At 67.7% G+C, this 56,933-nt stretch carries 53 protein-coding genes, 4 tRNA genes and 1 pseudogene (2 of these 58 only partly in view); 11 read left to right on the top strand and 47 right to left on the bottom strand.

The features are described 5' to 3' along the window. From H623_RS0102700 to H623_RS0102760, 13 genes and pseudogenes are all read right to left on the bottom strand, one after another. Positions 1-1,289, bottom strand: the 5' portion of a protein-coding gene (locus tag H623_RS0102700) for a primosomal protein N' family DNA-binding protein (protein WP_022899408.1). The gene continues 709 nt to the left of window position 1, outside the view; 1,289 of the gene's 1,998 nt are visible here — the first part of the coding sequence; the start codon lies at positions 1,287-1,289; the stop codon falls past the left edge of the window. Then, the gene (gene metK, locus H623_RS0102705) at positions 1,289-2,482 is read right to left on the bottom strand and encodes a methionine adenosyltransferase (RefSeq protein WP_022899409.1); all 1,194 of its coding nucleotides are present in this window, start codon (positions 2,480-2,482) and stop codon (positions 1,289-1,291) included. Before metK ends, H623_RS0102700 begins: the two co-directional genes overlap by 1 nt. 91 nt (positions 2,483-2,573) lie before the next feature. Continuing rightward, complete coding sequence (gene coaBC / locus H623_RS0102710) at positions 2,574-3,815, bottom strand: bifunctional phosphopantothenoylcysteine decarboxylase/phosphopantothenate--cysteine ligase CoaBC (protein WP_026939833.1); 1,242 nt, start codon at positions 3,813-3,815, stop codon at positions 2,574-2,576. 35 nt (positions 3,816-3,850) lie between these two features. Continuing rightward, positions 3,851-4,108 carry a DNA-directed RNA polymerase subunit omega gene (rpoZ, locus tag H623_RS0102715; RefSeq protein ID WP_022899411.1) on the bottom strand — a complete coding sequence of 86 codons (258 nt, stop codon included), beginning with the start codon at positions 4,106-4,108 and terminating at the stop codon, positions 3,851-3,853. A gap of 88 nt (positions 4,109-4,196) precedes the next feature. Beyond that, complete coding sequence (gene gmk, locus H623_RS0102720; RefSeq protein ID WP_022899412.1) at positions 4,197-5,153, bottom strand: guanylate kinase; 957 nt, start codon at positions 5,151-5,153, stop codon at positions 4,197-4,199. Positions 5,154-5,199: 46 nt separating this feature from the next. Continuing rightward, positions 5,200-6,078 (bottom strand): orotidine-5'-phosphate decarboxylase, encoded by an 879-nt coding sequence (gene pyrF, locus H623_RS0102725; protein WP_022899413.1) that lies wholly within the window; start codon positions 6,076-6,078, stop codon positions 5,200-5,202. After that, positions 6,075-9,362, bottom strand: coding sequence for a carbamoyl-phosphate synthase large subunit (gene carB / locus H623_RS0102730; RefSeq protein ID WP_022899414.1), 3,288 nt, complete (start codon positions 9,360-9,362; stop codon positions 6,075-6,077). The genes pyrF and carB overlap by 4 nt, the downstream gene beginning before the upstream one ends. Beyond that, positions 9,362-10,546 carry a glutamine-hydrolyzing carbamoyl-phosphate synthase small subunit gene (gene carA, locus H623_RS0102735; RefSeq protein ID WP_026939836.1) on the bottom strand — a complete coding sequence of 395 codons (1,185 nt, stop codon included), beginning with the start codon at positions 10,544-10,546 and terminating at the stop codon, positions 9,362-9,364. The genes carB and carA overlap by 1 nt, the downstream gene beginning before the upstream one ends. A 133-nt stretch (positions 10,547-10,679) precedes the next feature. After that, positions 10,680-11,282 carry a PH-like domain-containing protein gene (locus tag H623_RS17400; protein WP_051143044.1) on the bottom strand — a complete coding sequence of 201 codons (603 nt, stop codon included), beginning with the start codon at positions 11,280-11,282 and terminating at the stop codon, positions 10,680-10,682. After that, positions 11,275-12,615: a dihydroorotase gene (locus tag H623_RS17405; protein ID WP_022899417.1), complete on the bottom strand. Its 1,341-nt coding sequence runs from the start codon at positions 12,613-12,615 to the stop codon at positions 11,275-11,277. Before H623_RS17405 ends, H623_RS17400 begins: the two co-directional genes overlap by 8 nt. Further along, on the bottom strand, positions 12,616-13,566 hold the full coding sequence (locus tag H623_RS0102750; RefSeq protein WP_022899418.1) for an aspartate carbamoyltransferase catalytic subunit: 951 nt from the start codon (positions 13,564-13,566) through the stop codon (positions 12,616-12,618). Between the two features lie 119 nt (positions 13,567-13,685). Continuing rightward, positions 13,686-14,228, bottom strand: a pseudogene (gene pyrR / locus H623_RS17410) (bifunctional pyr operon transcriptional regulator/uracil phosphoribosyltransferase PyrR); the annotation flags it as partial. A gap of 349 nt (positions 14,229-14,577) precedes the next feature. Further along, the gene (locus H623_RS0102760) at positions 14,578-15,540 is read right to left on the bottom strand and encodes a 2-dehydropantoate 2-reductase N-terminal domain-containing protein (RefSeq protein WP_022899420.1); all 963 of its coding nucleotides are present in this window, start codon (positions 15,538-15,540) and stop codon (positions 14,578-14,580) included. A gap of 77 nt (positions 15,541-15,617) precedes the next feature. Here H623_RS0102760 and H623_RS17415 point away from each other — a divergent pair, with 77 nt between their 5' ends. Then, the gene (locus H623_RS17415) at positions 15,618-16,193 is read left to right on the top strand and encodes a TetR/AcrR family transcriptional regulator (RefSeq protein ID WP_051143045.1); all 576 of its coding nucleotides are present in this window, start codon (positions 15,618-15,620) and stop codon (positions 16,191-16,193) included. Between the two features lie 217 nt (positions 16,194-16,410). Next, positions 16,411-17,826, top strand: a complete 1,416-nt coding sequence (locus tag H623_RS0102770) for an HNH endonuclease signature motif containing protein (RefSeq protein ID WP_211217960.1) — start codon at positions 16,411-16,413, stop codon at positions 17,824-17,826. Positions 17,827-18,339: 513 nt separating this feature from the next. Here the strand turns inward: H623_RS0102770 and H623_RS0102780 are convergent. From H623_RS0102780 to H623_RS0102855, 16 genes are all read right to left on the bottom strand, one after another. Then, positions 18,340-18,930 carry a DinB family protein gene (locus H623_RS0102780; protein ID WP_022899424.1) on the bottom strand — a complete coding sequence of 197 codons (591 nt, stop codon included), beginning with the start codon at positions 18,928-18,930 and terminating at the stop codon, positions 18,340-18,342. 59 nt (positions 18,931-18,989) lie between these two features. Then, a complete protein-coding gene (locus tag H623_RS0102785; RefSeq protein WP_022899425.1) occupies positions 18,990-19,724 on the bottom strand; it encodes a DsbA family protein in 735 nt (244 codons plus the stop codon). A 59-nt stretch (positions 19,725-19,783) separates the two neighbouring features. After that, a complete protein-coding gene (gene nusB, locus H623_RS0102790; protein WP_022899426.1) occupies positions 19,784-20,200 on the bottom strand; it encodes a transcription antitermination factor NusB in 417 nt (138 codons plus the stop codon). Next, a complete protein-coding gene (gene efp, locus H623_RS0102795; RefSeq protein ID WP_022899427.1) occupies positions 20,200-20,766 on the bottom strand; it encodes an elongation factor P in 567 nt (188 codons plus the stop codon). The genes nusB and efp overlap by 1 nt, the downstream gene beginning before the upstream one ends. A gap of 139 nt (positions 20,767-20,905) precedes the next feature. After that, a complete protein-coding gene (locus H623_RS0102800) occupies positions 20,906-21,361 on the bottom strand; it encodes a type II 3-dehydroquinate dehydratase (protein WP_022899428.1) in 456 nt (151 codons plus the stop codon). Continuing rightward, positions 21,358-22,446, bottom strand: a complete 1,089-nt coding sequence (gene aroB, locus H623_RS0102805; RefSeq protein WP_022899429.1) for a 3-dehydroquinate synthase — start codon at positions 22,444-22,446, stop codon at positions 21,358-21,360. Before aroB ends, H623_RS0102800 begins: the two co-directional genes overlap by 4 nt. Next, positions 22,443-22,949 (bottom strand): shikimate kinase, encoded by a 507-nt coding sequence (locus H623_RS0102810; protein WP_022899430.1) that lies wholly within the window; start codon positions 22,947-22,949, stop codon positions 22,443-22,445. Before H623_RS0102810 ends, aroB begins: the two co-directional genes overlap by 4 nt. Next, a complete protein-coding gene (aroC, locus tag H623_RS0102815; protein ID WP_022899431.1) occupies positions 22,946-24,145 on the bottom strand; it encodes a chorismate synthase in 1,200 nt (399 codons plus the stop codon). The genes H623_RS0102810 and aroC overlap by 4 nt, the downstream gene beginning before the upstream one ends. Before the next feature lie 31 nt (positions 24,146-24,176). Continuing rightward, the gene (locus H623_RS0102820; RefSeq protein WP_425402083.1) at positions 24,177-25,154 is read right to left on the bottom strand and encodes a shikimate dehydrogenase family protein; all 978 of its coding nucleotides are present in this window, start codon (positions 25,152-25,154) and stop codon (positions 24,177-24,179) included. After that, positions 25,084-26,544 carry an endolytic transglycosylase MltG gene (gene mltG / locus H623_RS17420; protein ID WP_022899433.1) on the bottom strand — a complete coding sequence of 487 codons (1,461 nt, stop codon included), beginning with the start codon at positions 26,542-26,544 and terminating at the stop codon, positions 25,084-25,086. Before mltG ends, H623_RS0102820 begins: the two co-directional genes overlap by 71 nt. A gap of 78 nt (positions 26,545-26,622) precedes the next feature. After that, a complete protein-coding gene (gene ruvX / locus H623_RS0102830) occupies positions 26,623-27,081 on the bottom strand; it encodes a Holliday junction resolvase RuvX (RefSeq protein ID WP_022899434.1) in 459 nt (152 codons plus the stop codon). A gap of 6 nt (positions 27,082-27,087) precedes the next feature. After that, on the bottom strand, positions 27,088-29,742 hold the full coding sequence (alaS, locus tag H623_RS0102835; protein WP_026939837.1) for an alanine--tRNA ligase: 2,655 nt from the start codon (positions 29,740-29,742) through the stop codon (positions 27,088-27,090). Between the two features lie 101 nt (positions 29,743-29,843). Beyond that, positions 29,844-30,059: a hypothetical protein gene (locus tag H623_RS0102840; RefSeq protein WP_022899436.1), complete on the bottom strand. Its 216-nt coding sequence runs from the start codon at positions 30,057-30,059 to the stop codon at positions 29,844-29,846. Between the two features lie 68 nt (positions 30,060-30,127). Continuing rightward, positions 30,128-30,481: a DUF948 domain-containing protein gene (locus H623_RS0102845; protein ID WP_022899437.1), complete on the bottom strand. Its 354-nt coding sequence runs from the start codon at positions 30,479-30,481 to the stop codon at positions 30,128-30,130. 80 nt (positions 30,482-30,561) lie between these two features. After that, positions 30,562-31,185, bottom strand: coding sequence for a 30S ribosomal protein S4 (rpsD, locus tag H623_RS0102850; protein WP_022899438.1), 624 nt, complete (start codon positions 31,183-31,185; stop codon positions 30,562-30,564). A gap of 286 nt (positions 31,186-31,471) precedes the next feature. Beyond that, positions 31,472-32,875 carry a replication-associated recombination protein A gene (locus H623_RS0102855; protein WP_022899439.1) on the bottom strand — a complete coding sequence of 468 codons (1,404 nt, stop codon included), beginning with the start codon at positions 32,873-32,875 and terminating at the stop codon, positions 31,472-31,474. Between the two features lie 186 nt (positions 32,876-33,061). Here H623_RS0102855 and H623_RS0102860 point away from each other — a divergent pair, with 186 nt between their 5' ends. From H623_RS0102860 to H623_RS17425, 3 genes are all read left to right on the top strand, one after another. Then, complete coding sequence (locus tag H623_RS0102860) at positions 33,062-33,880, top strand: peptidylprolyl isomerase (protein ID WP_022899440.1); 819 nt, start codon at positions 33,062-33,064, stop codon at positions 33,878-33,880. 126 nt (positions 33,881-34,006) lie between these two features. After that, the gene (locus H623_RS0102865; protein WP_022899441.1) at positions 34,007-35,236 is read left to right on the top strand and encodes a DUF349 domain-containing protein; all 1,230 of its coding nucleotides are present in this window, start codon (positions 34,007-34,009) and stop codon (positions 35,234-35,236) included. Between the two features lie 111 nt (positions 35,237-35,347). Then, complete coding sequence (locus H623_RS17425) at positions 35,348-35,902, top strand: hypothetical protein (RefSeq protein WP_022899442.1); 555 nt, start codon at positions 35,348-35,350, stop codon at positions 35,900-35,902. On the opposite strand, the gene H623_RS0102875 is transcribed toward H623_RS17425, so the two are convergent. The 9 genes from H623_RS0102875 to H623_RS0102915 all read right to left on the bottom strand — a co-directional run bounded on the left by H623_RS0102875 (position 35,889) and on the right by H623_RS0102915 (position 44,995). Then, complete coding sequence (locus tag H623_RS0102875) at positions 35,889-38,138, bottom strand: RelA/SpoT family protein (protein ID WP_026939840.1); 2,250 nt, start codon at positions 38,136-38,138, stop codon at positions 35,889-35,891. The two genes, H623_RS17425 and H623_RS0102875, sit on opposite strands and share 14 nt — an antisense overlap. A 105-nt stretch (positions 38,139-38,243) precedes the next feature. Beyond that, entirely contained in the window at positions 38,244-38,603 is a 360-nt protein-coding gene (locus H623_RS0102880) for a rhodanese-like domain-containing protein (protein WP_022899444.1), read from the bottom strand. Beyond that, positions 38,600-39,622: a protein translocase subunit SecF gene (gene secF, locus H623_RS0102885; protein WP_022899445.1), complete on the bottom strand. Its 1,023-nt coding sequence runs from the start codon at positions 39,620-39,622 to the stop codon at positions 38,600-38,602. The genes H623_RS0102880 and secF overlap by 4 nt, the downstream gene beginning before the upstream one ends. Then, positions 39,622-41,364 (bottom strand): protein translocase subunit SecD, encoded by a 1,743-nt coding sequence (gene secD / locus H623_RS0102890; protein WP_026939843.1) that lies wholly within the window; start codon positions 41,362-41,364, stop codon positions 39,622-39,624. The genes secF and secD overlap by 1 nt, the downstream gene beginning before the upstream one ends. A gap of 63 nt (positions 41,365-41,427) precedes the next feature. Then, the gene (yajC, locus tag H623_RS17430; protein ID WP_022899448.1) at positions 41,428-41,841 is read right to left on the bottom strand and encodes a preprotein translocase subunit YajC; all 414 of its coding nucleotides are present in this window, start codon (positions 41,839-41,841) and stop codon (positions 41,428-41,430) included. A 77-nt stretch (positions 41,842-41,918) separates the two neighbouring features. After that, positions 41,919-42,953 carry a Holliday junction branch migration DNA helicase RuvB gene (ruvB, locus tag H623_RS0102900; protein ID WP_022899449.1) on the bottom strand — a complete coding sequence of 345 codons (1,035 nt, stop codon included), beginning with the start codon at positions 42,951-42,953 and terminating at the stop codon, positions 41,919-41,921. Then, complete coding sequence (ruvA, locus tag H623_RS0102905) at positions 42,950-43,567, bottom strand: Holliday junction branch migration protein RuvA (RefSeq protein WP_022899450.1); 618 nt, start codon at positions 43,565-43,567, stop codon at positions 42,950-42,952. The genes ruvB and ruvA overlap by 4 nt, the downstream gene beginning before the upstream one ends. Before the next feature lie 48 nt (positions 43,568-43,615). Beyond that, positions 43,616-44,233 (bottom strand): crossover junction endodeoxyribonuclease RuvC, encoded by a 618-nt coding sequence (gene ruvC, locus H623_RS0102910; protein WP_051143048.1) that lies wholly within the window; start codon positions 44,231-44,233, stop codon positions 43,616-43,618. A gap of 3 nt (positions 44,234-44,236) precedes the next feature. After that, on the bottom strand, positions 44,237-44,995 hold the full coding sequence (locus H623_RS0102915; RefSeq protein ID WP_022899452.1) for a YebC/PmpR family DNA-binding transcriptional regulator: 759 nt from the start codon (positions 44,993-44,995) through the stop codon (positions 44,237-44,239). Between the two features lie 177 nt (positions 44,996-45,172). On the opposite strand from H623_RS0102915, the gene pdxY reads away from it, so the two are divergent. Further along, positions 45,173-46,024 carry a pyridoxal kinase PdxY gene (gene pdxY / locus H623_RS0102920; RefSeq protein ID WP_022899453.1) on the top strand — a complete coding sequence of 284 codons (852 nt, stop codon included), beginning with the start codon at positions 45,173-45,175 and terminating at the stop codon, positions 46,022-46,024. A gap of 37 nt (positions 46,025-46,061) precedes the next feature. Here pdxY and H623_RS0102925 read toward each other — a convergent pair whose 3' ends face one another. The 3 genes from H623_RS0102925 to H623_RS0102935 form a co-directional block, all read right to left on the bottom strand. Continuing rightward, the gene (locus H623_RS0102925; protein WP_022899454.1) at positions 46,062-46,652 is read right to left on the bottom strand and encodes an HIT family protein; all 591 of its coding nucleotides are present in this window, start codon (positions 46,650-46,652) and stop codon (positions 46,062-46,064) included. After that, on the bottom strand, positions 46,640-48,634 hold the full coding sequence (gene thrS, locus H623_RS0102930) for a threonine--tRNA ligase (protein ID WP_022899455.1): 1,995 nt from the start codon (positions 48,632-48,634) through the stop codon (positions 46,640-46,642). The genes H623_RS0102925 and thrS overlap by 13 nt, the downstream gene beginning before the upstream one ends. Before the next feature lie 225 nt (positions 48,635-48,859). Beyond that, positions 48,860-50,593: a CocE/NonD family hydrolase gene (locus H623_RS0102935; protein WP_022899456.1), complete on the bottom strand. Its 1,734-nt coding sequence runs from the start codon at positions 50,591-50,593 to the stop codon at positions 48,860-48,862. 117 nt (positions 50,594-50,710) lie between these two features. On the opposite strand from H623_RS0102935, the gene H623_RS0102940 reads away from it, so the two are divergent. Further along, on the top strand, positions 50,711-51,319 hold the full coding sequence (locus tag H623_RS0102940) for a TetR/AcrR family transcriptional regulator (RefSeq protein WP_022899457.1): 609 nt from the start codon (positions 50,711-50,713) through the stop codon (positions 51,317-51,319). Between the two features lie 185 nt (positions 51,320-51,504). Here H623_RS0102940 and H623_RS0102945 read toward each other — a convergent pair. From H623_RS0102945 to H623_RS0102955, 3 genes are all read right to left on the bottom strand, one after another. Next, positions 51,505-51,576, bottom strand: a tRNA-Val gene (locus tag H623_RS0102945). Positions 51,577-51,614: 38 nt separating this feature from the next. Then, positions 51,615-51,688, bottom strand: a tRNA-Cys gene (locus H623_RS0102950). Between the two features lie 62 nt (positions 51,689-51,750). Then, positions 51,751-51,823: transfer RNA gene (locus H623_RS0102955), tRNA-Gly, on the bottom strand. 195 nt (positions 51,824-52,018) lie between these two features. Between H623_RS0102955 and H623_RS0102960 the strand changes: the two genes are divergently transcribed. Then, positions 52,019-52,094: transfer RNA gene (locus H623_RS0102960), tRNA-Val, on the top strand. Positions 52,095-52,217: 123 nt separating this feature from the next. Here the strand turns inward: H623_RS0102960 and H623_RS17435 are convergent. Beyond that, entirely contained in the window at positions 52,218-53,396 is a 1,179-nt protein-coding gene (locus H623_RS17435; protein WP_022899458.1) for a tyrosine-type recombinase/integrase, read from the bottom strand. Continuing rightward, a complete protein-coding gene (locus tag H623_RS17440; protein WP_022899459.1) occupies positions 53,374-53,625 on the bottom strand; it encodes a helix-turn-helix transcriptional regulator in 252 nt (83 codons plus the stop codon). Before H623_RS17440 ends, H623_RS17435 begins: the two co-directional genes overlap by 23 nt. Positions 53,626-53,723: 98 nt before the next feature. Between H623_RS17440 and H623_RS0102975 the strand changes: the two genes are divergently transcribed. After that, positions 53,724-54,422, top strand: a complete 699-nt coding sequence (locus H623_RS0102975; protein WP_022899460.1) for a hypothetical protein — start codon at positions 53,724-53,726, stop codon at positions 54,420-54,422. A gap of 346 nt (positions 54,423-54,768) precedes the next feature. Here H623_RS0102975 and H623_RS0102980 read toward each other — a convergent pair whose 3' ends face one another. Next, on the bottom strand, positions 54,769-55,494 hold the full coding sequence (locus H623_RS0102980; protein WP_022899461.1) for a VIT1/CCC1 transporter family protein: 726 nt from the start codon (positions 55,492-55,494) through the stop codon (positions 54,769-54,771). Positions 55,495-55,577: 83 nt separating this feature from the next. Here H623_RS0102980 and H623_RS0102985 point away from each other — a divergent pair, with 83 nt between their 5' ends. Both H623_RS0102985 and H623_RS0102990 read left to right on the top strand, forming a co-directional pair. Continuing rightward, entirely contained in the window at positions 55,578-56,243 is a 666-nt protein-coding gene (locus tag H623_RS0102985) for a response regulator transcription factor (RefSeq protein ID WP_211217961.1), read from the top strand. Between the two features lies 1 nt (position 56,244). Then, on the top strand, positions 56,245-56,933 hold the 5' portion of the coding sequence (locus tag H623_RS0102990; RefSeq protein WP_022899463.1) for a sensor histidine kinase. The gene runs 532 nt beyond the window's last position; 689 of the gene's 1,221 nt are visible here — the first part of the coding sequence; the start codon lies at positions 56,245-56,247; its stop codon lies off the right edge, out of view.

A 56,933-nucleotide genomic window follows, 5' to 3' on the forward strand; every position in this document is an offset into this window, starting at 1 on the left:
ACCCGGGTGCCGCCGCAGTTCTCGCACGACCACCCGGTGGCGATCGCACCGCACCAACGGCACGAGGGGGCGGCCCCTGCGCGGTCGAGGCCGAGCGGGCCACCGCATCGGCGGCAGCGGGCCGCTTCGCGGCACTGCGCGCAGGCGACGACGGGCGCGTACCCGGGGCGGGCGACCTGTACGAGCACCGGCCCCTGTTCCAGACCCTCGCGCGCCGCGCGCCACGCGCCGGGCGGGATGCGTGACGGGCCGCCGTCTCCGGCCTGCGCCGAGGTCACCACAACACGAGGTGTGACGGCGGGTGACGGCGAGTGGGCCTCGAGCCAACGCAGCTCGACAAGACGTTGCACCTCGAGGCTGCGCGTGTTCGCGGCGAAGAGCAGGCCGCATTCCTCGGCGCCGGCACGCACGAGGGCGACGTCGCGCGAGTGCGCGTACGGCGCCAGCGGCTCCGTGTGCAGCGGGTCGCCGTCGTCCCACAGCGCGATGAGGCCGAGTCGGAATGCGGGCGCATACACCGCGGAGCGGTTGCCGATCGCGACGACCGGCCGCCTCTTCAGGCACCGCAGGAACGCGCGGTAGCGGTCCGGGTTGGACTGGCCGGCGTCGAGCCTCGCGACGTCCTGCGCGGGAACGAGTGCCGACAGCGCAGCCTGAAGCTGATCGAGATCGCGGTAGTCCGGAACGGTGATGATCGCGCTGCGACCGGATGCCACGCAGCGCGCGGCAGCCTGCGCCAGCGTGATCGCCCACGCCCCTACCCACGTCCCGTCGGCCGTGCGCGCAAGCCGCGGTACGGCATCCACGGCGACGCGACGCCCCTCGTCGATCGCCCGCGCCAATCCGGGGTCGTAGCCGCGGATCCTCACTTCGTGCGGGTCGACGGCACTCTCCCCCTGCTGCTCGTCCGGCGCCTCGGCGTCGGACGCGAGCCACGCCTTCTCGACCCGCACCATACGGGGCGGGATGGCGAGCCGCAGCACGTCGCTCGCGCTGCCCGCCGAACGGTCGGCCACGAGCCGGGCGAGGCGCGCGACCTGCGGCGTGAGGACGCGAGCGGTGGAGACCACCGCCTCGAGCTCGCTGAGCTCGCCTGCGAACTCCGCGTGGTCGGCCACCTCCACGATGTAGCCGGCCGCCAGCCTGCCCGCGGTGCGCAGCGGCACCGTCACCCGCACACCGGCGACGGCCTCCTCGCGCAGCCGATCCGGGATCGCGTAGTCGAACAGGCGATCCAGCTGGGGCAGCGGTGTGTCGACGATCACCCGCGCGACCCGCGCGGCGGGCATCAGATGCCGGCGGCAGACCGCAGGTCGTCGACGCGGTCCAGTCGCTCCCAGGTGAACTCCGGCAGTTCACGGCCGAAGTGGCCGTAGGTGGCGGTCTTCGCATAGATCGGCCGCAGCAGATCAAGATCGCGGATGATCGCCGCGGGCCGCAGATCGAAGACTTCCCGGATCGCCGCCGTGATGCGCTCGTCCGGCAGGTGCCCGGTGCCGAACGTCTCGACGTAGAGTCCGACCGGCGAGGCGGTGCCGATCGCGTACGCGACCTGCACCTCGAGCCGGTCCGCGAGCCCGGCCGCCACCGCATTCTTGGCCACCCAGCGCAGCGCGTACGCCGCCGAGCGATCCACCTTCGACGGATCCTTGCCGCTGAAGGCCCCGCCACCGTGCCTGGCCGCGCCGCCGTACGTGTCGATGATGATCTTGCGACCCGTGAGTCCTGCGTCGCCCTGAGGGCCGCCGATCTCGAAGCGGCCGGTCGGGTTGATGAGCAGCTTGACGTCGTGAGTGTCGAGTTCGACCCGCTCCAGCACCGGAGCGATGACATGCTCGGCCACTTCGGCCCTCAGCTGCTCGGTGCTCACCCGCGGGGAATGCTGCGTGGAGAGCACGACGGTGTCGACGGTGCGCGGGGTCACGCCGTCGTAACCGATGGTGACCTGCGTCTTGCCGTCGGGGCGAAGGTAATCGAGCTCGCCGTCCTTGCGCACCTGGGCGAGGCGCTCCGCCATGCGGTGGGCTATCCAGACCGGCACCGGCATCAGCTCGGGCGTCTCGGTCGTCGCGTAGCCGAACATGATGCCCTGGTCGCCGGCGCCCTGTTTGTCGAGCGCGTCGACGGATGAGCCCTCGCGCGTCTCGTAGGCGTCGTCCACGCCCTGCGCGATGTCGGGCGACTGGCCCCCGATCGACACCGAGACGCCGCAGGAACGACCATCGAACCACACGTCGGAGGAGGTGTACCCGATGGAGGTGATCGTCTCGCGCACGATCGCCGGGATCTCGACGTAACCGCGGGTCGTCACCTCACCGGCGACGTGCACGAGACCGGTGGTGACGAGCGTCTCCACCGCAACGCGGCTGTTCGGATCGACGCGCAGCAGCGCGTCGAGGATGCTGTCCGAGACCTGGTCGCAGATCTTGTCCGGATGTCCCTCGGTCACGGACTCGGACGTGAAAAGGCGCAAAGAAGTCATGGGTGCTCCAGCTGATCCTCAGGGCACCGAACTCATCCGCCCGTCGCGGAGTGCGTGGCGCCCCTCGCCCCATCCACGTTCTGGTCGCGGCTCAGGCGGAGGTGATGACGTCGAGAATACGATCGGCCACCGACGCTTTAGCGCCCGCGGCCTCCATCACTATATCGCCGTGCCCGTCGAGCACGACGACCTCGTTGTCATCGGTGGAGAACCCGGTTCGCCAGCCGACGTTGTTGATGACGAGGAAGTCGCAGCCCTTGCGCTTCAGCTTGCGCCGGCCGAGCTCGATCAGTTCGTGCGGGTCGCGCTCGGTCTCGGCGGCGAAGCCGACCACGATCTGGTCGCTCTGCTTGCCTGAGGCGAGCTCGGCGAGGATGTCGGGATTGGCCACCAACTCGAGCCGGAGCGAGTCGCCGACTTTCTCCTTCTTGATCTTGGAATCGTTTGTCGTCGCAGGCCGGAAGTCGGCGACCGCGGCGGCCATGACCACGATGTCCGCATCGGTGGCGGCAGCGGTCACGGCGCGCTGCAGTTCGAGCGCCGTCGAGACGGACCGGATCTCCACGCCGTCGGGCGCGGGAACGTCGAGGTGCGCCGCCACGAGCACCACATCCGCCCCTCTGTCACGCGCGGCCACGGCCAGTGCGACACCCTGCTTGCCGCTGGAGCGGTTGCCGAGAAAGCGCACCGGGTCGAGCGGCTCGCGTGTTCCGCCCGCAGAGATCACGATGCGGTGGCCGGAGAGGTCGTGGCGCGGTGTACGGGCCGAGGCGGTTCCGGATGCCTCCCGTTCGCGCCTGACGGTTCGTCGCGTCGCGAGCGTGGTCGCCGCGTGCACGATGGCATCCGGCTCTTCCATTCGTCCGGGACCGGAGTCGGCCCCGGTCAGCTGTCCCGTGCCGGGGCCGACGATGGTGATCCCGCGTTCGCGCAAGGTGCGCACGTTGGCCTGGGTGGCCGCGTTCTGCCACATCTCGGTGTGCATCGCCGGCGCGATCAGCACGGGCGCGGCCGTCGCGAGCACGGTGTTGGTCAGCAGATCGTCAGCGATGCCGTTCGCGATCTTCGCGATGGTGTTCGCCGTCGCCGGTGCGATGACGACGAGATCGGCCCGCTTGCCGATGCCCACGTGGCGCACCTCGGAGACGCCCTCGTAGAGGTCGGTGTTCAGCGGGTTGCGACTGATGGCTTCGAACGTCGGGGCACCGACGAAGCGGAGCGCGGCATCCGTGGCGATGACGTGCACGTCGTGCCCTGCCAGCACGAACGACCTGATCACGGAGACCGCCTTGTATGCAGCGATGCCGCCGGTCACGCCGACGACGATCGTCAACGGCGTGCGCACGGCGGCAGCGCTCTGGTTCGGGGTCACTCGTCGAGGGGACGCAGAACGAGCTTGTCTTCGTTGATCTCGTGCAGGGCGACCGACAGCGGCTTGTCGTCGATCGTGGAGTCGACCAGCGGCCCCACATTGTCGAACAGGCTGCCTTCGTGCAGGTCGGCGTAGTAGTCGTTGATCTGACGCGCGCGCTTCGACGCGAAGATCACGAGCTGATACTTGGACTCGACACGAGACAGCAGCTCGTCGATCGGCGGGTCGATGATGCCCTGTGCGGCGATGGCCATGAGTGCTCCTTGGGTGTAGTGCGCGTGAACGCGGCTGTGGGATGCCCCAGCCGCGATCCGCGAGGCCGGCGAACGACGAGCTCGACGTTCAGCGACCCGACGACGTGACGGCGCGGCGCGGTCGCCGCGCGCGCGCATTCATCAATTCTACGACCTCGCGCGCGGCGTCGGCCACGGTGCTGTTCACCACGCGGGCGTCGAACTCCTCCTGCGAGGCGAGTTCCACCTTCGCCGTGGCGAGCCTACGGCGTTGCTCCTCTTGCGATTCGGTGCCGCGGCCGAGGAGACGGCGCACGAGCTCCTCCCAGCTGGGCGGGGCGAGGAAAACGAGCACGGCATCCGGCATCGCGGCCCGCACCTGGCGCGCGCCCTGCAGGTCGATCTCCAGCAGCACGCTCTTGCCTGCGGCCAACGCGCGCTCGATCGGCGCCCGCGGTGTGCCGTACCGGTGGCTGTTGTGCACCCTCGCCCATTCCAGGAGCTCGTGGTCGGCGACGAGCCTGTCGAATTCGGCGTCGCTGACGAAGTAGTAGTCGACGCCGTCGACCTCCCCAGGCCGAGGCCGCCTGGTCGTCGCCGACACCGAGAGCATGACCTCGGGATGGTGCTCGCGGATGAACCGGGCGACGGTTCCCTTTCCGACCGCGGTCGGGCCGGCGAGCACGGTGAGGCGGGTGCGGTGCTGCGTCGCGGGCAGTTCGAACCGTTCGATCAAGAATTCGCGCAAACGGGCGCGCTGGTGACGTCCGAGCCCACCGAGCCGTTTCACGGGTGCGATCTCCAACCGGTGGAGGATGTCGGCGGTCTTCGTCGCGCCGATGGCTTTGAGGCTCATCAGGAAGTCGGTGATCCGCAACGTGCCTTCGGCTCCGCCGGGCTCGGCGGACGCCGCGTCGAGTACTTCGACCGGGGAACGCTCCCCTGAGGCGATGGCGGCCTTGACGACGGCGCGGGCGCGGCGTGCGGCTACGGCCGCTCGGGACGCAGCGACCCGGTCGACCTCTGGAGGACGGGTACGGGCGGTGCTGGGGGCGATATCGGGCATCGTGAATGAAAGAGGATCACCGGCGCGCTCGACCGGCGATCGATGGTCAGACAAGGGCGGAGCGCACCTCGGTAGCGCGGGCGTCGATGGTGGCGGCGAGGGCGTCGGGTCCGGCCGACAGGATGCTGCGCGACTCGCTGATCACGAGCATCCCGGCCAATTCGCCGTAGATGTCGCGAGCGTCGTCGAGGCGCGCACCCTGATGTCCGAACCCCGGCGCCAGCACCGGGAGTGCGGGTTCGTTCGGCTTCGTGGTGTCGATGCCGAACGCAGGAAGATCGAGTGTGGCTCCGAGCACGACGCCGATCGGACCCGCTTCGTGTCCGATCGCCGCGTTCGTCTCCATCACACCATCGATGATGGCACGTGCCACCGACCGGCCAGAAACGGGATGTCTCGACGTCTGAATATCCGCCGCCTCCGGATTGCTGGTCGCGGCGAGCACGAAGAGCCCCTTTCCGGATGCCGCGGCGAGGGAGATCGGATCGCGCAGCGAGCCGACGCCTTGGAACGCCGAGACCGTCATGGCATCCGCCTCCAACGGTGCACCGGGCGTCAGCCACGCCTGACCGTAGGCGGCCACGCTCGAGCCGAGATCGCCGCGCTTGACGTCGGCGATCACGAGCAGACCGGCCGACCGGGCGGCGGCGAGCACCTCCTCGAGTGCGGCGTAACCGGCGGCGCCGAATCGTTCGAAGAACGCCACCTGGGGCTTGACGATGCCGGCGCGCCCTGTCGCCGCCTCCACGACGCGAAGACCGAACTCACGCACACCGGAGGCGTCATCGTGCAGCCCCCAGTCGGCGAGCAGGTACGAGTGCGGGTCGATGCCGACGCAGAGCGACCCACGCTCGTCGATGACCTGGGCCAGCCGGCTGCCGAAGCCACGCACCCGTTCCTCGGCGCCGGACGCGGGAGCGGTCACGCCTGCTCCGCCCGGTCGAGCGCGTACTGCTGGAGCGAACGCACGTCGAAGCCGTCGCGTATCGCGTCGATCGATGCCACGGCGGCGCTGAGCTCCGCGATGGTGGTGAAGAGCGCGATGTCGGCGGCGACCGCCGCCGCGCGGATCTCGTAACCGTCGGCGCGCGCGGAGCGCCCGCTCGGGGTGTTCACGACGATGTCGATCTCGCCCCTGTTGATCAGGTCGACGATGCTCGGCTCGTCGCCGGCCGGCTCGTCGCTGAATTTGCGCACCGTGTCCGCCTCGATGCCGTTGCGTGCGAGCACCTCGGCGGTGCCCTCTGTCGCCACCAGACGATAGCCCTGTTGCTTCAGTCGCAGCGCCGGGAGCACGATCGATCGCTTGTCCCGGTCGCTGACCGAGACGAACACCGTGCCCTGCAGCGGCATGCCGCCGTACGCCGCGGTCTGGCTCTTCGCGAAGGCGCGCGGAAAGTCGAGGTCGATGCCCATGACCTCGCCGGTGGAACGCATCTCGGGTCCGAGGACCGAGTCGACCATCTGGCCCTCACGGGTACGGAACCGTTTGAACGGCAGCACGGCTTCCTTGACCGAGATCGGAGCGTCGAGCGGCACGCGCGAGCCGTCCTGCACGGGCAGCAGGCCGGCATCCTTCAGGCCATCGATCGTCTCGCCGACCATGATGCGGCTCGCCGCTTTCGCCAGCGGGATGCCGAGCGCTTTCGAGACGAACGGAACCGTGCGGCTGGCACGCGGGTTGGCCTCCAGCACGTAGAGCACGCCGGCGGCGATGGCGAACTGCACGTTGAGCAGACCCTGCACGCCGATGCCCTGCGCGACCTTCAGCGTCGCTTCGCGCACGCGGTCGATCTCGGCACGCCCGAGCGTGACGGGCGGAAGTGTGCAGCTCGAGTCGCCGGAGTGGATGCCCGCCTCCTCGATGTGCTCCATGACGCCGCCGATGTAGAGCTGGTCTCCGTCGAACAGTGCATCGACGTCGATCTCGGTCGCGTCGTCGAGAAAACGGTCGACGAGCAGCGGATGTCCCGGCCCGATGATCGCCTGGTCCGCGACCCGCTCGAAGTAGTCGTCGAGCGACGGCGCGTCGTAGACGATCTCCATGCCGCGGCCGCCGAGCACATAGCTCGGTCGTACCAGCACCGGGAAGCCGATCTCCGCGGCGACGGTCTGCGCGCCGGCCACGTCGTACGCGGTGCCGTTGCGCGGCGCGAGCAGGCCGGCGTTCTCGAGGATCTCCGAGAACAGCCCGCGCTCCTCCGCCAGGTCGATGGCGCTCGGCGACGTGCCGAGGATCGGCACTCCCGCCGCCTCGAGGCCCTTGGCGAGCCCGAGCGCGGTCTGGCCGCCGAGCTGCACGACCACGCCGACGAGCTCGCCGGATTGCGACTCGGCGTGGATCACCTCGAGCACGTCCTCCAGGGTGAGCGGCTCGAAGTACAGCCGGTCGCTGGTGTCGTAGTCGGTGGACACGGTCTCCGGGTTGCAGTTGATCATGATGGTCTCGAACCCGGCGTCGTGCAGGGCGAACGATGCGTGCACGCACGAGTAGTCGAACTCCACGCCCTGCCCGATGCGGTTCGGGCCGGAACCCAGGATGACCACCTTGCGCTTGTCGCTCGGCTCCACCTCGGTCTCGGCGTCGTAACTCGAGTAGTGGTACGGCGTGAGCGCGGGGAACTCGCCCGCGCACGTGTCGACCGTTTTGTAGACGGGACGCACCCCCAGGATGTGGCGCACCTCGCGCACCTCGGACTCGCCGAAGCCGCGCAACTGGCCGATCTGCGCATCCGAGAACCCGTGGTCCTTGGCCAGCAGCATCGTGTCGGTGTCGAGCATGCCGGCGTCGGCGATCTGCAGCGCCACCTCGTTGATGAGGACGATCTGGTCGAGGAACCAGGGGTCGATGCCCGTGGCACGGTACACGTCGTCGATGCCGGCGCCCTTGCGCAGCGCCTGCTGCACCGTCACGATCCGGCCGTCGGTGGGCGTGGATGCCTTCTCCAGCAGCTCCTGAACGCTGCGGTCCTCCTCGCCCCAGTGGAACGAAGACCCGTTCTTCTCCAGGGAGCGCAGCGCCTTCTGCAGGGCGCTGGTGAAGCTGCGGCCGATGGCCATGGCCTCCCCGACCGACTTCATGGTCGTGGTCAGCGTGGGATCGGCGGCCGGGAACTTCTCGAAGGCGAACCGCGGCACCTTCACGACCACGTAGTCGAGCGTCGGCTCGAAGCTGGCCGGCGTGACGCGCGTGATGTCGTTGGGGATCTCGTCGAGGTGGTACCCGATGGCGAGCTTCGCGGCGATCTTCGCGATCGGGAAGCCGGTGGCCTTGGAGGCGAGTGCGCTCGAGCGCGACACGCGCGGGTTCATCTCGATCACGATCACCCGCCCGGTGGCCGGGTGGATCGCGAACTGGATGTTGCACCCACCGGTGTCCACGCCCACCGCACGAATGATGTCGATGCCGATGTCGCGCATCTTCTGGTACTCGCGGTCGGTGAGCGTCAGCGCCGGAGCGACGGTGATGGAGTCGCCGGTGTGCACGCCGACTGGGTCGACGTTCTCGATCGAGCAGACGACAACCGTGTTGTCGGCGGCGTCGCGCATGAGCTCGAGCTCGTACTCCTTCCAGCCGAGAATCGACTCCTCCAGAAGCACCTCGTGCGTCGGAGAGTCGTGCAAGCCCGCTCCGGCGATGCGTCGGAGGTCCGTCTCGTCGTAAGCGAAGCCGGAGCCGAGTCCGCCCATCGTGAAGCTGGGGCGGACGACGAGCGGATACCCCAGTTCGGCTGCGCCCGCGAGCACCTCGTCCATCGTGTGGCAGATGCGCGAGGCGGCGACGTCGGCGCCGCAGTCGATCACGAGCTCCTTGAAGACCTGGCGGTTCTCGCCCTTCTCGATCGCCTCGAACTTGGCACCGATGAGCTCGACGTCGTACTCCTCCAGGATGCCGTGCTCATGCAGCTGCATCGCCGCGTTCAGCGCGGTCTGGCCGCCCAGGGTCGGCAGGATGGCATCCGGCTTCTCCTTGGCGATGATCGTCTCGATCACCTGCCAGGTGATGGGCTCGATGTAAGTGGCGTCGGCGAAGTCCGGATCCGTCATGATCGTGGCCGGATTCGAGTTGACGAGGATGACGCGCACGCCTTCCTCGCGGAGCACGCGGCACGCCTGCGTTCCCGAGTAGTCGAACTCGCACGCCTGTCCGATCACGATCGGGCCGGACCCGATCACGAGGACGCTGGAGATGTCTTCTCTCTTGGGCATTACTCGGCGTCCTCCTGGTCGGTGCTGTCGGTCTGGTCGGTGCTGTCGGTCTCGTCGGCGTCGTCGGCCTTGCCTGCGGTCGTGGCCAGAACGAGATCGCGGAACCGGTCGAAGAGATAGTTCGCGTCGTGCGGGCCCGCCGCCGACTCGGGGTGGTACTGCACGCTGAAGGCCGGGATGTCCAGGCAGTTCAGACCCTCGACCACGTTGTCGTTGAGGTCGTAGTGGCTCACCTCGACCCGGCCGAAGCCGGCCGCGGACTCGCTCGGGCCGTCGAGAGGCGCATCGACCGCGAAGCCGTGGTTGTGCGCCGTGATCTCCACGCGTCCGGTGGAACGGTCGAGCACGGGCTGGTTGATGCCGCGGTGACCGAACGGCAGCTTGTACGTTCCGTAGCCGAGCGCGCGGCCGAGCAGCTGGTTGCCGAAGCAGATGCCGAAGTAGGGCACGCCGTCGCGCAGCAGCCCCCGCAGCAGTTCGACGTGCTGATCGGATGCCGCCGGATCGCCGGGGCCGTTCGAATAGAACAGGGCGCTCGGGTTCAGCGCCCGTATGTCGTCGACGGTCGCCGTCTCGGGGAGCACGATCACGTCGAGCCCGCGATCGGCGAGGTAGTGCAGCGTGCTCGTCTTCACGCCGAGATCCAGCACGGCGACCGACCCGATCCGCTCGCCGCGCGCCGGAATCGTGTACTGCTCGGAGGTGGAGACCACCGACGACAGGTTGAGCCCGCGCATGTCGGCGCCTGCACGCACCTGCTCGAGCTGCTCCGGGGCGCTAAGCGCGGCATCCGGCCCCGAGAAGATGCCCGCCCGCATGGCGCCGGCCGAGCGCAGGTGGCGGGTGACCGCGCGGGTGTCGAGTCCTTGGATGCCCACGATGCCGGCCTCGCGGAGGTCGTCGTCGAGGCTGCGCTGTGCCCGGAAGTTGGAGACCACGCGCGAGGGCTCGCGCACGGCGAAGCCGGCCACCCAGATGCGCTGCGACTCCATGTCGATGTCGTTCGTGCCGGTGTTGCCGATGTGCGGGGCCGTCATGAGCACGATCTGGCCGGCGTACGAGGGATCTGTCAGGGTCTCCTGATACCCCGTCATACCGGTGGAGAAGACCGCTTCGCCGAGCGTGCGGCCGAGCGCGCCGTAGCCGTGGCCCTCATAGCGTGTACCGTCTTCGAGCACCAGCACCGCAGGTTCGCGTCTCGCCTGCCTCGCCTCGGCTGTGGGCTCGGTGAACTCGACGATCGGCGGGATCTGAGCCGCGGGCACGTGCCCCGCGTGGTCGTTCTCTGTTTCGGGGGCCGATTCTTCGTCTGACATGTCAGGCCTCGTTTCCGGTGGTCGTGTCGCCGTTCGGCGACGGTTCGGCGACATCGTCGGCGCCCGTGGGAGTGGTGTTCGGTGTGGTGGAGAGGGTCGGGGACGCGGGAACGATGGCTCTCACCGCGTCCACCAATCGTCGTCGCTCGTCCGGGTCGGTGACGCGCAGGTAGGTGTCGAGCGTGGTGCCGCCGTCGGCGGCGGGCCCTGCCGCGTTCCATGCCAGCAGCACGAGGCCGCCCGGTTCGACCGTGCGATCGATGGTCCACGTCGCTGCCCCGACGCCGAGGATGTCCGCGGCCTCGATCGCCACGCCGCTCTCCCCCGCCGCGGCGAGCGTCAGGCCGCCGGAGTACACGGTGACCGTTGCGTTCGAGCGGAACGCGAGCCCGGGGACCACGACACGGTCGAGCGGTCGGTCGTGGCGCGTGGTGGCCGCGTGCAGGGCGGTGACGTGTGCGAGTTCGGTACCCGGGGCATCCAACACCGTCGGGATGACAAGAGCGGCATCGCGGCGTGCCCGCCGACGCCAGCCGAGCCACATTCCGAGGAAGACCAGGGCCAGGATGACGACGATCAGCAGGGTGGGCCAGAGCTTATCCACGGGCGAGCTCCTCTCGTGCCCGCGCCGCGGCATCATCGATCTCGATCAGGGCGCCGTCACGGAGCGTCGCCGTGCCGCCGTGGAACGTCCAGCGCACCCGGCCGGGCAGGTCGATACCGAGGTACGGCGAGTTGACGCCCTTGCCGGCAAGGCGATCGGTGGCGAACACCTCGGAGACGCCAGGGTCGTAGAGCGTCAGATCGGCACGGGAGCCGGACGCGACGGGTGCTCCGGCATCCACTCGCCCGATGCTCGCGGGAATGGCGGACATCACACGGGCGACATCCGTCCAGGAGAGCAACTCCGTGTCGACCATTGCTTTCTGCACCACGGACAGTGCCGACTCGAGACCGACCATGCCGTTCGCAGCGGCGTCCCACTCGCAGTCCTTCGCCTCGATCGGGTGCGGTGCGTGGTCAGTGGCGACGATGTCGATGGTGCCGTCGGCGAGGCCCTCGCGAAGAGCCTGCACGTCGTCCGCGCGGCGTAGCGGCGGGTTCACCTTGTAGCGCGCGTCATAGCCCGCGACGAGGTCTTCGGTGAGCAGCAGGTGGTGCGGCGTCACCTCCGCCGTCACGTCGATGCCGCGGGCCTTCGCCCAGCGCACGATGTCCACCGATCCTGCCGTGGACACGTGGCAGACGTGCAGCCGGCTGCCGACGTGCTCGGCCAGCAGCACATCGCGAGCGATGATCGACTCCTCCGCCACGGCGGGCCAGCCGGGCAGGCCGAGCGTGCCCGAGAGCGCGCCCTCGTTCATCTGAGCGCCTGCGGTGAGCCGTGGCTCTTGCGCGTGCTGCGCGATGACACCGTCGAACGCCTTGACGTACTCCAGCGCGCGGCGCATGAGCAGCGGGTCTGCGACGCAGACCCCGTCGTCGGAGAACACCCGCACCTTCGCCCGGGATGCAGCCATCGCGCCCAGCTCCGCCAGTCGCTCACCGGCGAGACCCACGGTGACGGCGCCGATCGGCTGCACCGTCGCGTAACCGGCGGCGCGCCCGAGCGAGAGCTCCTGCTCGACCACGCCCGCGGTGTCGGCGACGGGTGATGTGTTCGCCATCGCGAAGACGGTGGTGTAGCCACCGGCCGCCGCGGCGCGCGTTCCGGTGAGCACGGTCTCGCTCTGCTCGAACCCGGGTTCGCGCAGGTGCGTGTGCAGATCGACGAGACCCGGCAGCGCGATCAAGCCGGCCGCGTCGATACGCGTCGCGTCTGCGGCGCCGTCGCGGGCATCCGGGCCGACTGTCAGGAACCCGTCGTCCACCAGGATGTCCGTGGCTTGCCCGTCGACGAGCGTCGCGCCCTCGATGAGGAACCGTTCGCGTGACACTTAGTCGACCTCCCGATCGCCGGACAGCAGCAGATACAGCGCAGCCATGCGCACAGAGACGCCGCTCGCGACCTGGTCGCGCACCAATGAGCGCGCCGAATCGGCGGCTGCGGCGGAGATTTCCAGGCCTCTGACCATCGGGCCGGGATGCATGACCATCGTATCGGAGCGCAAACGATCCAAGCGCGAGGCATCCAGCCCCCAGCGGCGCGAGTACTCGCGGGTGTTCGGGAAGAACGCCGCGTTCATGCGCTCGGCCTGGATGCGCAGCATCATCACGACGTCCGGATCCGCATCGATCGCGGCGTCCAGGTCGTAGCCGATCTCGCACGGCCACTGGCCGGTGTCGACGGGAAGGAGCGTCGGTGGGGCGATCAGGGTGACGTGCGCGCCGAGCGTGTTCAGGAGCCACACGTCGGAGCGGGCGACCCGCGAGTGCAGGATGTCGCCCACGATCACGACGTGCACGCCGTCGAGCCCCTTGCCGCGGCTGGCGGACCCGTGCAGGCGCCGGCGCATCGTGAAGGCATCCAGCAGAGCCTGGGTCGGATGCTCGTGCGTGCCGTCGCCGGCGTTCAGGATGCCCGCGTCGATCCAGCCCGCGGAAGCCAGCGTGTGCGGTGCGCCCGATGCGGAGTGGCGCACGACCACGGCGTCCGCGCCGATCGCGGCGAGTGTCTGCGCGGTGTCTTTGAGGCTCTCTCCCTTGGAGACGCTGGATCCTTTCGCGCTGAAGTTGATCACGTCGGCCGAGAGCCGCTTGGCCGCGGCCTCGAACGAGATGCGGGTGCGCGTCGAATCCTCGAAGAAGAGGTTGACGACGGTCTTGCCGCGCAGGGTCGGGAGCTTCTTGACCTCGCGACTGGAGACATCCGCCATGTCCTCAGCAACGTCGAGGATGCCGATGGCCGTTTCGCGATCCAGGTCCCGTGTGGAGAGCAGGTGCCTCACGCGTCGGCCTCCCCTCTGCCGGCTCCATCGCTTCTGTCTGCGTCGGTGTCGGAGCCGCTCCTGCCTGCGCCGGTGTCGGAGCCGCTCCTGCCTGCGCCGCCAACCCCGTCGGCCTCGCCGTCGTCGATCGTGACGGCGTCGTCGCCGTCCACCTCGGTCACGCGCACGTTGATGCGTTCGCGACTGGAGCTGGGAAGGTTCTTGCCCACGAAATCGGCCCGGATGGGGAACTCGCGGTGGCCACGGTCGACGAGCACGGCGAGGCGCACGGCGCGAGGACGGCCGAGGTCGCTGAGCGCATCGAGCGCGGCTCGGATCGTGCGGCCCGAGAACAACACGTCATCGACGAGAACGACGACCTTGCCGTCGATCGAGACCGGAATGCTCGTCGGTGATGGCGCTCTTGTCGGATGCTTCGCAAGATCGTCGCGGTACATCGTCACGTCGAGCGCTCCGACGGGTGGCGCGTCGGCCCCCGGAGCCGTGCCGTTCTCGATGCGCGCGATCGTGGCACCGATTCGCTCGGCGAGGGCGACTCCGCGCGTCGGGATCCCGAGAACCACGAGATCGCCTGAACCCCGGTTGGACTCCAGGATCTCGTGTGAGATCCGAGTCAACGCCCGGGCGATGTCAGCCTGGTGAAGCACAGTGCGTGCCGTCATGCAGACCCCCTTCTCCGCCTCACTGGACGGTGGTTAAAGGTTGTCGAACCTTTCCTACCCTAGCAGGGGCGCGGGCGCGCCTGCGCGGTGGAGAGCCATCAGGCGCAGAACGCGATTGGGTGCGCGGCCGGTCCCGTTCTTGCGTCCCACCGCGCCGCATTTACGGGCATCGTGCCCGCAGACGCTCGTGCTTCCCCTCGACGGCGTGGTGCGGTGGTGGTGGACCGGGCTGCGGGCGATCACGCTTCGTCGCATCCGGCAGAACGGACCCCTATCCGGTCTGTGCTTTCCCCTATGACTTGTGCTTTCCCCTATGACTCGTGCTTCCCCCTATGACTCGTGCTTCCCCCTACGAACCGGCGCGGCATGAAGCGATCTTCGTCCCTGCCGCTTCCAGCCGTGGTACCCGGATGCCGAGGCGCCGCGCCTCGGTCATGGTGTCCCGATAGATGGCGTAAGGCTCGGGCGCGTTGGGGTCGGAGTGTGCGCTCAGCGAGCGGCTGGCCGCAGCGATGTGCGAGGTGGCCCAAGCGAACGCAGCTGAGGTCAGCGCTACCGGCGCGCGGTAGAGCAGCAATCCGCGCCGGTGCCGTCGCAGGTCAATGCCGCGCGCTTCGAGCAGAGGGATGAGTTCGCGGATGGTCAGCAGTGCCTGGCGGAAAGCGGGCCTGGACCCGACCATTTTCGACAGGCTGCCGACCTGCAACCCCTGGGAATGCATGCCGGCATCGGCGATGAAGTGGAGCCAGAGCCAGCCGCGGAAGTCTGGCCGTTCGCTGATCCGAAACCCGGCGTCGCGAAAGGCCTGGCGTACGTCCTTCTCGCGCTGGCTGGGCGATCCGTCGAGCGTCCCGAAGATCACCGAGGGCAGCAGCATTCCCGTGAGGGTTCCGTTGTCGGCGAAGGCGCCGCCGGCCTGTGGGAAGCCCCAGGCGAGCCTGTCGGCGGGAAGGGGAGCGACAGCATCCAGCGGGTCGGACCAGATGTTCCCGAAGACGAGGACTGCAGCGTGGCCGAGCCGCGGGGCGAGGAACTGCGCGGCGTCGGTGAGCCGGTTGTGAGCCACGCTCAGCACGATCAAGTCGAAATCGTGGTCCGGTTCCAGTTCTTCGCGGTACCGCACGGGCCACGCCTCGACGACCGGCCGCCCGCGCGGTCCGCGCCGCGCGTCGAGGAGATCGAGATCCACGTCCCGGCCATAGACCGTGGCACGGCCGGGACGGACGTAGAACTCGACCTCGTGTCCGGCCTGTTCGAGGGCCCAACCGTAGATCGTGGCGATCACGCCCCGTCCGAACATCAAGATCCGCATCTCGTTACCCTCCGGTTGATGTGTACGAAACCGTATCGTACGCTTATTCAATGGCGCCTGACTTGTCTCGTTCTCGGATGTCCCGCGAACGCCTCGCCGAGTTGTTCGGCACCGTCCACGAGCTTCTGCTCGAGGTGGGCTACGAACGGCTGACGCTCGATGCGGTCGCCGCGCGCGCCCGCTCGAGCAAAGCCACCCTCTACCGGCGATGGGGTAGCAAGTCCGCGCTCGTTCTGGCTGCGTTGACCTCCGAAGGCGCCCAACCCCGCTATTTTTTCAGCGACAGGGACTCCTCGACCCTCGACGAGGTCTTCGCAGGGGCGCTCGGAGCCGACTACGTCTCAGGCGATGACCTGCGGATGGGCTTCATGCTGCTACACGCAGCCTCAGCCGATCCGGAATTCGCTGCCGCCTTACGCACTCAGATAATCGCGCCGGGCGCGGATCAGTTGGCTTCCATCTTCGAGGCCGCCGCCGATCGCGGCGAGATCGTGCGTGACTCGCCCCTGTTCCGGCGGCTGGCATATCTGATCCTCACCGACCTCGCGTTCTTCCCCCTGCTCAATGGCGAGAGGGACGGCGAAGCACGCTCAGACCTGTACCGCCAAGTCATTCGGCCGGCGCTCACGTTCATCAACCGCCGAGGCGAATGAGGACCTGCTTCCTGGCGTGGAAGATACGGCGTTGCCTGTTCTGGCGCTACACGACTGTCTGGATAGCATCCGCTGGCGACGGTCCGGACTAGGAATTCGGCATCTTCCGTGGAACGGGAGGAGGCATCACCACCGTGGTCTCCTCGTGTTCCCGCGGTTCTCCACAGATTTCGACGAACGATTGAACGCGTTGTTCCCACCCGGTACAATCGAAGATATGTTCGATCGGGCTGAAATGACATCGGGAGCCGAATCCAGGCTCTCTGCCGACGCCCCGTCGCGTGCCGATGATGTCTCTCCCGTCGCCGACCCGCTCGTTGCCGACGCCTTCGAAGGCCACCCTTTCGCGGCCGATCAGCCTGCCGACGATGCGAGCGACATCTGGGCGGACGAATGCGATGAGTCCGATTGGCTCGATGCGGAGCTGCCGCCTGCGGAGGCGGTTCCGGTTTCGGCTGAGATCTTCCTCGGCTGGGCGCTCGATGACGCCGTCGCCACGCAGGTCGTGTTGAACATGCAGGCTGCCCGTCAGCTCTTCGCGATCACCAGGGCGTTTCGCACTGCTCGAGCGAACCCCCTCATCTACGTCCCCGCCGCCGCGGCCGAGCGCATACCCGGAGTGCAAGACGTCGACTTCGCCGAGCGCTCGGTCGCGTTCGATCTGGCTCAGCGGCTGAAGCTCAGCGAGAACATGGTGCGCGACCTCGCCTATCAGGGCGACGTGCTCGACACGTCACTCCCCCGACTGAGGGCGCTCTTCGTCTCGGGCGCGATCAGCCAGGCGCACGTGCGTGCCGCCGTGGATGCCTGCAACGGCCTTCCCGATGACGCCGCAACTGCTGCATACGACGAGAAACTCGCCGCGGTCGCGACATCCGTTCCGGTTGGCCAGTTCCGCAGCCGATGCCGGCGGTTGCGCGAGCGACTGTGCGCGGAGACGCTGCAGGAGCGCCACGACAGAGCGGCGAAGCTGCGTCGTGTGGTCGTCGAGCCTGCCGAGGACGGCATGGCCTGGCTGCACGCATTCGCTCCGCTCGTCGACATCGTGCGTGCCGATGCTCGTCTGACCGCCACCGCGCAGAGCATGAAGCACCGTGAGGGCGAGACGCGCACGCGCGACCAGCTGAAGGCGGATGCCCTGCTCGCCTGGCTCACAGGCGACGGCACGCCGAGTGCCGCCACGGCGCACCCGACAGTGATCGTCGACGACGGCGGACGGTTCGCCGAGCTGCTGGGCTACGGACCGATCCCGCCGAATGCCGCTGCACGAGCGTTGCGCGACGCGCCCGCGTTCCGCAAGGTGATCGCCGATCCGATCCGGCCGGCACGGCTGAAGCTCGACACGACGCGGTACCGGCCTACCGCCGAGCAGAGGCACTGGCTGACGCTCCGCTACGGTCTTGACGATGCGGCGGCGCCTTACGTCGCACCCGGCCTGACGACCGGCGGCGAGGTGGACCACGTGGCCGAGTGGCAACACGGTGGCACGACCGATGTCGACAACCTGCTTCCCTTGAAACCGCGACTGCACCGGCTCAAGTCGGTGACACGCATCCGTCTCGATCCGAAACCCGACGGCGGGATCCGGGTGCGCACGCCCACCGGGTACGACTCCGACCCGCCGCCGTTCTGATCGGACGCGCTGACCGGCCGTTCTGGTCCGCCGTTGTGACGGCAGTCTTGGCCCGGTTTGATCGGGCGCGGTTCTGATCGCATGCAGCCCGACCCGGTGGCGTTCTGATGGGGCAGGACGGGCACCGGTCGGTTCGGGGTCCTGGCCCGAAGCCCGTGCTGACCCGAAGCCCGTGCTGACCCGAAGCCCGTGCTGACCCGAAGCATCCCGGCTCGTGGCGCATCACGGAGGTGGCGCACAACGCTCCGGCAATCGCGTTCTGGAGGAGGACCATTCCCGTCGAGTTCGCCGAGACGGTCCTGCCCGACGGGACCCGCGAGCAGCGGTTCGAGATCATCTGACGCCGCAGTCCCCGACCGAGTCCCCGACCGAGTCCCCGACCGAGTCCCCGACCGAGTCCCCGACCGAGTCCCCGACCGAGCCCCCGCACGTCGACTCGCATCCGGATCGCCGACGGGGTACCGCTACCGCTCGCTCTCCCGTACGGCTCACCAGCAGCTCTCGCCCGCTGAACTACTCCCCGAACCCGTCCGCCACGGCCTGCAACTGCGCCCGGTACTGTGCCCACCACTCGTCGCCGTGAGAGGGCAGGTTCGAGTTGGTCGGCCGCATGCCTACGGCCCCGTCGATGAGTTCCCGCACGATGTCCGCGTGCCCCGCATGCCGCGCCGTCTCCGCCGTCATGTGCACGATGATGCGCCGCAGAGTCACCTCGCGACGTTCTGCCGGCCACCACGGCACCACACCCGACGCGTCGAGGTCGAGTTCTGCGATGGTGCGTCCGGAGAACTCGCGCGCGCGGACGTAAAACCCGGTCGTCCACTCGAGCGACTCGTCGGCAGTCGCCCACATGTCTGCGTTGTCTTCGGCGGTGTCGTCGATCCACGGCATGGCCACACCGGGGTCTCGCCCGAAAACCTCCCCGAAGTAGCCGTACTCCGTGGAAGCGACATGCTTCACGAGGCCGAGCAGGTTGGTTCCCGTCCGCGTCATCGGCAATCGGGCTTCGCGCTCGCTGAGACCCTCGAGCTTCCAGAGCAGCGCGTCGCCGGCCGAACGGAAATAGCTGGTCAGCATGGCCTTCTCGGCCGAGTCATCCGTCATGCGGCCACGCTATGCCCCGCCGCAGACATCCTGTTCGCCTTTATTACCGTCGTCGGTGACTACTTACCGCTGTCAGCGATGAACGACTTGAGCGCCGCTGTGTCGGTGATGCTGCCACCGTACTGGTGCCCGTTCACGAGCACGGTCGGCGTGGCCGTCACGGCCTTGATGTCCGCGCCCTTGATCGGACCGTTCACGGCCTTCGTCGTGTTCCGCGTCAGCCACGACGCGTACTTGTGCGAGTGGATGCACGAATCGACATCAGTGACGCCGGCCTTGTGCGCGAGCGACACCAGCTTGGCATCACTGAGACCGGACGAATTCTCCTCCGGCTGGTTCGCGTACAACGTGGAGAGATAGGCGAGGGACTGCTTCGGATCGGATGCCGCCACACACGTCAGCGCACTGCCTGCGCGCGAGGAGTAGTCCGTACCCTGCGAGTTCGGATCGAGGAAGTTCAGCGGATGCACGCGCAGTGTGATGGCGCCGGTGTTCACGAGCTTCGCCAGCGCGCTTCCGTTGGCCTTCTCGAACTGGCCGCAGTACGGGCACATCGGGTCGATGTACGTGTCGACCACGGTCTTGCCGTCGCCCGCGACGATCGCTCCGAGATCGAAGTCCACGGCCCCCGCCGTACCGGTCGGGATTTTCGCGCTCGACGAGGCCGATGAACGGTCCGACGAGCCGGCGGAGCCACCCGCAGGCGCTCCGGTCGGTATGCAGCCCGCCAGGGCGAACGTCAGCAGCGCGGCAGCGGCCGCTACGCCGATGGCGTGCAGGATGGACTTCTTCATGAGCGCCGGTCCTCTCGTTCGCGTCGAGCCGTGTCAGCGGTGCGCCGGTGTCCGCGTGGTCAGTGCGTGACCGCGGATCCGATCTTGGCGAGCAGCCCGTTGACGAACTTCGCAGAATCGTCGGTCGAGAGAGACGTCGCCTGCTCGACCGCTTCGGAGATCGCCACGCCGTCCGGAATAGCCGGGTTGAACAGAAGCTCCCACACGCCCATTCGCAGAATCGCGCGGTCGACCGCCGGCATCCGCTCCAACGTCCAGCCCTGAGCGTAGGTGCGGATCAGCTCGTCGATCTCGTCACTCTGGTCGATGACGCCGTCGACGATCTCACGGGCGTAGAGCCAGGACGCCTCGCGCGACGGCTCCTGCGCCGCCCGCTGCGCTTCATCGGCAACGGCCTGCGCGAACGGGATGCCACGCACATCGGCGCTGTAGAGCAGGTCGATGGCGCGCTTGCGTGCCTTGGTGCGAGCTCCCACTAGTCGTTGACGCGACCGAGGTAGTCGCCGGTGCGCGTGTCGACCTTGACCTTGGTGCCGGTCTCGAGGAACAGCGGCACCTGGATCTGGTACCCCGTCTCCACGGTTGCCGGCTTGGTGCCGCCCGTGGAGCGGTCGCCCTGCAGGCCCGGCTCCGTGTACGTGATCTCGAGCACGACGGATGCCGGCATCTCCACGTAGAGCGGGTTGCCGTTGTTCATCGCGATGGTCACGTTCTGGTTCTCGAGCATGAAGTTCGCGGCGTCCCCGACGATGGACGACTGCACCGTGAACTGGTCGTAGTCGCTCGTGTCCATGAACACGAAGCCGTCTCCGTCGCTGTAGAGGTACTGGTACTCCCGGCGATCCACGTTCTCGAACTCGAGCTTCGTTCCCGCGTTGTACGTGCGGTCGACGACCTTGCCGCTCACGACGTTCTTGAGCTTCGTGCGCACGAACGCACCGCCCTTGCCCGGCTTGACATGCTGGAACTCGATGACGGTCCAGAGCTGACCGTCGATGTTCAGGACGGCGCCGTTGCGGATGTCGGCGGTATCGGATGCCATGCGTGTAGGTCCCTCTCTGGGGTGACGTGGAGACGAAGTCGATCGGTCAAGGCGCTGGGCGCCGACCATCAGCAGATTCTACCGGGTGCCGGCCGGGAATTCGTCGGGCGTGCCGTGAAGGTCACCGGCGGCGCCGCGCTCAGCCGTCGACGTTGCCCGTGATCACGTCGAGGAGCTTCGTGACAGCGGTCGCATAGCCGGCCACTCCCTCGCCGACCACGTGGACGACGGCCACGTCGCGCACGTACGAGAACCTGCGGAACTCCTCGCGAGCGTTCACGTCCGAGATGTGCACCTCCGCGACGGGCAGCGCGACGCCGCTGAGAGCATCCCTCAGCACCACCGAGGTGTGCGTGAGCCCTCCGGGGTTGATCACGATGCCGGCGCAGTCCAGGCGCGCCTCGTGGATCGCGTCGATGAGCACGCCCTCGTGGTTGCTCTGCACGGCGCGCACCGTGAAGCCGTGCTCCCCGGCCGTGCGCTCCGTGAGCGAGAGGACGTCGTCGAGCGTCTCCGTGCCGTAGATGGCCGGCTCGCGCACACCGAGCAGGTTGAGGTTCGGTCCGTTGACCAGCAGCAGCCGTCGTTCGCTCACGCACCGACCTCCTGGTAGGCGGCGAACAGCAGGCTCGGGTCCGGCGCCTGCATCACGGTCGGCCGCGCGATGTCGTCGAGCACGATGAACCGCAGCGTGTCGCCGCGCGCCTTCTTGTCGCGCTTCATCGTGGCCAGCAGCGTCTGCCAGCGGCCGACCGGGTAGGTGATCGGCAGCGTCAGCGCCGTGAGGATGCTCCGGTGCCGGTCGACGACGTCGTCCTTCAGTCGTCCGCTGAGCCGCGCCAACTCCGCGGCGTACACCATTCCGACCGAGACCGCGGCGCCGTGCCGCCACTGGTACCGCTCGGTGTGCTCAATGGCGTGACCGAGCGTGTGGCCATAGTTGAGAATCTCGCGCAGGCCGCCCTCGCGAAAGTCCTGCCCGACGACCTTCGCCTTCATGTCGATGGCCAGTTCGACGTTCCGGCGGAACGTCGAAGAGTGGGGATCGAGCGAGGCGTCGAAGTCGTTCTCGAGGTTGTCCAGAATCTCGGGGGCCCAGATGAAACCGGCCTTCGCGATCTCGGCATACCCGGCGAGCAGATCGTTGCGCGGAAGCGCCTCGAGCGTGTCGAGGTCGCACAGCACTCCGGCCGGCGCGTAGAACGCACCGACGAGGTTCTTGCCCTCCGCGGTGTTGATGCCGGTCTTGCCGCCGACCGCCGCATCCACCATGCCGAGAACGGTCGTCGGGACCTGCACGAGCTTCACGCCGCGAAGCCAGGTCGCTGCGACGAAACCGGCCAGGTCGGTGGCAGCCCCGCCGCCGAAGCCGATCACGGCGTCGCTGCGGGTGAAGTCGGCCTGCCCCATGATCTGCCAACAGAACGCGGCGACCTCCACGCGCTTGGCCGCCTCGGCGTCGGGGATCTCGGCGAGCAGCACCTCGTATCGATCGGCGAGGCTCTCACACAGCTCCCCTGCGGCGGCCGCGAGCGTCGGCTGGTGCACGATGAGCACCTTGTGCACCTCGGGCCCGAGCAGCCGACCGGCATCGAAGCGGATGCCCCGCCCCACCGTGACCGCGTACTCCCCTGCTCCCGAGACCCGCAGTTCGGTGATCTCCTCGTTCGTGTCGCTCATGCGCCCTGATGCTCCTTCTCTCGCTGGGTGATCCATTGCGCGATCTCCTCGGCGATCGTGCTGATCGGTCGCCTCGACGTGTCGGCGCGATAGTCCGCGAGCGACTCGTAGATCGGCATCCGCGCCCGGACCAGAGCGCTCCATGACTCGATGCCCTGCACGAGCGGGCGCTTGCCGTCGTCGATGCGCGCCGCGACGGCTTCCGGACTGACCGTGAGCAGCACGACCGTGGCATCCCGCAGGTCGCGCTGGGTTTCGAGGTCGAGCACCGCTCCGCCCCCGAGCGAGACGACCCCGCCCGACGTCAGCGCGCGTGAGACCGCCTCGCGCTCGAGAGCACGGAAGGCAGCCTCCCCCTGATGTGCGAAGATGCCGGAGATCGGGCCGTGGACCGCCACGATCTCGGAGTCGGTGTCGATGAACGGCACGTCGAGGGTGCGTGCGAGTCTGCGGCCCACCCTGCTCTTGCCGGCGGCGGGCGGTCCGATGAGTGCGACGGTCACGCGCGCACGGTCTCCGTGTGCAACGACGCGGGGATGGCGTCCAGATAGGCCGTCAGGTTGCGGCGGGTCTCGGCGAGCGAGTCGCCGCCGAACTTCTCCAGCACGGCGTCGGCCACCACCAGCGCGACCATCGCCTCCGCGACGACGCCAGCCGCAGGAACGGCACAGACATCGGAACGCTGGTGGTGCGCCGCGGCAGCCTCGCCGGTGGCGATATCGATGGTGCGTAGCGCGTGCGGCACGGTGGCGATCGGTTTCATGCCGGCTCGAACGCGCAGCACGGTGCCCGTGGTCATGCCGCCCTCGGTGCCTCCCGCCTTGTCGCTCGTGCGCGAGATGGTGGAACCGTCGGTGACGAGTTCGTCGTGTGCGGCCGAGCCACGGCGTCGGGTCGTCTCGAATCCGTCACCGACCTCGACGCCCTTGATGGCCTGGATGCTCATGAGCGCCTGAGCGAGACGGCCGTCGATCCTGCGGTCCCACTGCACGTGGGAACCGAGTCCCGCCGGAACGCCGTACACCAGCACCTCGACGACCCCGCCGAGCGTGTCACCGTCCTTGTGAGCGGCATCCACCTCGGCCACCATCAGGGTAGAAGTGGCCTCGTCGAAGCAGCGGAGCGGATCGGCGTCGAGTACGTCGACGTCCTCGGGCACCGGCACTCTCGATCCGTCAGGAACGCGCACCGGGCCGATCGCGAGCGTGTGGCTCACCGTGGTGATGCCGAGCTCGGCCAGGAACGACTTGGCGACGGCACCGAGCGCCACTCGGGCCGCGGTCTCGCGGGCACTGGCGCGCTCCAGGATCGGACGCGCCTCGTCGAAACCGTACTTCTGCATGCCGACGAGGTCTGCATGGCCGGGTCGGGGCCGCGTGAGCGCCGCGCCGCGCGCCGTCGTGAGCACTGCCGGGTCCACCGGCTCCGGGCTCATCACGTCGACCCACTTGGGCCACTCGGTGTTGCCGATGCGGAGCGCGATCGGGCTTCCCATGCTCTGGCCGTGTCGCACGCCACCGGAGAGGTTCAGCTCGTCCTGCTCGAACTTCATGCGCGCGCCGCGCCCGTAGCCGAGCTTGCGGCGGGCGAGATCGGCGCGCACGGCATCCAGCGAGACCGGCACGCCCGCGGGCAGGCCTTCCAGGATCGCGATCAGTTCCGGGCCGTGCGATTCCCCTGCGGTGAGCCAACGAAGCATGTGTCAATTCTGGCATGGCGACACGCGGCGCTCAGACCGGGCGGCCAGCGGCATCCAGCCCCACCGCGTCGAGCATCGCGGACAACACTGTCTGCTCCGCGGGCAGTTCGCGCTCGGGATCGCCCGCGACGAAGATGCGTACCTGCAGCAGGGCTTGATGCACGAGCATGGCGAGACCCGAGAGCACGTTCGCTCTCCTACCGGACGCCGCCGCAAGCGCCGCCCACCTGGTCACGATGGCTGTGGGCCACGGGTCGTACGCCACATCGAGGAGCAGGATGCCGTCGGCCGTCGCCCGAGCCGCCGCGCGCCCCTGCACCACGCGTCGGGCGAGGTCGTCGGCACCGACGTGGCCCGGCAACGTGCTCACGACCAGATCGGGCCGGGCTGTCACCTCATCGCCGAATCGTGCGACCGTTACACGAAGGCCGACGGAGTTGCCGAGTGGGATCAGGTGGTCGGCACGTGCGGGCTCGCGAACCTGCACCGTGACGTCGGCAGCCCCGAGCTCCGCGGCAGCCACGAGCGCGGATGCCGCGGTGGCCCCGCCGCCCCAGATCAGGGCGGACCTGATCCGTTCCGTTCCCGCGGCGGCCAGGGCGCGCACGATTCCGGGGACATCGGTGTTGAAGCCGCGCAGGACGAGCCGACCGACGGCATCCGTGTCGAAGAGGATGGTGTTCGCCGCGCCGGTCAGAGCGGCGGTCTCATCGAGAGAGGCCACGAGCGGAAGGACGGACTGCTTCAGCGGCATCGTGAGGGAGAGGCCGCGCCACACGTCTGGACGGGACGCGACGTATGCGGCCAGCGTCTCCGGCGTGATCTCGGCGCGTGCGTAGTCCCAGGGCAGTCCGAGTGCGCGATAAGCGGCCTGGTGCAACTCGGGAGATTTCGAGTGTGCTATCGGCGAGCCAAGCACCGCGAGCTCGCGCGGCCCGTCACTTGCAGTAAGCATCGTTCGCCGCGCTCGCGTTGCACCAGTCCTGCAGTTTCTGCACCGCCTGCTCATGCTCCTCCTCGGTGCTGGAGAAGACAGTCGTGCCGTCCTTGAGATTCACCGTCACGAAGTAGAGCCACGGCCCCGCCGGCGGGTGCAGAGCCGCCTTGATGGCGTCGTCGCCCGGGTTCGAGACCGGTCCAACGGGCAACCCGGGGTGCACGTAGGTGTTGTACGGGTTGTTCGGATCGGCGCGCTCGGCGTCGGTGGTGAAGAACGTCTTCACGCCTGCACCGTAGGTGACCGTGGCATCCGACTGCAGATCCATGCCGTCATCGAGACGGTTCTGGAAGACGCGGGCCACCTTGCCCATGTCCTGCACACTGCCGGCCTCACGCTGCACGATCGACGCGAGGGTGACAATGCGGAAGCGCTGGTCCTCGGGCACGCCCGCGGCGTCGAGAGACTGGAACGAGCGATCGACCAGGGTCTTGATCACCGTCTTGGCATCCACGCCGGGGTCGAACGTGTAGGTGGCAGGGAACAGGAAGCCGTCCAGATTCCTCGCCTGCGCGGGAACTCCGTAGTCCGTCGGCTTCGCGGCCGCGGCCTGCAGCTCGGCGAGCGGGATGCCCGTGGTCTTCGCCAGGGCGGGAAGGATCGACGCCTCGGTGTCGCCCTCCGGAATGGTCAGGGTGCGCTCGAGCTTGTTCTTCGGGTCCTTCAGCGCTTTCAGCGCCGACTTGGCGCTCATCTGCTTCTTGAGCTTGTAGACGCCGGGCTGGAAGACCGGCTCCGGGCTGGTCTTCAACAGCAGGTCGTAAAAGGCGTCGGTCGTCTTGACGACGCCCGCCTTGTGCAACGTGGCGGCGACGTCGGATCCCGTGTCCCCGTTGTGGATCGTGATGTCGACGGGCTTCGTCCCCGTGCCCGTGTAGTCGATCGGCTCGTTCATGGCGAAGAGCTTCTTCACCTCGGGCTGGAAGGTGTTCCAGACGTACACGCCACCGCCGCCGATGAGGGCGAGCACGACGACGAGCACGATCGTGATGGGCAGCCAACGACGCTTGCGTCTCGGTCCGTGTCCGTGACCATCGTCTCCCCCGCCGTCGCTGCCGCTCCTTCCGCGCGTGCCCTTGCCGCGCGTGTCCCGGCCGCTCGCGCGGCCGCGTGCTCTGCCGTCGGTCGGGTACTCGAGGCTCGACCAGGGCGAGGCCGACTGCGTCGGAGCCTGTGCCCGCGAAGGATCCGACTGCGTCGGAGCCTGTGCCGGCGAAGGAGCAGAATCTGCGTCCGAATCGTGGTCGCTCTGCAGCGCGCCCCAGAAGGAGTCGCCGAAGTCGGCGTCAGTGGAGCCGGCGTCGGCGCTGCCGCGATCGTCCTGCGCGGTGTCGGATGCCTCGTGCTCGCGCGCCAGGGCGGCGTCGCGTTGAGCGCGCTCTCGTGCCTCGCGACGTGTCATGGGCGGCGGCTCGGCCTCGCTCGCGGGCTCCGGCTGCCCGGAGCCGGGTGGGAAGGGGTGAGTCACGTCAGGGGGTCCTCAGTTCGTGTCTGCGAGAGTTCCGGGGGGATTCCCGCTGGCGCGCTCCACATCGAGCGCGTGCTGCAAAATTACCGTGGCCGCGGCCTGATCTACCACGGAACGTGAATTCCGCGTGGTGCGGCCCGACGCCCGCAGGGCGGACTGCGCGGTCACTGTCGACAGCCGTTCGTCGACGAGCCGGACGGGGATGCCGCAGGCGGCTCGCAGCCGCGAGGCGAATTCCGTGGCGTCGTCGGTCGACGGCGTGCTCGCGCCGGAGAGCGACAGCGGCAGTCCCACGATGATCTCCACGGCTGACAGTTCCGTGGCAACCGCCTGGATGCGCGCCACATCACTGCCGTCCTCGGTACGCGACACGGTCTCCACAGGGAGGGCGAGCATCCCGTCGGGATCGCTGCGGCTCAGCCCGATTCGGGCTTTTCCGACATCGACGCCGACGCGGACTCCGGAGCGCACGACGCGCTAGCCGATCGCGTTGCGCACGGTGGCGAGCGCCGAATCGATGGCGGCCGTGTCGGATCCGCCGCCCTGCGCCAGGTCGTCCTTGCCGCCTCCGCCGCCGCCGAGTACTGTCGCGGCGCTCTTGGCCAGCGGGCCCGCCTTGACGCCGGCGTCTCGCGCGGCCCGGTTGGTCGCGACGATGACGACCGGGCGGTCGTTCACGATCGCCGCGAGGGCGACCACCGCGGCGTCGGAGCCGAGACGTTCGCGCACGGTCGTGACGAGCATCCTCAGGTCGTCGGCGGAGCCGAGCCTGCCGACGTTCTCGATCACGGCGCGCACCGCAGCGGCGCGCACGGCCTTCTCGAGCAGCCCGGGCACACGGTCGAGCACCGCTCGCGCCTCGAACGCGGCGATCTTCTTCTCTGCGGCCTTGAGGCTGGTGACGAGGTCGTTGATGCGTTCCGGCAGCTGCTCCCGCGGCGTCTTCAGCGCGCCGCTGAGCTGCGAGACGATCGCCCGCTCGGCGGTGAGGTCGCGGAATGCCTCGAGGCCCACCAGAGACTCGACACGGCGATTGGTCGACCCGACGGACGATTCGCTGATCAGGTTGATCATGCCGATCTCCGAGCTGGAACCGACGTGCGTGCCCGCGCAGAGCTCGCGCGACCACGGCCCGCCGATGTCGACCACCCGCACGACGTCGCCGTACTTCTCGCCGAACAGCGCCATGGCACCGAGCGCTTTCGCCTCGGCGAGCGGCAGCTCGCGCGTCACGACCTCGAGATCGTCGCGGATGGCGTTGTTGGAGATCTCCTCGATCTCGGAACGTGTCGCCGCCGACAACCCCTGGTTCCACGAGAAGTCGAGGCGCAGGTACCCGGCCTTGTTGTACGAGCCGGACTGGTGCGCGTTGGGTCCGAGAACCTGTCGCAGCGCGGCATGGATGATGTGGGTTCCGGAGTGCGCCTGCCGCGCCCCCCTGCGGTAGTCGGCGTCCACGACGCTGGTCGCCACGTCGTCGACGCCCACCTCGCCGTGCGTGACCTGCACCGTGTGGCTGATCAGGCCTTTGACCGGCTTCTGCACGTCGAGCACCTCGAGCTCGTAGCCCGGCCCGACGATCACGCCCTGGTCGGCATCCTGGCCGCCGGACTCGGCGTACAGCGCGGTCTCGGCGAGGATGATCTCGACCACCTGGCCCTCGGACGCCCTCGGCACAGACACGCCGTCGACGATGATTCCCAGCACCTTCGACTCCGTCTGGAGCTCGTCATAGCCGGTGAAGACGGTCTCGCCTCTGCCGCGCAGATCGCTGTAGACGGAGAGATCGGCGATCGCGCGCTTCTTGGCGCGGGCATCCGCTTTCGCCTTCGACTTCTGCTCGGCCATCAGCGCGTCGAACGCGGAGCGATCGACCGAGAGGCCGGCCTCCTCTGCGACCTCGAGCGTGAGATCGATGGGGAACCCGTATGTGTCGTGCAGCAGGAACGCGGTATCGCCTGCGAGTTGCGTCTTACCGGCCGCCTTCGTGTTCGACACGGCCGTATCGAGGATGCTCGTTCCGCTCGCGAGCGTGCGGAGGAAGGTGTCCTCCTCGCCGAACGCGAGGTGCGAGATGCGGTCGTATTCGGTCGCGACCTCGGGATAGGTCGCCTTCATCGCATCCCTGGACTGGGCGAAAAGCGCCGGGAAGGTCGCCGACTCGACGCCGAGCAGCCGCATCGCGCGCACCGTGCGGCGCAGCAGTCGGCGCAAGATGTAGCCGCGGCCCTCGTTCGACGGCGTGACGCCGTCGGACATCAGCATGAGCGCGCTGCGCACGTGGTCGGCGATGACGCGCAGACGCACGTCGTCCTCATGGTTTGCGCCGTAAGTCTTGCCGGCGATCTCCGCGGCCTTGTCGAGGACCGGACGCACCTCGTCGATCTCGTAGAAGTTCTCGACACCCTGCTTGATGAACGCCACGCGCTCGAGGCCCATCCCCGTGTCGACGTTCTTCTTCGGCAACTCGCCCAGAATCTCGAAGTCCGCCTTGCCGGTGCCCTCGCCACGCAGGTACTGCATGAACACGAGGTTCCAGATCTCGACGTACCGGTCGTCGTCCGTGGCCGGTCCGCCGTCGATGCCGTAGGCGGGACCGCGATCGAAGAAGATCTCCGAGCACGGCCCGGCGGGTCCTGGAACACCGGTCGACCAGTAGTTCGTCTCCTTGCCGAGACCCTGGATGCGCTCATCCGGCAATCCCGCGATGTCACGCCAGTAGGTGCGCGCCTCGTCGTCGTCCTCGTAGACGGTGACCCACAGATCCTTCGGGTCGAAGCCGAGTCCGCCCTCCCCCTCCGGCGTGGTGAGGAGCTCCCACGCGAAGGTGATCGCCTCCTTCTTGAAGTAGTCGCCGAACGACCAGTTGCCGAGCATCTGGAAGAAGGTGCCGTGCCGCGGCGTCTTTCCGACCTCATCGATGTCGAGCGTGCGGATGCACTTCTGCGAGTCCGCCACGCGCGGATACGGCGGCGGGACGAGTCCGGTGAGATAGGGCACGAACGGCACCATGCCGGCGATGGTGAAGAGCAGAGTCGGGTCATCGCTGACCAGCGACGCCGATGGCACGATCGTGTGGCCTCGAGCGGCGAAGAAGTCGAGGAAGCGTCGTCGGATCTCAGCTGTCGACAGAGGGGCGGTCTGCATGGTTCCGTTCGTTCAGTGGTGGTCGTGATTCGTGTCGTGATCCCTGAGCGAGGCGAAGCCGAGACGAAGGGTACGCGACGTGGAGCTCAGGAGAGGTCGGAGAGGGTCTCGGCGGCGTCATCGATGGCAGAACGCAGCTCGGCCTCGCGCTTGTGGTAGCCCTCGCTCACCGCAGCGCCGAAGTCGTGCGCCTTGCGATCGAGCTCGGAGAAGAACTGCTTGCCCTGCTCGGTCTTGTTCACCTGGTGAGCGATCGCGAAGCCGGCGCCGATGCCGACGACGAACCAGAGGAAGCTCTTCATGGGGATCTCCTAGTGGTCGTGGGTGTGGGTGGTTCGGAGGGAAAGACGGTCGGTCGAACCGACTCAGTTTAGTGCCGGCGTCCAAAACGGAACGCGGCCCGCACGGCGGCGCTGAACCCGGCGAGCTTGATGAGCGGTCCGCCGATCGTCGCTGCGAACAGCGCGACGAGAGCCGAGACGTTGCCCGTGACGTCCTGCACGTTCCGGCTGATGGCATCCACGCGCGCGAGCTGCTTGTTGGTCTCGCGAAGCGTCTCGGTGGTCTCATCGAGGATCGGCGTGATGCCGTCGCTGACCTCCTTGATGGAGTCGGTCGTCTGATCGAAGACCTTCCCGAGCTTGACCAGGGGCACAGCGAGCAGGCCGACGAGCACGGCGAAGACGCCGGCGGCGATCAGACCTGCGATGTCTCCACCTGACACGGTGCACCATCCATTCCGTTCGGGGAATACGTCGGAGGGCGGGCCGTCGATGACGACCCGCCCTCCAGCGTATCGGGCTGCTACCGCGCGGCGTAATACTCCACCACGAGCTGCACGTCACACGTGACGGGGACCTCGGCGCGCTTCGGGCGACGCACGAGACGCGCCTGCAGCTTGTCGAGCTCGACCTCGAGATACGCCGGGGTCTTCGCCAACACATCGGCGTGACCGCCGGCGGCCGCGACCTGGAACGGCTCGGAGCCCTCGGAACGGGCCTTGACGTGGATGAGCTGACCCGGCTTCACACGGAACGACGGGCGGTCCACGATCTTGCCGTCGACGAGGATGTGACGGTGCACGACGAACTGGCGGGCCTGGGCGGTCGTACGGGCGAAGCCGGCACGGAGCACCAGCGCGTCGAGGCGCATCTCGAGCTGCTCGACGAGGTTCTCACCGGTCAGGCCCTGGGTGCGACGAGCCTCGTTGAACGCGATGCGGAGCTGCTTCTCACGGATGCCGTACTGAGCGCGCAGACGCTGCTTCTCACGAAGACGAACGGCGTAGTCGCTGTCGGCCTTGCGTTTGGTGCGGCCGTGCTCGCCGGGAGCGTAGGGGCGCTTCTCGAGGATGCGCGCGGCCTTCGGGGTCAGGGCGACGCCCAGCGACCGCGAGAGGCGGGTCTTGCTGCGGGAACGTGAAGACACGTTGGTCCTTTCGTAGGTTCTTCTCACTTGTGCTGCCCCCTGCCGGTGAACAGGTGGCCGGTGGGCCGGTGTTCTCCGACGGGCAGCCATTGGCTGATCCGGCGACGCGCGTCCGGATGGACTCGCACGGACGTGCCCTGAGGCACGGCTCCGCCATGGTCGCTTTCGCAATGGGAGGGATTGGCCGGGGATGCTCGGCTACTGAGCGCTTCCCTGTCGACAGGATGCCCGCAGCCGCACGGAATCCTGATCTCGGCCCGTCAATGATACCAGAGGCGCGAGAGGGTCAAAGGCCACGCGTGATCCGCCGCAGCTTGGCCAGCCGCGCCGCGATGTCGCGTTCGTTCCCGTGCTCGGTCGGTGAGTAATAGACGGAGTCCTTCAGCGCGTCGGGTAGATATTGCTGACGCACCACTCCGAGATCATCGTCGTGCGGATAGACATAGCCCTTGCCGTGTCCCAGGCGCTTCGCTCCCGGATAGTGCGCGTCGCGCAGATGCTTGGGCACGCGCCCGGTCTTGCCGGCGCGCACGTCGGCGATGGCGGCATCCAGCGCCATGTAGGCCGCGTTCGACTTCGGCGCGGTAGCCAGGTGGACGACCGCCTGGGCGAGCGGGATGCGCCCCTCCGGCATGCCGATGTACTGCACGGCGTCCGCGGCGGCCACGGCGACGCCGAGGGCGGACGGATCGGCCATGCCGATGTCCTCCGAGGCGAGCACGATGATGCGCCGTGCAATGAACCGCGGGTCCTCCCCCGCCTCGATCATGCGCGCAAGATAGTGCAGGGCGGCGTCGACGTCGGAACCGCGCACGGACTTGATGAACGCGCTGATGACGTCGTAGTGCTCATCGCCGTTACGGTCGTAGCGCAACAACGCTCGGTCGACGGCGATGGCTACGAGCTCTGCCGTGACGAGGGGCTTGGTCAGGGCCTCTTCGGCGCCGACGTCGTGTTCCGCGCTGTCGCCGGGCTCGGCCTCTGCTTCGGCTTCGGCATCGGCTCGAGCGTTGTCCTCGGCGGAGTTGGCGGCCGCCTCGAGCGCGGTGAGCGCGCGCCGGGCGTCACCCGAAGCGAGGCGGACGAGAGCGGCGCGCGCCTCGGGATCGAGTGTCACGGCATTCTTCAGGCCCCGTTCATCGATGACCGCCCGGTCGATGAGCACGCCGAGGTCATCGTCGGAAAGCGGCTCGAGCGTGAGGAGGAGAGATCGGGACAACAGCGGAGAGATCACGGAGAACGACGGGTTCTCCGTGGTCGCGGCGACCAGGATCACCCACCCGTTCTCCACGCCGGGCAGCAACGCGTCTTGCTGCGCCTTGGTGAAGCGATGGATCTCATCGAGGAAGAGCACCGTCGAGATGCCGTACAGGTCGCGGTTGGTCTGCGCCTCGTCCATCACGGTCCGCACATCACGCACGCCCGCGGTCACCGCGGAGAGCTCGACGAAGCGCCGCCCTGACGAGTGCGCGATCACCTGCGCGATCGTGGTCTTCCCCGTTCCCGGAGGCCCCCACAGGATCACCGAGACCGAGCCGCGCTGTCCCGTCGTGTCACTCGCGAGCGAGACCAATGGGGAGCCGGGAGTGAGAAGGTGACGCTGCCCGGCGATCTCTTCGAGTGTGCGCGGGCGCATTCGCACAGCAAGAGGGGTTGCACCGGTGCGCAATCCCTGCTGCGTGCTCGACATGCGCTCCAGAATAGAAGCTGCGTCGGACATCCGCGGAGTCGTGCAGTGCTGGTGTGGCCGTTTGGTCGTCATCAGCAGGATGCGTAAAGTTCAGCCTTGGGGTCGGCCGGCTTCGACCCCGGGTCCGTTGCGACCCCCGAAGACCCCTGATTCTGGTGCCGCGTGGCGCCCCGGTGGAGGATCCCTGTGTCCGCGAAGAAGCTGAACGACCGCGAGGCGCGGCAGGCCCGCGAGCGTCTGCGTGCCTATCAAGCGCGCCAGGCCGTGCACGAACATGCCGCGAAACGTCGGGTGCGCGACAACATCATCGGCGGTGCCGTCGTGGTGGTCGTGGCCGCGCTGGCGGTCGTGCTGCAGCTCGCATACTTCGAGGCCGGGCCCGGCAAGACGGTCGCGAGCCCCGCCGCGACATCGACCTCCACATCGACGCCCGACGCCACGTCCACGCCTGCCGCGACCGGTGCGAACACCGGTGACGTGCCGTCCAAGTCGATCGCCGAGGGCCGGACCTGGACGGGAACGCTCGACATCAACGGGATCAAGCTGGGCGTCTCGCTCGACGGTGCCGCTGCGCCGCAGGCGGTCTCCTCGATGATCTCTCTGACCAAGAAGGACTTCTTCGACGGAACGGTCTGCCACCGGCTCACCACCGCCGACTCGTTCAAGCTTCTGCAGTGCGGCGACCCGAAGGGCGACGGCACGGGTGGGCCCGGCTACAGCTTCGGCCCGATCGAGAACGCCCCGTCGAACCAGAAGTACCCCGCCGGCACGATCGCCATGGCACGCCAGAGCAACAACGCGTACAGCAACGGAAGCCAGTTCTTCATCGTCTACGGGGACACGACGATTCCGAACGACGATGCCGGCGGGTACACCGTGGTCGGCAAGGTCACCAGCGGGCTCGGCGACCTCGAGAAGCAGGTGACGTCGAAAGGTGTCAAGGGTGGAAGCACCGACGGAACGCCGGCGGTGACCCCCACGATCAAGTCGTTCACCCTGAAATGAGGCCTGCCTGGGGGCTTACGGGTCGCCGTATGGACCACCTGGAACGGTGCAATAGGCTGTGTATTCAAGCGACGGCCGAGCGGAGCCGTCACCGAACAGGTGAGGCAAGTGTCTACTTCTGAGCCAGTGTCTACTTCTGATCAGCATCCGTGGGGTCGGGTCGACGACGCGGGAGTCGTCTACGTGCGGACGAGCGACGGCGAACGTGCCGTCGGCGAGTACCCGGACGCCTCCGCCGAGGAGGCACTCGCGTACTTCGAGCGCAAATATGTGGATCTCGCCGGTCAAGTGACACTGCTCGAGCAACGGGCGCGGCGCGGTGCGCCCGCCTCTGATGTGGCGAAGGCCGTCGCCTCGCTGCGCGCGTCGGTCGCGAACGCCAATGCCGTCGGTGACCTGGCAGCGCTCGACACCCGCCTGAGTGCGCTCGGCGGCACCGTGGAAGAGCTCAGCGAGCAGCAGTCCGCCGAGGCCAAGGCCGCACTGGCGCAGGCGATTGCGGAACGAACCGCCATCGTCGAGCAGGCCGAGGCGTTGGCAGCCGAAGACCCGGCGAAGACGCAGTGGAAGCAGGCGAGCGCCCGGCTGGACGAGCTCTTTGCGGCGTGGCAGACCCACCAGCACGACGGACCGCGGCTTCCGAAGGGCGACGCGAACGAACTGTGGAAGCGCTTCCGTGCGGCCCGGACGACCCTCGAGCGCAACCGCAAGGCATTCTTCGCCGAACTGGACTCGCAACATCGCGACGTGCGCGCTCGCAAGACGGAGCTGATCGAGCGGGCTGAGGCGCTTGCTCCGCTCGGGGCCGACGGCGTGTCGCAGTACCGCGCCCTTCTCGACGACTGGAAGCGCGCCGGCCGTGCGGGCAAGCGCGATGACGACGCGCTCTGGGCCCGCTTCAAGGCGGCCGGGGACGTGCTCTACGCGGCCAAAGCCGAGGTGGATGCGGCAGAGGACGAGGAATACCAGGCAAACCTTCAGCTCAAGCTCGCCCTGCTCGACGAGGCGGAACCGCTGCTGAAGGCGACGGACCGCACCGCGGCGCGCGCGGCGCTGCTGAGCATCGAGACCCGGTGGGATGCCATCGGTAGAGTGCCGCGGGATCAGCTCAAGCATGTCGAGGAGCGGCTCCGCAAGGTCGAAGGCGCGGTCCGCAAGCTCGAGGACGAGCACTGGGAGCGCAGCAATCCGGAGAAGAAGGCCCGATCGGAGGGCCTCGCGGCGCAGCTGAACGACGCGATCGCGAAGCTCCAGGAGGAGCTCGACGCCGCCAAGTCGACGGGCGACGCCAAGGCCATCCAAGCGGCGCAGGAAGCGCTCGACGCACGTAAGGCCTGGTTGTCGGCCATTCACTGACCCGGATCCGGAGATCACGGCAGTCCGTCCACCGCGGATCCGCGTCGCGTCTTCTCCACGGATGTGCCGACGTGCGCATCGCCTCTGTTCCGAGGGCGCCACGATGGATGCATGGCAGGCGTCATGGCATCCGTCCTCACCCCGGGCGTGCTGGCGGTCGCGGAGTTGAGCTCGGCCCGCCTGGACGGCGAACTGTACGGGCTGGACGAGGCCTTCGTGCCGGTCGACGAGGTCGAGTCATCGCGGATGCGAGCCTCCGTGCTGCGCGGGATCGCCGGCACTCGGCTCATCGCCGAGTTGGACAGCGCCTTGTGGGTACGCGGCGTCATCGATCGTCCGCCTCGTGTGCACACGATGTGCGTCGCTCGAGCGAATCGCGTGAAGTTCCCGCCGTCGCCACGCATCCTCGTGCGCGAGGTGGGGCACGAGATCGGTGACGTCGAGCCGATCGGCGGCCTTCCGGTCACGGTGCCCGGACGCATCCTCTACGATCTGGCGTTCCTCGATGGCCGCGACCGTAGGGCCGATGCGGTGCCGCTGCTACGACGTTTTCCCGAGATCGCCGACGCCTGTGCGCAACGCGTTGCCGATGCACGGAGCGTTCCGGGAAAGGTGCAGGCCATGGCCCGCATCGTCGAGTGGCAGAAGGAGGTCAGCCTGCGCTGACGCGGTAGACGTCATAGACCGCGTCGATGCGGCGCACAGCGTTCAGAACGCGATCGAGATGGGTTGTGTCGCCCATCTCGAAGACGAAGCGGCTCAGGGCGAGACGGTCGTTCGAGGTGGACACCGACGCGGAGAGGATATTCACGTGGTGCTCGGTGAGCACGCGTGTGACATCGGAGAGCAGTCCCGCCCGGTCCAGCGCCTCGACCTGGATCTGGACCAGGAAGACGCTCTTGGCCGACGGCGCCCACTCCACGTCGATCATGCGCTCCGGCTCGCGCATCAAATCTTGCACGTTGTGGCAGTCCGCCTGGTGAACGCTCACGCCGGATCCGCGTGTGATGAATCCGACGATCGGATCGCCGGGAACGGGTGTGCAGCACTTCGCGAGCTTCACGAGGATGTCCGGAGCCCCGCGCACGAGAACGCCGGAGTCGCTGGTGCGGAGCCGGCGACCGCGCGTACGGGTCGGCAGCGGCAGATCGGACACGTCGCTCTCGGTCTCCGACTGGAGGGAGGCGACCACCTTCTCCAACACGGACTGCGTGCTGACATGCCCCTCGCCGATCGCCGCGTACAGCGCCGACACGTCGTCGTACTTCATCTGCGAGGCGACTTCGCCGAGCGAGTCCTGCGACATGAGCCTCTGCAGAGGAAGGTTCTGCTTGCGCATGGCGCGCGCGATCGCATCCTTGCCCTGTTCGATCGCCTCGTCGCGGCGTTCCTTCGTGAACCACTGTCGGATCTTGTTACGCGCTCTCGGGCTCTTGACGAAGTTCAGCCAGTCCTGGCTGGGCCCGGAGTCGGGGTTCTTCGAGGTGAACACTTCGACGACGTCGCCGGTGGCCAGAGGCGACTCCAGCGGGACGAGCCGCCCGTTCACCTTCGCTCCCATGGTGCGGTGGCCCACCTCGGTGTGCACCGCGTATGCGAAGTCGACGGGCGTCGCACCCTGCGGGAGGCCGATGACGCGGCCCTTGGGCGTGAAGACGTAGACCTCCTTCGCGCCGATCTCGAAGCGGAGCGAGTCCAGGAACTCCGTCGGATCCGCCGTCTCGGCCTGCCAGTCCGAGATGTGGGCGAGCCACGCCATGTCGGCGTCGACCTTGCTGTCGTCCGACTTGCCGGCGACGCGCTCTTTGTACTTCCAGTGCGCCGCGACACCGAACTCGGCACGCTGGTGCATCTCCTCCGTGCGGATCTGGATCTCGACCGCCCGGCCCTCCGGACCCACCACCGTGGTGTGCAGGGACTGATAGAGGTTGAACTTCGGCGTCGCGATGTAGTCCTTGAACCGGCCAGGCATCGGCGTCCAGCGCGCGTGGATCTGTCCGAGAACGGCGTAGCAGTCGCGCACCGAGTTCACGATGACACGGATGCCGACGAGGTCGTAGATCTCGTCGAACTCGCGCCCGCGCACGACCATCTTCTGGTAGATCGAGTAGAACTGCTTCGGGCGTCCGACGACCTTGCCGCGGATCTTCGCGGACTTCAGGTCGTCGTTGATGGCATCCGTCACGTGCTGCACGACGCGCTCGCGTTCCGGCGACCGCTGCTTGACGAGATTCTCGATCTCGACGTACAGCTTGGGGTAGAGCACCGCGAACGAGAGGTCCTCCAGTTCCCACTTGATCGTCTGAATGCCCAGCCGATGCGCCAGCGGTGCGTAGATCTCGAGGGTCTCGGTGGCCTTTCGCGTCGCCGTCGCGGCGGGCACGAACCCCCAGGTGCGGGCGTTGTGCAACCTGTCGGCGAGCTTGATGATCAGCACACGGATGTCTTTCGACATCGCGACGATCATCTTGCGCACGGTCTCGGCCTGAGCACTCTCGCCGTACTTGACCTTGTCGAGCTTCGTCACGCCGTCGACGAGCATGCCGATCTCGTCGCCGAAGTCGGCGCGCAGCTGATCGAGCGCGTAGTCGGTGTCTTCGACGGTGTCGTGCAGGAGCGCCGCTGCTACCGCTTTGGAGCCGATTCCGAGGTCGGCCAGAATCTGCGCGACGGCGACGGGATGCGTGATGTACGGCTCGCCGCTCTGCCGGGTCTGGCCGGCGTGAGCGCGCTCCGCGGTCTTGTAGGCGCGTTCGAGGAGAGCGAGGTCCGCCTTCGGATGGTGCATGCGCACCGTCTTCAAGAGCGTCTCGACCGCGCCGGCCGGCTGCTGGGCACGGGAGAACAACCGCGGAACGAGGCGGCGCAGGGATGCCGTCTGCTGCGTTGTCGTGTCCACCATCAGCATCCCCTCCCGTGAATCATTATCGCGACTCGACCCAGGAGGCACGCACGACGGTGCTCAGGCCGCAAGAAGACCCAGTCCGGGTGCATCGGTGGATCGCCGTCACGACCGGTCCTCTGCTTCGCCGCCGACCAGGACCTCTCCCCCGGATGCCTGCCATGCCACCATGCCGCCGCTCACGTCGACCGCGCGGTAGTCGGCGGCGACGAGCGCATCGGTGACCATTCTGGACCGGCCCCCGACGTGGCAGATGACGGCGATCATCCCGTTGTCGGGAAGCTCGTGCTGGCGAAGGCCCAGGTCGCCGACCGGAATGTGGTGCGCGCTGGGCGCGTGCACCTCGTTCCACTCGAAGTCCTCGCGCACGTCGAGCAGCCAGACGTCGCCGGATTCGACCAGCGACACGGCCTCGGCCGCCGGGATGGAGACGCCCGATGAGGGAACGGCGTTCGCGGGCGTCACTTCGCGGCGACCGCTTCGACGGCCGGAGCCTTCGACCGGGTCGCGCGCACCTTCCTGTCATGCTTGACGATCGCCTTCTCGCCGCGACGGAAGTCGGCGTACAGCGGAGCCGCGATGAAGATGGTGGAGTACGTGCCGACCAGGATCCCGATGAACAGGGCGAGCGAGATGTCGCGCAGCGTGTCGGCGCCCAGAGCGAATGCGCCGATGAACAGGATCGCACCGACCGGGAGGGCGGCGACGACCGCCGTATTGATCGATCGCACGAGGGTCTGGTTCACGGCCAGGTTGACGGACTCGTCGAACGTATGCTTCATCACGTCTTCGTCCTCGTGAGTGTTCTCGCGGATCTTGTCGAACACCACAACGGTGTCGTACAGCGAGTAGCCGAGGATGGTCAGGAAGCCGATCATCGTGGCCGGCGTGATCTCGAAGCCGGCGAGAGCATAGATGCCCGCGGTGATGATCAGGTCATGGAACAGAGCGAGGATGGCGGCCGCCGACATCTTCCACGTTCGGAAGTACAGGGCCATCGCGATGAAGGCGAGCGCGAGGAAGACGACCAGGCCCTGAATGGCCTGACGCGAGACGTCCGCTCCCCAGCTCGGACCGATGTAGGTCGATGCGACGTTCTTCTGCGGCACGCCGTAGGCCTTGCCGAGGTTGGCGGCCACGGCCTTCGTCTGCTGCGTCGTCAGCTGATCCGTCTGCACGCGGATGCCCTTGCCGCCGGTCCCGCTCGTGACGCTCACGCTGACGACCGCGTCGGGCTTCACGTCTTGCACGGCGCTTTCCGCGAGTGCCTGGTCCGTGGTCTTCACGTCGGAGATCGTGAACTGCGAACCCCCGCGGAAGTCGATGCCGAAGTTGAACCCGCCCTGCACGAGGGGGATGATGATCGACGCGACGATCAAGACCGCCGCGATGACGTACCAGATCTTGCGCTGGCCGATGAAGTCGACCGAGCGCGCGCCCGTGTAGAGGTCGTTTCCGAACTTCTGAAAGCGTGTGGCGGCCATCAGGACTCCTTCTCGTCCTTTTCGGACCTGCTGCCGGCGCCGCTGGAGACGAGCTCGGCCTTCTTGCGTTCGGCGATGGTCTGCCGTTTGGCGGCCTCGCGGCTGCTCGACGCGCGCTTCGCGCCGGTGACGGTGGCCGCAGTGCGGAACTGCGCAGCTCCGCGGTAGACCGCACCCAGAGCATCCGGGTCCAGGCCCGACCACTTGTTGCCGCTGGCGAAGAATCGTGTTCTGGCCAGCAGCTGGAGCGTCGGGTGCGTGAACAGGATCACGATCAGCACGTCGAGCACGGTGGTGACACCGAGCGTGAAGGCGAAGCCCTGCACGTTGCCCACAGCGAGCACGTAGAGCACGATCGCCGCGAGCAGGTTCGTGGACTTGGAGGCGTAGATCGTGCGCTTGGCGCGCTTCCAGCCCGCTTCCACCGCTCCTTCGAGACTTCGGCCGTCGCGCAACTCATCGCGTATTCGCTCGAAATACACGATGAACGAGTCTGCCGTGAACCCGATGGCCACGATGAGGCCGGCGACGCCGGCGAGCGAGAGCCGGTAGTCGATGCGCCACGAGAGGATGGCGATCACCAGATACGTCATGAGGGCCGCCACGACCAGGGAGGTGATCGTGACCAGACCGAGCAGCCGGTACTGGAACAACGTGTAGATCACGACCAGAAGCAGGCCGATGACACCGGCCACGAGACCGCTCATCAACTGCGTGGAGCCGAGCGTCGCGGAGATGGTGTCGGAGCTCTGCACCTTGAAGCTCACCGGCAACGCACCGAACTTCAACTGATCGGCGAGTGTCGTCGCGGATTCCTGATCGAAGCTTCCGCTGATCTGCGCTTCACCGTTCGTAATGGCACCCTGCATGGCGGGAGCTTCCAGCACCTTGCCGTCGAGTACGAACGCGAATCGTGAACGCACGTCGCTGGAGTCGGCCGAATAATAGCCGTAGAGGCGGGTGCTGACCTTGCCGAAGTCCTTGGCGCCCTGGTTGTTGAACGTCAGGTTCACGACCCACTGGCCCGTCGTGTTCCCGCTCGAGTCCGTGGCGATTCCGGCTGTCGCGTTCGAGATCTCGGAGCCTTCGACCTCGACCGGCCCCAGAAGATACTTCGTCGACAGGTCATTGCTGCACGTGATCAGCGGCTTGTCCGCCGGCGCGATGTTCGTGTTGTCCTTCTTCAGCGACGCGCAATTGAAAGCGTCGTACTCCGCCTGGAGCTTCGGTGTGATCCACGAGGTGTCGCTGCCGTTGGTCGGCTTGGCGGTCGGCGTGGACTGGAGCGTGGGAGCAGGAGACGGATAGGCGGTCTTCTTGCCGTTGCTGCCGACGAATGTATTCGTCGGCTCGCCGGTGAGCAGTACCGGCCGCAGCTCCATCTTCGATGAGGACTTGATGCGGTTCAGCGTGGACTGGTCGGGCGTGCCCGGAATGGAGACGACGATGTTGTCGCTGCCCTGGGTGCTGACCTGCGCCTCGGAGACACCGGACGCGTCAACGCGCTCGCGGATGATCGAGACGGCCTGGTTCAGCTCGTCGCTGCTGATCTTCTCGTTGCCCTGGAGCTGAGGCGTGAGGATGATCTGCGTTCCGCCCTCGAGATCGAGTCCGAGCTTGGGCATCCAAGATGCGTTGGCGAACAGAACTCCCCCGCCGAGGATCATGGCGCACGCGACGATGATCACCCCGAGCCAGGTGAGGGACCGAGAGGCGTTCTTCACCGGAGACGACTTTGCCACGGAGGAGCTCAGCTTTCTGTGCACGCGCGGCCGCCGTCGCCGGCGGCCGCACGAATGAGGGTCTTACTCGTCGGTCTTGTTCGGCTGCGCGGCCGCCGCGGAGGCGTCGGCGCTCTTCTCGATACGCTCACCGAACTGCGGCTTCTCGTCGGAGGTGGCGGCGTCGTCGCTCGTCACCTCGACCTCCGGGGTGCTCTCCTCGACGGCATCGGGCGTCGTCTCCACGCGGCCGATGGTCTGTCGATGCACGGTGAGGATCTGGCCGGGGCCCGTCTCCAGCTTCACCTTGTTGGACTCCTCGTCGATCGACACGATGGTGCCGAAGACGCCGAAGTTCGTCATGACGCTGGCGCCGGGCACGACCTGTTTCTGCAGGTCTTGCTGCTGCTTCTGCCGTCGACGGCTGCTGCGGAACATGAAGAAAATGAGGGCCGCCAAGACGACGACCATGACTATGGTCAGGACGTTCTGATCCAAAGGGGAAAACCTTCCGAAGATGAGGGGGCGCAGCGTCGACCACCGTGAACGGATGGGGGCTGCAGGCTGATCAATAATTATAGGTCATCGGGGAACAACGCTTGCTGCGTGCCCGCAGCACGCTTCCTGGGGATTCCCAAGTGATCCCATGCCATGGGCGTCGCGACGCGCCCGCGAGGGGTGCGCGTGATCAGGCCGATGCGCACAAGAAAAGGCTCGACGACCGACTCGATCGTGTCCGCCTCCTCACCGACCGACACGGCGAGCGTGCTCAGCCCGACGGGGCCGCCGTCGAACCGGGTGAGGATGGCGCTCATGACCGCGCGGTCGATGCGGTCGAGGCCCAACTCGTCCACATCGTAGAGCTCGAGGGCGGCGCGCACGGCGTCGCGATCGGCCCGCCCGCCCTGCACGAGGGCATAGTCGCGCACCCGGCGCAGGAGACGGTTCGCGATGCGCGGCGTGCCGCGGCACCGACCGGCGATCTCGGCGATGGCATCCCGGTCGATCTCGAAGTCGAGCAGCACCGCCGCCCGGCTGAGCACCTGCTCGAGCTCGGCATCCTCGTAGAACTCCAGGTGGGCGGTGAATCCGAATCGATCGCGCAGCGGATTGGGCAGAAGGCCGGACCGCGTCGTGGCCCCGACGAGAGTGAACGGCGGCAGGTCCAACGGAATGGACGTGGCGCCCGCTCCTTTGCCGACCATGATGTCGATGCGGAAGTCCTCCATCGCGAGGTAGAGCATCTCCTCGGCGGAGCGCGCCATGCGGTGGATCTCATCGATGAACAGCACCTCGCCGGGCACGAGCGACGACAGCAGCGCCGCCAGGTCTCCAGCGTGCTGGATGGCGGGACCACTCGACATGCGCAGCGTGCGCCCGCTCTCGTGCGCGACGATCATGGCCAGGGTCGTCTTACCGAGGCCGGGCGGACCGGCGAGCAGGATGTGGTCGGGCGTGCGCTCCTGCATGCGTGCCGCGGTGAGCAGGAGTTGCAGTTGTCCGCGGACCTTCGACTGCCCGACGAACTCGGTGAGCGATTTCGGCCGTAGCGCGCCTTCGAAGGCGAGTTCGTCCGACTGAGCCTCGGGCGCGGTGAGGTCGTCGCTCATGCCTGCTGCCTCGCCGTCGGTCCGAGCCGCGAGAGGGCGAGACGAAGCAGTGCCTGCACGGTGTCGCGTTCGGGCTCCTCATACTCGTCGACGATCTCGCGGACCACCTCCGTTGCGGTCTTCTCGGCCCAGCCGAGACCGACCAGCGCGACGACGACGCTGTCCGAGACATCCGAGCGCGGAATCTGGGTCACGTTCTGCACGGGCTTCGCGGGGGCGAAGAGCTTGCCGGTGAGCGAGACGACGATGAGCTTGGCGGTCTTCGGACCGATGCCGCTCACGCGACGGAACGCCGCGTCGTCGTCGGATGCCACTGCCAGCGCGATCTCGTCGGGTTCGAGCTCTGCGAGCACGCCGAGCGCGGACTTGGGGCCGACTCCCGAAACCCCGATGAGCGCCTCGAACACGCCGAGGTGTTCCCGCGCAGGGAAGCCGAAGAGCGCCATCGACTCCTGCCGCACGACCAACGAGGTGTGGATGGTCGTCTCCGCGCCCACGCGGAGCGAGCGCGCGTGATCCGGCGTGACCTGCACGGAGTACCCCACTCCCCCGACGTCGATGACGGCGAGGCCGTCGGCAGCCTGGAGCACGGTTCCGCGGAGGGAGGAGATCACCGTCTCAGCCTATGGGCGTTCGAGGGGTGAGACCGTGAGGGCTCGCTCTCAACGCCCGAGCCGATTGCGTCTGCCAGCGCCGCCTGGCGCCTGACGGGCCGCTCCTGACCCTCTCGCCGCCTTCTCCGCGGCGTGCCATGCCTGCTGCGCCGGCGTGAGCGTGGATGCGTCGCCGTCGGCAGGCGTCGCGGGTGTGCGCCACGCATGGCAGATCGCGATCGCGAGCGCGTCGGCGGCGTCGGCGGGACGTGGGATGTCCGCCAGGCCGAGAACGCGCGCCACCATGTTCTGCACCTGGCGCTTGTCAGCCGAGCCGTAGCCGGTGATCGCAGCCTTCACCTCGGTCGGCGTGTGCAGCCCGACGGGGAGCCCGCGCTTCGCGGCGGCGTGCAGGGCGACTCCGCTGATCTGCGCGATGCCCATCACGGTGCTCACGTTGTGCTGGGCGAACACGCGCTCGAGTGCGACGGCATCCGGATGATGCTCGTCGAGGAGCGCGGTGATGCCGTCACCGATGGTGAGGAGACGCTTCTCCAGCGGCGTGCTCGGCGACGTGCGGATGACCGTCACCGCCACCAGAGACGCCCGCCGTCCCGCGCCGACCTCGACGACGCCGACGCCGCAGCGGGTCAGGCCGGGATCGATCCCGAGCACCCGCACGACGATCGCCTACTCGTCGTCGGCCAGTTCGGCCTGCACCTCGGGGGTCAGGTCGATGCTGGTGTAGACGTTCTGCACGTCGTCGGAGTCCTCGAGCGCATCGATGAGGCGGAACACCTTGCGGGCGGTCTCGGCGTCCGCCTCGATCTTGACCTGTGCGACGAACTCCACGTCGGCGGAGTCGTAGTCGATGCCGGCCTCCTGGAGCGCCGTGCGTGCAGCGACCATGTCGCTCGGGTCCGTGAGCACCTCGAGTGACTCTCCCTGCGGCGTGACCTCTTCGGCCCCGGCATCGAGAACGGCCATGAGCACGTCGTCCTCGGTGGTGCCCTCGGCCGGAACCACGATGACGCCCTTGCGGTGGAAGTTGTACGACACCGATCCCGGGTCGGCCATCGTGCCGCCGTTGCGGGTCATCGCCGTGCGCACGTCGGCTGCAGCGCGGTTCTTGTTGTCCGTGAGGCATTCGATCAGCAGCGCCACACCGTTCGGACCGTAGCCCTCGTACATGATCGTCGTGTAATCGATGCTCTCGCCGGTGAGACCGGCACCGCGCTTGATGGCGCGGTCGATGTTGTCGTTCGGCACCGAGGTCTTCTTGGCCTTCTGCACGGCATCGACGAGCGTCGGGTTGCCGGAGAGGTCGGCACCGCCGATCTTCGCCGCCACCTCGATGTTCTTGATCAGCTTGGCGAACGACTTGGCACGGCGCTGGTCGATGACCGCCTTCTTGTGCTTGGTCGTCGCCCACTTGGAATGCCCGGACATAGTGCTCCTGCTCGAGAGAAAACCTGGGTGCTCGTGCTGCACCGCCTCCCAATTGTAGGGGGCGGCGGCGCAGACGCTTTCGAACGGATGCCCGTGGCTCCGATCCGGGTGCGGTCTTCGTCACTCGCGGTTGGACCGAGCCGCGGGTGGCACACCCGGCCATGACATGATCGAGCGGTGAAGATCCTCTCCATCCAGTCCGCAGTCGCGTACGGCCACGTCGGCAATTCCGCCGCCGTCTTCCCGCTGCAACGCATCGGGGTGGAAGTGCTCCCCGTCTACACGGTGAACTTCTCCAATCACACCGGCTACGGCGCCTGGCGCGGGCCGCTGATCAGGCCCGACGACGTGGCGGACGTCATCACGGGCGTCGAGGAGCGCGGGATCTTCCCCGAGATCGACGTCGTGCTATCCGGCTATCAGGGCGGCGAAGGCATCGGCGAGGTGATCCTGGATGCCGTCGCTCGCGTGAAGGCCGCGAACCCGTCGGCCATCTACGCCTGCGACCCCGTGATGGGCAATGCGGACACCGGCTGCGTCGTCGCACCGTCGATCCCCGTGCTCCTGCGCGACCGTGTGATGCCGTTCGCTGACCTGATCACACCGAACCAATTCGAGCTCGGATTCCTCACCGGCACCCAGCCCGACACGCTCGAATCGACCCTCGCCTCCGTGGACCTGGTGCGGGCGGCCGGTCCGTCCGCTGTGCTCGTCACGAGCGTGCTGCGCCCCGACGGACCCGACGACACCATCGAGATGCTCGCCGTCGATGACAAGGGCGCTTGGATCGTGCAGACCCCGCGCATTCCGCTGACCGTCAGCGGCTCGGGAGACGTCACCGCTGCCCTGTTCACGGCGCACTATCGTGCCTCGGGCGATGCTGCAGATGCCCTCGCTCGCACGACCTCGAGTGTCTTCGACCTGCTGGGCCTCACCGAGGAGCGCGGATCGCGCGAGCTGCTGCTGATCGAGGCGCAGGAGGCCTACGCGCATCCCGAGCTGCAGTTCGAGGTACGTCGCGTCCGCTGATCGGAAATGCCGCGCCGCCTGCGAATGGCGGGAACGCTCAGCGCGGCCAGGCGTCGGCGATGTCCTTGCGGACTTCGCCGAGCAGCTGGGGAAGGGCTTTGGTCTTGGCGATGATCGGCAGGAAGTTCGCGTCGGACTGCCATCGGGGCACGAGATGCTGGTGCAGGTGGGAGGCGATGCCGGCCCCGGCGATCTCTCCCTGGTTCATGCCGATGTTGAACCCGTCGTTCCGTGACACGGAGCGGATGACCCGCATCGCCGTCTGCGTGATCGTCGCGATCTCGTCCGTCTCCTCGCCCGTCGCCTCGTCGTAGAGCGAGACGTGGCGGTACGGGCACACCAGCAGATGGCCGCTGTTGTACGGGAACAGGTTGAGCAACGCATACGCGTGCCTCCCCCTGTGGACGATGAGCGACTCCTCGTCGCTCAGTGACGGGGCGACGCAGAACGGGCAGTCATCGCCATGCGGCCTCTGCTGGCCCTGGGCGATGTAGACCATGCGGTGCGGCGTCCACAGACGCTGGAACTCGTCGGGGACACCGGCGATCAGCGACGGATCGTCGACCTCCACCGGGCCGGCGTCCTCCCGGTCGTCCGGCTCATAGGAGCCGAGGCTCAAGCGGACCATGCGGTGACGACCTGCTCATGGTCCTTGATGGAACGAAGGATGCGTTCGATCGCCTGGTCGATGGGTACACCGTTGAGCTGCGAGCCGTCGCGAAAACGGAAGCTGACAGTGCCGCCTGCGCGGTCCTGCTCCCCCGCGATCAGCTGGAACGGCACCTTCTGTTTCGTCGCGTTGCGGATCTTCTTCTGCATCCGGTCGTCGGAGCGGTCGACTTCGACGCGCACGTCGTGCTCGCGGAGCCGGCGCGCGACCTCCTCGAGGTACGGTGCGAAGTCGTCCGCCACCGGGACGCCGATGACCTGCACGGGTGCGAGCCACACGGGGAAGGCACCGGCGTAGTGCTCCAGGAGGATCGCGAAGAACCGCTCGATGGACCCGAGAAGCGCGCGGTGGATCATCACCGGCCGCTTCCGGCTGCCGTCGGCAGCCGTGTACTCGAGCTCGAACAGCTCCGGCTCGAAGAAGTCGAGCTGCACCGTCGAGAGCTGCCACGTGCGTCCGATGGCGTCCCGCGCCTGTACCGAGATCTTCGGTCCGTAGAACGCGGCACCGCCCGGATCATCGACCAGTTCGAGACCCGACTCGAGCGCGACCTCGCGCAGGGTCTCAGTGGCGTCGTCCCAGACGTCGTCGTCGCCGACGTACTTGTCCGGATCCTTCGTGGACAGTTCCAGGTAGAAGTCGTTGAGCCCATAGCCACGAAGAGTCTCGAGCACGAGTTCGAGCTGGGTGGCGATCTCCGCCTTCACCTGCTCCGGAGTCACATACGCGTGGGCGTCATCCTGGGTCAGCCCGCGCACCCGGGTGAGCCCCGAGAGCGTTCCGCTCTTCTCGTACCGATACACCGTGCCGAACTCCGCCAGGCGCAGCGGCAGCTCCCGGTAGCTGCGTCCCCGCGCCCTGAAGATCAGGTTGTGCATCGGGCAGTTCATGGGCTTGAGGTAGTAGTCCTGGCCCTGCTTGACCACGTTGCCGTCGGCATCCGTCTCCTCGTCCACGTGCATGGGAGGGAACATGCCGTCGGCGTACCACTCGAGGTGCTTGCTGATCTCGTACAGGTGCGCCTTGGTGATGTGCGGGGTGTTGACCAGCTCGTAGCCGTTCTTCAGCAGCTGGCGGCGGAGATAGTCCTCGATCTCGAAGCGGACGATGCCGCCCTTGGGGTGGAAGACGGCGAGCCCGGATCCGATCTCGTCGGGGAACGAGAACAAGTCCAGCTCTGCGCCGAGTTTGCGGTGGTCGCGACGCGCCGCTTCGGCCATGCGCTCCTGGTACGCCCGCAGCTCGTCCTTCGTGGGCCATGCGGTGCCGTAGATGCGCTGTAGTTGCGGGTTCTTCTCGCTGCCGCGCCAATAGGCAGCGGCCACTCGGGTCAGCGCGAAGCCGTTGCCGATCAGACGTGTGCTGGGCAGGTGCGGCCCACGGCAGAGGTCCTTCCAGAGCACCTCTCCCGTCTTCGGGTCGACGTTGTCGTAGATCGTGAGCTCGCCGCCCCCGACCTCGACGTTCTCGTTGTCCTGGCCGAGGCTGTGCTGGCCGTCGTTGGCCGCGGATGCGGATCCACCCTTGAGCCCGATCAGCTCGAGCTTGTACGGCTCGTCGGCGAGCTCGGTGCGCGCCTCCTCATCGGTGACGACGCGGCGCACGAAGCGCTGACCCTGTCTGACGATGCGGTCCATCGCCTTCTGCAAGGCCTTGAGATCGTCGGGTGTGAACGGCTCGACCACGTCGAAGTCGTAGTAGAAGCCGTCGGTGACGGGCGGGCCGATGCCGAGCTTCGCCTCCGGGTTGATCGACTGCACCGCCTGCGCGAGCACGTGCGCCGTGGAGTGGCGCAGAATGTTCAGCCCGTCCGGGGAATCGATCGCGACCGGCACGACATCGTCGTCCGTCGTCACCGTGGTCGCGAGGTCCTTCAGCTCGCCGTTGACGCGCATGGCGACAACGGAGCGGTCGGGGAAGAGCTCGAAACCGTCCGGCACTGGTCCACTCCTGGGAAGGCTAGGGAAAAGGGATGTCCCCCAACTTTAGTCCGAGCGCGGTCGCCCATCCGACGCTCCGCCTTCGCGCATCGCCCTCGTGTTCGTACCGGTATCCGGCGAGCCGCCGAAGGCCGCCCGATCCGGGCCAGGAGGGTTGAGCTGCGCCGCCGACGAGCATTGTCCTCCGATGTCGTCGGCCAGGCGATGATGGGCGCGCCGACTCGCTCAGTGTCTGAGCAGCGGGAGCAGGAGCCGAGAACTGGAATGCACCGTGTTGACGCTCGGTTCGAGGATCGAGGTGTGTTCGAATCCGAGCAGCTTCGGCGCGTCTTTCGCCTGGTCGTCGCTTGCCAGCACCAGCCGAAGTCGGTGACCGGCGGCGATCCGGCGGGCGTTCGGCACGATGGGGATTCGGTAGGTCACCGTTGCTCCGACCGGGACGGCTGCCGGGCGCTGGCAGGTGACGGCCGGGGCACCGGGAAGACTGCGCGTTTCATCCGTGTGACGCAGCGTCGCCCTGAGCCACCCGCCGGTCAACGGCTTCGCCGCACCGTCGTGGTCCACGTCGTAGAGGACGGCGATCCAGGCGGTGTCGAGCGCGGTGATCGTCGCCTCGAGCCGCAACTCGATGTCACCGGCGAAATCCATCGCTTCGGCGAGCGGATCCGTCTGCCATTCCAGCCTCCCCGGCAGGCCACTCGGCTCCAGGTGGGCGGGCTGACCCGCCCCGGGAAGCAAGGCGAGGTACGACCGGGATCCTGAAACGCCCTCGTCGAGGCTCAGCTCGCCGTCCGCGCGGAGAGCGAACTCGGCGATGTCCGACTCGGAAGGCGGCCACGTCGTCGTGGTCCGCCATTCATCTGCTCCCGGGAGGAAGTAGCGGATCGGCTCGCCGTCCATGATGCCGGTGTCGATGGCCTTGAGATGGTGGTCGTACCACGCCAGCGCTTCGTAGTGCATCGCTTCCCACGGCCAGGAGTATTCACCGTCACCCACCATCGCCATGCGCACGTTCGGGTTGTGCGCCAGCGATCGCCAGATGCTGAATGTCGAAGGAAGGTGCATCGGAGCGTTGTCCCAATCGCAGCCGAGGTAGACCGGGATGTCCACTTCCGAGAGTCGCCGGCCGATGTTGCGTACCGCCCAGAAATCGTCGTGTGTCGGATGCTCCACAACAGCTTCTCGCCAGAGCCGCCCGAACGGCTCCTCCGCCGGAGCTTTGCGGATGACGTTCTTGAGTACCGCGACAATGGCCTCCCCGTTGAAATGAGCCATGCGTCGGTGGATCGGGGGCGCGTTCAACGCCTTGCCGACCAGGTCGAGCGCCCTGTCATCCCAGTGCTTGTCGGCCATGACACCCACGGCCGAAAGCCAAGCCGAGAAGAAGCTGGAGGACTGCAGTCCCCGGTGCCAGATGATGTCATAGAGGTCTTCTGTGGCGACGGGGGCGAATATCGCTTTCAAGTGCGGTGGGCGTTCGACAGCGGCGGCAAGCTGCGCGCACGCGAAGTAACTGATGCCCAGCATCCCGACGTTGCCGTCGCACCACGGTTGCTCAGCAGCCCACTCGACGACGTCGGCGACGTCCCGCCATTCCTGTTCGTCGAGCATCGACCAGGTGCCCTCGCTGCCGCCCGTGCCGCGCGCATTCACGATCACCTGCACGTAGCCGCGCGGTACGAAGAAGTCCGTTGCACCGGCCTCGATGAAGCCCAGCGGTGCACCGACTCCCTGGATCTGACGGGGATAAGCGGAGAACGAGATCAAGGCCGGGAACCGCGATTCCGAGTCAGGGCGGTAGACGTCGCCGAGCAGCCGCGTGCCGTCCCTGGTCACGATCCCGACATCGTTCGTGCGAATCGTGGTGAAGGAGGGCTCAGTGACATTCCGATACTGGCGACCACTCGTCTGGATGTTGTTGAGGCGGCGCTGCCCCTTCTCGATGCCGGACGCGATCATCCTCATGCCCTTCTTTCCACGGTGAAAAGTTTCACGCTGCGGTGAGACTAATTTCACCATATGATGAAACTCGACCCGGTGCAAGCGCTCCGATCGCCCCCGGGAGAGGAGGAAGCCATGTCGCCCGGTTCGTCGCAGCGCGGGCCGCGAGACGAACGCGGCGTGTTGGCGGCACACATCCTGTCCGTCGCGCGCACCGCGTTCTCGGAACACGGCTGGGCCGGCACGACCATCCGTGGCGTCGCGAGAGATGCCGACGTCGATCCCTCACTCGTGTATCACTACTTCGGATCGAAGAAGGCGCTGCTCGATGCCAGCACGAACCTGCCGCAGTCGTTCCTCGACCGCATCGCTGACGCCTGGGCATCCCCTCACGAGGAACTCGGTGAGCGGCTGGTCGCACTCACCTTGGGAAACTGGCAGGCCGGGGACTCCGGCCCCGTGCTTCGCGCCATCGTGCTCATCGCTGCACACGAACCGGGTACTCGCGCCAAACTGCGCGACCTGGTCACCGACGCGCTGATGGGCCCTGCTCTGATCGGCCGGGGTGAGCAAGACCGACGGCATCGCTCCGGATTCATCGCCTCGCAGCTGCTAGGGCTCGGCCTGATGCGCTACGTCTGGCACGTCGAGCCGATCGCGTCCATGAGCGACGGCGAGGTGGTCGCGGCCGTCGGCCCGACCATCCAGCGCTATGTCGACGACGACCTTGCTCCTCGCGCGTGACGTCGGTGTAACACGGGGCCGAGCTTCGAGTAGGAGCCGACGGATGCCGTGATCGACGTCGGCATGCCCGACGGCATCCACTCTTCTTGGCCGATAAGCCTAAGCCGCCACGCTAATGGCATGCCGCCAAAATCAGATCAGCCCCTGACCGGCTAAACACCTGATCAAGGGCTGAATCTCTGTTGTGCGCGATACTGGGATCGAACCAGTGACCTCTTCCGTGTCAGGGAAGCGCGCTACCGCTGCGCCAATCGCGCCTGTTCAGGCTCTTGCTTTGTCCGACCGCGGTCGGGAGTGGAGGTGGCGACGGGATTCGAACCCGTGTATACGGCTTTGCAGGCCGCTGCCTCGCCTCTCGGCCACGCCACCGTGTGTGGGTTCGTGTGTGGCTTCCCACATCCTTACATCGGCCGGTGGCCGACTCACACTCGAGCGGATGACGAGACTCGAACTCGCGACCCTCACCTTGGCAAGGTGATGCGCTACCAACTGCGCCACATCCGCATTTCGCTTCGCATTTCTGCGTGCTTAGAAACTGTAGCCGATCATCCAGCGGATATTCAAACCGACGTGGACCGTCACGATTCTCGCGCGTGTCGAACCATCGGCCACGCCCGGGCCGCGCTCCCGATGTGCGCTCGGCGGCATGCGTCCGCTAGTATCGGTAGCCGCGGCCGAGTAAGAACTTCGGGCCGCGACGGGCGATTGGCGCAGTTGGTAGCGCGCTTCCTTCACACGGAAGAGGTCGTCGGTTCGAGTCCGGCATCGCCCACCACAAGAAAAATCCCTGGTCAGTCCAGAGATTTTTCTTTTCCCTAACCTAGACGCCTTCGTTGTCGCGTGCTTCGGAATCACTCCGGAATCACCCCGAACTGCAGGACCGGCCCGTCTCGATGGTCTATTCGAGTCCCAGCCCACGTCCGTGGTCGAGTGTCCGCCCGAGTGGTGTGGCGGGGTCGATTCGACCCAACCGTGCAGCACGCTCGTCCAGGGCCTTCTTCGCGGCGTTGTTGAGGACGTCGAGCGCGGCCCGGTCGGCGAAGTCGCCGAGGTGGTGCAGGTAGCGGGCGGTGATCGCGATGGAGCCGTGGCCGAGCCAGTGCTGCACCGTGGTCAACGGCACGCCCTGGATCAGCCATTCGCACGCGGCCGTGTGCCGCAGATCGTGTCGGGTGCGTCCACGCCCGGTGGCCTCCCAGTTGGTTGCCCGCACGAACGAGGTGCGGTGGAGCTGCGCGCCGCGCGGGCTGGTGAACAGCAGATCGGTCGGCGCCTTGCCGGCGGCGAAGCGGCGGATGACCGGCACAAGGTAGTCCGGCACCGGCACGTTACGGCCCTTGCCTGACTTCGGAGCCTTGACCGCGGCCCCCTCGGGCTGGTTGCGGATGACGTGCAGCATCGGGATGGGCATCTCGACGAAGTCGCGGACCTGCGTTGCCCGTGCCTCGCCCCAGCGCAACCCCGTCCGGCCCAGCACCAGGACGAGATCGCCGAACACCGGGCTCAGCTCGGTGATGTCCTTGACCACCGCATCGAACTCGGGCGCTGGCAGCGGACGCATATCCTCCCGCGCGCGGCGGTCCTTTGGCGGCTTGGTCGCCGTCACCGGGTTGTAGGCGATGTACCCCTCCGAGACGCACCAGGAGAAGAAGGAAGAGAGCGAGTCGCGGTAACGGATCACCGTGCTCGCGACCAGGCCGCGCTTGCTGAGATCGTCCTGCCACTTCTCGATCGCGGCACTGGTGACCTTGCCGACGTGCAGTTTGCGGAACCACAGCGGCAGCACCGGCTCCCGCTTGCTCCTGCCGGCGAGCTGGCCCTCGGTCGGCATCAGGTAGCGGTCGGTGTCCAGGGTTGTCTTGCTCACCCGGCCTTCGCGCTGCATCAGATACTCCGGCAGCAGATCCTCCACGGCGACCTTCCCTGTGCTCGGGTCGTAGCCGTGCTCGGCGAAGGTCGCCCGCTGTCGCTGCTCCCAGGCCACCGCGGAGCGCCGCAGATCGAATCGCTTGGTCCGAACGACCTGCCCGCCGATCTTCAGCCGCCCCTCCCACTTATCCCCGCGACGCACCGGCATGCGCAACCCCTCTCCTCGGCAGACGCGGCCGCGCGGTCGAGCGCGCGGCCAGCCACGCCTCGACGTCCGCGGCGCGATAGCGCGGAACTCCCTCGGCGAGCCAGTACACGGCCGGCCCCTCTCCGGATTGCCGCCAACGCACCAGCGTCGACTTCGAGACCGACAGCCACTTCGCCACGTCTTCGGTCCGTAGCAGGCGGTCCTCGGCGGCGGCCGTTACATCGCTCATGGCATCACCTCACGTATAGGCAGATACGCCACTATACGGCTCATCTGGCGTACTGGCTAGTGCGCGAGAAAACTTCCAAGTGTCGATACACTCAGGGCATGGCTGCTGACCCCGAGGACGTCGCGCTGTTGGTCCGTGCAGACCTGCCGGCCGGCTGGCAGATGCCTGACCTGTCGCCCATCGACCCCGAGCGCGACAGCGCCGAGATCGACGCCGCGCTGCGTTACACCCTCTGGGTCGACAACGAACCGGGCCTGGACCGCAAGCTCGCCACGAGTCACAACCGCGTCGAGGAGGGACGTTGGTACCTCATCCAGCACGTCGAGACGAGCACTCGTGTCCTGTTGCGCCTTCAGCGCCAATATCTTCTGGACCAGCACCCGATGGGCGAGGTCCGCATCAGTGGCATCGTCTACCTGCCCGAATGGGCCGGCGACCCCGTCGCGAGCCCTATCCTGCGCGAACTACCCACCTCCAAGATCGAGGCCGCGATCAACCGCCGCCAGTTCGCCGTCACCGGCGCCAGCAACTTCCAAGAAGGCCGGATGAGGCTCCCCAGCGGCCGCACCCTGCGCTCCGCCGAGGTTATGCAGCCGCTCGGTGACCCCAAGCGCACCCCCGACTTCTACGAGCTCGTCGCCCTCCAGCACGCCCGCCTCATCGACGACGGCGACCCGAACCCGACCGCGACAATGGCCCGTCTCAGCAACGTGCCCCTGTCCACCGTCCAGGGCTGGGTCGCACGCGCCCGGCACAAGGGGCTGCTGCCGCCAGGACGACGCGGACGTGCCGGGTAGAACGGCCACTACGAGAGGGGAATAGGAGCCCCTGGGACTGCGCGCCCAACCCCGTTCAGCCCAGTGCTTACAAGGACTCCACATGCCTCGAGTGCGTCGCAGACGTATCTCGTCGTCAGTGTTCATTGCCAAAGTGTTGCCACGCTTTCGCCCCACCCTGGTGGCCGATCCAGGCGCATCCGCACAGCTGCCGAGTGCGACGACAAGCCCGCGCCTGGCCCGCTCCCCCAAGCTCTCGGAATTGCGCCGAATGCTGCGACACCGCTTCATCATGCTCGGATGCTGCACACTCCTTTCCCGTCACGAGCAGTCAAGGGCCGTCAGCTCGCCTGGATAGGCCGGCGCGCTATGCCACCCCGGTGGTGCCCAGGAGCGCGCCGATGGCGAAGGTGGCGGCCAGGGCGATCGCACCGCCGAGGACGACGCGAAGGGTGCCGAGGCGTTTGGAGCTGCCGCCGACGCGGGCGCTGATGGTGCCGGTGAGCGCGAGGGCGGCAAGGACCGCGGCGAAGGTGACCGGGATCTTCCACGGGGCGGGTACGGCGAGGGTGACGATGAAGGGCAGCAGGCCGCCGATGAGGAAGGCGAGGGCGGAGGCGCCGGCTGCGTGCCAGGGGCTGACGATGTCGTCGAGGTCGATGCCGAGCTCGGCGGACAGGTGGGCGCGCAGGGCGTCTTTCGCGGTCAGCTCGACGGCGACCTGCCGGGCGGTGGCATGGCTGATGCCCTGGGCTTCGTAGAGGGCGGTGAGCTCGTCGAGCTCTTCGCTGGGCAAGGTGGCCAGCTCCTGGCGTTCTTTGGCGATGAGCGCCTTCTCGCTGTCGCTTTGGCTGCTGACGGAAACGTACTCGCCCACAGCCATCGACAGTGCCCCGCCGACGAGAGCGGCGATGCCGGAGGCGAGGATGGAGGCGGTCCCGGTGCCGGTGCCGGCCACGCCGACCAGGACGGCGGCCACGGAGATGATGCCGTCGTTGGCGCCGAGGACTCCGGCGCGCAGCCAGTTCAGCCGTCGGGCGAGGCCGCTCTGGTGGGGCTCGTCTGGGTGCTGCCCGGTGTCCTTGTCGCTCATGGCCTCTAGGGAAGCAGAGCAGCCCGGTGCGTGTCCACGGACCTTGCCGATATCGGCGAGGGTGCTGTTCGTATACTGCGAGGATGTCGGATGGTCGTCCCCGGGTGCTGTTGGCCGAGGACGACCGGCGGCTGGCCGGGATGCTGGAGCGGCTGCTCTCCGGCGAGGGCTACCAGGTGACGGTGGCCTTCGATGGGCAGCGGGCCCTGCATCTGGCGATGACCGAGGCCTTCGACGTGCTGCTGTTCGACCGCGGTCTCCCGGCTCGGGAGGGCCTGGAGGTGCTGGAAGCGTTGCGGGCCCGCGGCAACACGGTGCCGGCGCTGATCCTGTCGGCTCTCGGAAATCCCGCCGACCGGGTCGAGGGGCTCACCCGTGGTGCTGAGGACTATCTCGCCAAGCCCTTCGACATCGACGAGCTGCTGGCGCGGCTCGCGGTGCTGCGGCGCAAGAGCGCCGCTCCGACCGGGGGCCTGAAGATTCCCGGCGGGGTGCTACACCCGGGACGTCACGAGGCGGTCACGGATGCCGGGGAGGTGGTGGTGCTCTCAGAGCGGGAGACCGAGCTGCTGGTGATGCTCGCCCGCCGCCCCGGGCAGGTCTTCACCCGCCAGGAGCTGCTGGAGACGGTGTTCGCGGACGCCGATGACACCGGCGTCGTGGACAGCTACGTGCATCACCTGCGCCGCAAGCTGGGCCGCGGCTGCGTGCTGACCGTGCGCGGCATCGGCTACGGGCTGGGCCGCTGAGATGACGGATGCCGGTGGGCTGCGCGGCGCGGCGCTACGCCTGGCGGCGGGCTTCGCCGCCCTAATCCTCGCCCTGTTCCTGCTGCTGGCGGGCGTCGTCACCGGCATCGTCGCCGAGGCCTCCCACCAGGCCCTCCTCCAGAAGCTCGTGGGCGCCGAGCACATCGACTCGCCCAAAGACGCCCCGCTGGGCACCTACGTCGCCATCGTCACCCCGGGTGGCACCCTTGCCTCTGAGAACGCCCCGTCCGGTTTCCCCGCGCAGAAAGACCTCAGCACTGTCGCCGCCTCCGGGCAGGTGATCCAGGCCACCCGGTCTTTCGGCGGGCAGGCGTACATCGTGCGCACCGACGCGGACTCCGGGCGTGTGGTGCAGGTCGCGGTCAGCCAGGAGGAGAGCCAGGACGAGCTGTACCGGGTGGTCCTCGCCTTGGCCCTGGCGGGCATCCCGACGGTCGTCGGGGCGGCGCTGATCGGCTGGTGGATGTCGCTGCGGGCCATGCGCCCCCTGGCCGAGGCCCTCGCCCTGCAGCGCCGCTTCGTCGCCGACGCCGGCCACGAGCTGCGCACCCCGCTGACCCTGCTGAGCACCAGAGCCCAGATGCTCCACCGCACCCTGCCCGCGACCCAGCAGGCCCCCCAGCAGCCTGCGCTCGAGGAAGTCTCCGAGGGGCTGGAGGAGATCGTCTC

The sequence above is a fragment of the Humibacter albus DSM 18994 genome (assembly GCF_000421825.1).
In the GTDB taxonomy this organism is placed as follows: Bacteria; Actinomycetota; Actinomycetes; order Actinomycetales; family Microbacteriaceae; genus Humibacter; species Humibacter albus.

Excerpts from the sequence above, each read along its gene's own strand:
- metK (WP_022899409.1), bottom strand. The coding sequence starts at position 2,482 with ATGACTTCTTTGCGCCTTTTCACGTCCGAGTCCGTGACCGAGGGACAT.
- rpoZ (WP_022899411.1), bottom strand. The coding sequence starts at position 4,108 with ATGGCCATCGCCGCACAGGGCATCATCGACCCGCCGATCGACGAGCTG.
- gmk (WP_022899412.1), bottom strand. The coding sequence starts at position 5,153 with ATGCCCGATATCGCCCCCAGCACCGCCCGTACCCGTCCTCCAGAGGTC.
- carB (WP_022899414.1), bottom strand. The coding sequence starts at position 9,362 with ATGCCCAAGAGAGAAGACATCTCCAGCGTCCTCGTGATCGGGTCCGGC.
- H623_RS0102760 (WP_022899420.1), bottom strand. The coding sequence starts at position 15,540 with ATGCGGATCTTGATGTTCGGACGGGGCGTGATCGCCACGATCTACGGT.
- H623_RS17415 (WP_051143045.1), top strand. The coding sequence starts at position 15,618 with ATGTCCCGCGAACGCCTCGCCGAGTTGTTCGGCACCGTCCACGAGCTT.
- H623_RS0102770 (WP_211217960.1), top strand. The coding sequence starts at position 16,411 with ATGTTCGATCGGGCTGAAATGACATCGGGAGCCGAATCCAGGCTCTCT.
- H623_RS0102780 (WP_022899424.1), bottom strand. The coding sequence starts at position 18,930 with ATGACGGATGACTCGGCCGAGAAGGCCATGCTGACCAGCTATTTCCGT.
- H623_RS0102785 (WP_022899425.1), bottom strand. The coding sequence starts at position 19,724 with ATGAAGAAGTCCATCCTGCACGCCATCGGCGTAGCGGCCGCTGCCGCG.
- efp (WP_022899427.1), bottom strand. The coding sequence starts at position 20,766 with ATGGCATCCGATACCGCCGACATCCGCAACGGCGCCGTCCTGAACATC.
- aroB (WP_022899429.1), bottom strand. The coding sequence starts at position 22,446 with ATGAGCGACACGAACGAGGAGATCACCGAACTGCGGGTCTCGGGAGCA.
- aroC (WP_022899431.1), bottom strand. The coding sequence starts at position 24,145 with ATGCTTCGTTGGCTCACCGCAGGGGAATCGCACGGCCCGGAACTGATC.
- H623_RS0102820 (WP_425402083.1), bottom strand. The coding sequence starts at position 25,154 with ATGAGCAGGCGGTGCAGAAACTGCAGGACTGGTGCAACGCGAGCGCGG.
- mltG (WP_022899433.1), bottom strand. The coding sequence starts at position 26,544 with ATGACACGTCGCGAGGCACGAGAGCGCGCTCAACGCGACGCCGCCCTG.
- H623_RS0102840 (WP_022899436.1), bottom strand. The coding sequence starts at position 30,059 with ATGAAGAGCTTCCTCTGGTTCGTCGTCGGCATCGGCGCCGGCTTCGCG.
- H623_RS0102855 (WP_022899439.1), bottom strand. The coding sequence starts at position 32,875 with ATGTCGAGCACGCAGCAGGGATTGCGCACCGGTGCAACCCCTCTTGCT.
- H623_RS17425 (WP_022899442.1), top strand. The coding sequence starts at position 35,348 with ATGGCAGGCGTCATGGCATCCGTCCTCACCCCGGGCGTGCTGGCGGTC.
- H623_RS0102875 (WP_026939840.1), bottom strand. The coding sequence starts at position 38,138 with ATGGTGGACACGACAACGCAGCAGACGGCATCCCTGCGCCGCCTCGTT.
- secF (WP_022899445.1), bottom strand. The coding sequence starts at position 39,622 with ATGGCCGCCACACGCTTTCAGAAGTTCGGAAACGACCTCTACACGGGC.
- ruvB (WP_022899449.1), bottom strand. The coding sequence starts at position 42,953 with ATGAGCGACGACCTCACCGCGCCCGAGGCTCAGTCGGACGAACTCGCC.
- H623_RS0102915 (WP_022899452.1), bottom strand. The coding sequence starts at position 44,995 with ATGTCCGGGCATTCCAAGTGGGCGACGACCAAGCACAAGAAGGCGGTC.
- H623_RS0102925 (WP_022899454.1), bottom strand. The coding sequence starts at position 46,652 with ATGGTCCGCTTGAGCCTCGGCTCCTATGAGCCGGACGACCGGGAGGAC.
- H623_RS0102935 (WP_022899456.1), bottom strand. The coding sequence starts at position 50,593 with ATGATCGCGTCCGGCATCGAGAAGGGGCAGCGCCGCCTCAACAACATC.
- H623_RS0102940 (WP_022899457.1), top strand. The coding sequence starts at position 50,711 with ATGTCGCCCGGTTCGTCGCAGCGCGGGCCGCGAGACGAACGCGGCGTG.
- H623_RS17435 (WP_022899458.1), bottom strand. The coding sequence starts at position 53,396 with ATGCCGGTGCGTCGCGGGGATAAGTGGGAGGGGCGGCTGAAGATCGGC.
- H623_RS17440 (WP_022899459.1), bottom strand. The coding sequence starts at position 53,625 with ATGAGCGATGTAACGGCCGCCGCCGAGGACCGCCTGCTACGGACCGAA.
- H623_RS0102975 (WP_022899460.1), top strand. The coding sequence starts at position 53,724 with ATGGCTGCTGACCCCGAGGACGTCGCGCTGTTGGTCCGTGCAGACCTG.
- H623_RS0102980 (WP_022899461.1), bottom strand. The coding sequence starts at position 55,494 with ATGAGCGACAAGGACACCGGGCAGCACCCAGACGAGCCCCACCAGAGC.
- H623_RS0102985 (WP_211217961.1), top strand. The coding sequence starts at position 55,578 with ATGTCGGATGGTCGTCCCCGGGTGCTGTTGGCCGAGGACGACCGGCGG.